51 protein-coding genes and 1 pseudogene are annotated in these 56,267 nt (G+C 71.6%); 28 read left to right on the forward strand and 24 right to left on the reverse strand.

What is annotated here, in order from left to right; translation table 11 throughout:
- The first annotated feature begins 197 nt into the window (after positions 1-197).
- Positions 198-992 (forward strand): J domain-containing protein, encoded by a 795-nt coding sequence (locus AB0D31_RS15630; protein ID WP_362722654.1) that lies wholly within the window; start codon positions 198-200, stop codon positions 990-992.
- 44 nt (positions 993-1,036) lie between these two features.
- Positions 1,037-1,381, forward strand: coding sequence for a rhodanese-like domain-containing protein (locus tag AB0D31_RS15635; protein WP_362722425.1), 345 nt, complete (start codon positions 1,037-1,039; stop codon positions 1,379-1,381).
- A 158-nt stretch (positions 1,382-1,539) separates the two neighbouring features.
- Here AB0D31_RS15635 and AB0D31_RS15640 read toward each other — a convergent pair whose 3' ends face one another.
- The 6 genes from AB0D31_RS15640 to paaA form a co-directional block, all read right to left on the reverse strand.
- Positions 1,540-2,703 carry an acyl-CoA dehydrogenase family protein gene (locus AB0D31_RS15640; protein WP_362722656.1) on the reverse strand — a complete coding sequence of 388 codons (1,164 nt, stop codon included), beginning with the start codon at positions 2,701-2,703 and terminating at the stop codon, positions 1,540-1,542.
- A 461-nt stretch (positions 2,704-3,164) separates the two neighbouring features.
- Positions 3,165-4,217, reverse strand: coding sequence for a 2Fe-2S iron-sulfur cluster-binding protein (locus AB0D31_RS15645; RefSeq protein ID WP_362722428.1), 1,053 nt, complete (start codon positions 4,215-4,217; stop codon positions 3,165-3,167).
- Positions 4,218-4,721, reverse strand: a complete 504-nt coding sequence (gene paaD, locus AB0D31_RS15650) for a 1,2-phenylacetyl-CoA epoxidase subunit PaaD (RefSeq protein ID WP_362722430.1) — start codon at positions 4,719-4,721, stop codon at positions 4,218-4,220. It abuts the gene before it with no gap.
- Positions 4,715-5,434: a 1,2-phenylacetyl-CoA epoxidase subunit PaaC gene (gene paaC / locus AB0D31_RS15655; protein WP_362722433.1), complete on the reverse strand. Its 720-nt coding sequence runs from the start codon at positions 5,432-5,434 to the stop codon at positions 4,715-4,717. Before paaC ends, paaD begins: the two co-directional genes overlap by 7 nt.
- Positions 5,431-5,718 carry a 1,2-phenylacetyl-CoA epoxidase subunit PaaB gene (gene paaB, locus AB0D31_RS15660; RefSeq protein WP_362722436.1) on the reverse strand — a complete coding sequence of 96 codons (288 nt, stop codon included), beginning with the start codon at positions 5,716-5,718 and terminating at the stop codon, positions 5,431-5,433. The genes paaC and paaB overlap by 4 nt, the downstream gene beginning before the upstream one ends.
- Complete coding sequence (paaA, locus tag AB0D31_RS15665) at positions 5,715-6,707, reverse strand: 1,2-phenylacetyl-CoA epoxidase subunit PaaA (RefSeq protein ID WP_362722439.1); 993 nt, start codon at positions 6,705-6,707, stop codon at positions 5,715-5,717. Before paaA ends, paaB begins: the two co-directional genes overlap by 4 nt.
- 402 nt (positions 6,708-7,109) lie before the next feature.
- Here paaA and AB0D31_RS15670 point away from each other — a divergent pair.
- The 3 genes and pseudogenes from AB0D31_RS15670 to AB0D31_RS15680 form a co-directional block, all read left to right on the forward strand.
- A pseudogene (locus AB0D31_RS15670) lies at positions 7,110-7,766 on the forward strand (DUF5819 family protein); the annotation flags it as partial.
- Positions 7,767-8,101: 335 nt separating this feature from the next.
- Complete coding sequence (locus tag AB0D31_RS15675; protein ID WP_362722658.1) at positions 8,102-9,283, forward strand: HTTM domain-containing protein; 1,182 nt, start codon at positions 8,102-8,104, stop codon at positions 9,281-9,283.
- Between the two features lie 119 nt (positions 9,284-9,402).
- The gene (locus tag AB0D31_RS15680) at positions 9,403-10,080 is read left to right on the forward strand and encodes a TrmH family RNA methyltransferase (RefSeq protein ID WP_362722661.1); all 678 of its coding nucleotides are present in this window, start codon (positions 9,403-9,405) and stop codon (positions 10,078-10,080) included.
- 191 nt (positions 10,081-10,271) lie between these two features.
- Here the strand turns inward: AB0D31_RS15680 and paaN are convergent, their stop codons facing one another.
- Positions 10,272-11,936 carry a phenylacetic acid degradation protein PaaN gene (paaN, locus tag AB0D31_RS15685; protein ID WP_362722440.1) on the reverse strand — a complete coding sequence of 555 codons (1,665 nt, stop codon included), beginning with the start codon at positions 11,934-11,936 and terminating at the stop codon, positions 10,272-10,274.
- A gap of 200 nt (positions 11,937-12,136) precedes the next feature.
- On the opposite strand from paaN, the gene AB0D31_RS15690 reads away from it, so the two are divergent.
- Genes AB0D31_RS15690 through AB0D31_RS15700 form a run of 3 tightly spaced genes read left to right on the forward strand, consistent with a single transcriptional unit; the run spans position 12,137 to position 15,244 of the window.
- Positions 12,137-13,792, forward strand: a complete 1,656-nt coding sequence (locus tag AB0D31_RS15690) for a 3-hydroxyacyl-CoA dehydrogenase (RefSeq protein WP_362722443.1) — start codon at positions 12,137-12,139, stop codon at positions 13,790-13,792.
- Positions 13,789-14,382 (forward strand): TetR/AcrR family transcriptional regulator, encoded by a 594-nt coding sequence (locus AB0D31_RS15695; RefSeq protein ID WP_362722446.1) that lies wholly within the window; start codon positions 13,789-13,791, stop codon positions 14,380-14,382. Before AB0D31_RS15690 ends, AB0D31_RS15695 begins: the two co-directional genes overlap by 4 nt.
- Before the next feature lie 49 nt (positions 14,383-14,431).
- Complete coding sequence (locus AB0D31_RS15700) at positions 14,432-15,244, forward strand: alpha/beta hydrolase (RefSeq protein ID WP_362722449.1); 813 nt, start codon at positions 14,432-14,434, stop codon at positions 15,242-15,244.
- 69 nt (positions 15,245-15,313) lie between these two features.
- On the opposite strand, the gene AB0D31_RS15705 is transcribed toward AB0D31_RS15700, so the two are convergent.
- Positions 15,314-15,802, reverse strand: a complete 489-nt coding sequence (locus AB0D31_RS15705) for an Lrp/AsnC family transcriptional regulator (protein ID WP_362722452.1) — start codon at positions 15,800-15,802, stop codon at positions 15,314-15,316.
- 180 nt (positions 15,803-15,982) lie between these two features.
- Here AB0D31_RS15705 and pdhA (AB0D31_RS15710) point away from each other — a divergent pair, with 180 nt between their 5' ends.
- The 7 genes from pdhA (AB0D31_RS15710) (at position 15,983) to AB0D31_RS15740 (ending at position 24,166) form a co-directional block, all read left to right on the forward strand.
- Positions 15,983-17,107 carry a pyruvate dehydrogenase (acetyl-transferring) E1 component subunit alpha gene (gene pdhA / locus AB0D31_RS15710; protein WP_362722455.1) on the forward strand — a complete coding sequence of 375 codons (1,125 nt, stop codon included), beginning with the start codon at positions 15,983-15,985 and terminating at the stop codon, positions 17,105-17,107.
- Positions 17,107-18,138: an alpha-ketoacid dehydrogenase subunit beta gene (locus AB0D31_RS15715; protein ID WP_362722457.1), complete on the forward strand. Its 1,032-nt coding sequence runs from the start codon at positions 17,107-17,109 to the stop codon at positions 18,136-18,138. The genes pdhA (AB0D31_RS15710) and AB0D31_RS15715 overlap by 1 nt, the downstream gene beginning before the upstream one ends.
- Positions 18,138-19,583, forward strand: a complete 1,446-nt coding sequence (locus AB0D31_RS15720) for a dihydrolipoamide acetyltransferase family protein (protein ID WP_362722460.1) — start codon at positions 18,138-18,140, stop codon at positions 19,581-19,583. Before AB0D31_RS15715 ends, AB0D31_RS15720 begins: the two co-directional genes overlap by 1 nt.
- 318 nt (positions 19,584-19,901) lie before the next feature.
- Positions 19,902-20,747, forward strand: coding sequence for an NTP transferase domain-containing protein (locus tag AB0D31_RS15725; RefSeq protein WP_362722663.1), 846 nt, complete (start codon positions 19,902-19,904; stop codon positions 20,745-20,747).
- The gene (locus AB0D31_RS15730) at positions 20,744-22,102 is read left to right on the forward strand and encodes a molybdopterin molybdotransferase MoeA (RefSeq protein WP_362722463.1); all 1,359 of its coding nucleotides are present in this window, start codon (positions 20,744-20,746) and stop codon (positions 22,100-22,102) included. The genes AB0D31_RS15725 and AB0D31_RS15730 overlap by 4 nt, the downstream gene beginning before the upstream one ends.
- Positions 22,090-23,178, forward strand: coding sequence for a potassium channel family protein (locus tag AB0D31_RS15735; protein ID WP_362722466.1), 1,089 nt, complete (start codon positions 22,090-22,092; stop codon positions 23,176-23,178). The genes AB0D31_RS15730 and AB0D31_RS15735 overlap by 13 nt, the downstream gene beginning before the upstream one ends.
- A gap of 10 nt (positions 23,179-23,188) precedes the next feature.
- The gene (locus AB0D31_RS15740) at positions 23,189-24,166 is read left to right on the forward strand and encodes an NAD(P)H-quinone oxidoreductase (protein WP_362722468.1); all 978 of its coding nucleotides are present in this window, start codon (positions 23,189-23,191) and stop codon (positions 24,164-24,166) included.
- A gap of 204 nt (positions 24,167-24,370) precedes the next feature.
- Here the strand turns inward: AB0D31_RS15740 and AB0D31_RS15745 are convergent, their stop codons facing one another.
- The 3 genes from AB0D31_RS15745 to AB0D31_RS15755 all read right to left on the reverse strand — a co-directional run bounded on the left by AB0D31_RS15745 (position 24,371) and on the right by AB0D31_RS15755 (position 27,588).
- Positions 24,371-24,910: a bacterial proteasome activator family protein gene (locus AB0D31_RS15745; RefSeq protein WP_362722471.1), complete on the reverse strand. Its 540-nt coding sequence runs from the start codon at positions 24,908-24,910 to the stop codon at positions 24,371-24,373.
- 182 nt (positions 24,911-25,092) lie between these two features.
- Positions 25,093-25,632 (reverse strand): hypothetical protein, encoded by a 540-nt coding sequence (locus tag AB0D31_RS15750; RefSeq protein ID WP_362722473.1) that lies wholly within the window; start codon positions 25,630-25,632, stop codon positions 25,093-25,095.
- Between the two features lie 333 nt (positions 25,633-25,965).
- Entirely contained in the window at positions 25,966-27,588 is a 1,623-nt protein-coding gene (locus tag AB0D31_RS15755; protein ID WP_362722475.1) for a protein kinase, read from the reverse strand.
- 323 nt (positions 27,589-27,911) lie between these two features.
- On the opposite strand from AB0D31_RS15755, the gene AB0D31_RS15760 reads away from it, so the two are divergent.
- Positions 27,912-29,618: a protein kinase gene (locus AB0D31_RS15760; protein WP_362722478.1), complete on the forward strand. Its 1,707-nt coding sequence runs from the start codon at positions 27,912-27,914 to the stop codon at positions 29,616-29,618.
- 14 nt (positions 29,619-29,632) lie between these two features.
- On the opposite strand, the gene AB0D31_RS15765 is transcribed toward AB0D31_RS15760, so the two are convergent.
- The 3 genes from AB0D31_RS15765 to AB0D31_RS15775 all read right to left on the reverse strand — a co-directional run bounded on the left by AB0D31_RS15765 (position 29,633) and on the right by AB0D31_RS15775 (position 31,924).
- Positions 29,633-30,646: a phosphotransferase gene (locus AB0D31_RS15765; RefSeq protein WP_362722480.1), complete on the reverse strand. Its 1,014-nt coding sequence runs from the start codon at positions 30,644-30,646 to the stop codon at positions 29,633-29,635.
- A gap of 15 nt (positions 30,647-30,661) precedes the next feature.
- A complete protein-coding gene (locus AB0D31_RS15770) occupies positions 30,662-31,081 on the reverse strand; it encodes a pyridoxamine 5'-phosphate oxidase family protein (protein ID WP_362722483.1) in 420 nt (139 codons plus the stop codon).
- Positions 31,082-31,261: 180 nt separating this feature from the next.
- Positions 31,262-31,924, reverse strand: a complete 663-nt coding sequence (locus tag AB0D31_RS15775) for a response regulator transcription factor (protein ID WP_323177966.1) — start codon at positions 31,922-31,924, stop codon at positions 31,262-31,264.
- Between the two features lie 385 nt (positions 31,925-32,309).
- Here AB0D31_RS15775 and pdhA (AB0D31_RS15780) point away from each other — a divergent pair, with 385 nt between their 5' ends.
- The 6 genes from pdhA (AB0D31_RS15780) (at position 32,310) to AB0D31_RS15805 (ending at position 39,455) form a co-directional block, all read left to right on the forward strand.
- Positions 32,310-33,464: a pyruvate dehydrogenase (acetyl-transferring) E1 component subunit alpha gene (gene pdhA / locus AB0D31_RS15780; protein WP_362722486.1), complete on the forward strand. Its 1,155-nt coding sequence runs from the start codon at positions 32,310-32,312 to the stop codon at positions 33,462-33,464.
- A 2-nt stretch (positions 33,465-33,466) separates the two neighbouring features.
- The gene (locus AB0D31_RS15785) at positions 33,467-34,447 is read left to right on the forward strand and encodes an alpha-ketoacid dehydrogenase subunit beta (protein WP_362722489.1); all 981 of its coding nucleotides are present in this window, start codon (positions 33,467-33,469) and stop codon (positions 34,445-34,447) included.
- A gap of 10 nt (positions 34,448-34,457) precedes the next feature.
- Positions 34,458-35,876 carry a dihydrolipoamide acetyltransferase family protein gene (locus AB0D31_RS15790; RefSeq protein ID WP_362722492.1) on the forward strand — a complete coding sequence of 473 codons (1,419 nt, stop codon included), beginning with the start codon at positions 34,458-34,460 and terminating at the stop codon, positions 35,874-35,876.
- Between the two features lie 408 nt (positions 35,877-36,284).
- Positions 36,285-37,334 carry a hypothetical protein gene (locus AB0D31_RS15795; protein ID WP_362722495.1) on the forward strand — a complete coding sequence of 350 codons (1,050 nt, stop codon included), beginning with the start codon at positions 36,285-36,287 and terminating at the stop codon, positions 37,332-37,334.
- A 127-nt stretch (positions 37,335-37,461) separates the two neighbouring features.
- A complete protein-coding gene (locus tag AB0D31_RS15800; protein ID WP_362722498.1) occupies positions 37,462-38,160 on the forward strand; it encodes a GntR family transcriptional regulator in 699 nt (232 codons plus the stop codon).
- Entirely contained in the window at positions 38,157-39,455 is a 1,299-nt protein-coding gene (locus AB0D31_RS15805; protein ID WP_362722501.1) for an MFS transporter, read from the forward strand. The genes AB0D31_RS15800 and AB0D31_RS15805 overlap by 4 nt, the downstream gene beginning before the upstream one ends.
- 21 nt (positions 39,456-39,476) lie before the next feature.
- Here the strand turns inward: AB0D31_RS15805 and AB0D31_RS15810 are convergent, their stop codons facing one another.
- Positions 39,477-40,301, reverse strand: coding sequence for a maleylpyruvate isomerase family mycothiol-dependent enzyme (locus AB0D31_RS15810; RefSeq protein ID WP_362722504.1), 825 nt, complete (start codon positions 40,299-40,301; stop codon positions 39,477-39,479).
- Between the two features lie 164 nt (positions 40,302-40,465).
- On the opposite strand from AB0D31_RS15810, the gene AB0D31_RS15815 reads away from it, so the two are divergent.
- Positions 40,466-41,317, forward strand: a complete 852-nt coding sequence (locus tag AB0D31_RS15815) for a carbon-nitrogen family hydrolase (protein ID WP_362722506.1) — start codon at positions 40,466-40,468, stop codon at positions 41,315-41,317.
- Positions 41,318-41,401: 84 nt separating this feature from the next.
- Here AB0D31_RS15815 and AB0D31_RS15820 read toward each other — a convergent pair whose 3' ends face one another.
- Positions 41,402-41,899, reverse strand: a complete 498-nt coding sequence (locus AB0D31_RS15820) for an LURP-one-related family protein (RefSeq protein WP_362722509.1) — start codon at positions 41,897-41,899, stop codon at positions 41,402-41,404.
- A 157-nt stretch (positions 41,900-42,056) separates the two neighbouring features.
- Between AB0D31_RS15820 and AB0D31_RS15825 the strand changes: the two genes are divergently transcribed.
- Entirely contained in the window at positions 42,057-43,874 is a 1,818-nt protein-coding gene (locus tag AB0D31_RS15825) for an NHL domain-containing thioredoxin family protein (protein ID WP_362722512.1), read from the forward strand.
- A gap of 32 nt (positions 43,875-43,906) precedes the next feature.
- On the opposite strand, the gene AB0D31_RS15830 is transcribed toward AB0D31_RS15825, so the two are convergent.
- From AB0D31_RS15830 to AB0D31_RS15860, 7 genes are all read right to left on the reverse strand, one after another.
- Entirely contained in the window at positions 43,907-44,845 is a 939-nt protein-coding gene (locus AB0D31_RS15830) for a DUF4232 domain-containing protein (protein ID WP_362722515.1), read from the reverse strand.
- A 393-nt stretch (positions 44,846-45,238) separates the two neighbouring features.
- A complete protein-coding gene (locus AB0D31_RS15835; protein WP_362722518.1) occupies positions 45,239-48,133 on the reverse strand; it encodes a BTAD domain-containing putative transcriptional regulator in 2,895 nt (964 codons plus the stop codon).
- Between the two features lie 191 nt (positions 48,134-48,324).
- Positions 48,325-48,546 (reverse strand): DUF6458 family protein, encoded by a 222-nt coding sequence (locus AB0D31_RS15840; protein WP_362722521.1) that lies wholly within the window; start codon positions 48,544-48,546, stop codon positions 48,325-48,327.
- A gap of 101 nt (positions 48,547-48,647) precedes the next feature.
- Positions 48,648-49,943: a M18 family aminopeptidase gene (locus AB0D31_RS15845; protein WP_362722524.1), complete on the reverse strand. Its 1,296-nt coding sequence runs from the start codon at positions 49,941-49,943 to the stop codon at positions 48,648-48,650.
- A gap of 151 nt (positions 49,944-50,094) precedes the next feature.
- Positions 50,095-50,520 (reverse strand): SRPBCC family protein, encoded by a 426-nt coding sequence (locus AB0D31_RS15850; RefSeq protein ID WP_362722527.1) that lies wholly within the window; start codon positions 50,518-50,520, stop codon positions 50,095-50,097.
- Positions 50,521-50,707: 187 nt separating this feature from the next.
- On the reverse strand, positions 50,708-52,537 hold the full coding sequence (locus tag AB0D31_RS15855) for an acyl-CoA dehydrogenase (protein WP_362722530.1): 1,830 nt from the start codon (positions 52,535-52,537) through the stop codon (positions 50,708-50,710).
- Positions 52,538-52,651: 114 nt separating this feature from the next.
- The gene (locus tag AB0D31_RS15860; protein WP_362722665.1) at positions 52,652-52,873 is read right to left on the reverse strand and encodes a hypothetical protein; all 222 of its coding nucleotides are present in this window, start codon (positions 52,871-52,873) and stop codon (positions 52,652-52,654) included.
- A 120-nt stretch (positions 52,874-52,993) separates the two neighbouring features.
- Between AB0D31_RS15860 and AB0D31_RS15865 the strand changes: the two genes are divergently transcribed.
- The 4 genes from AB0D31_RS15865 to AB0D31_RS15880 all read left to right on the forward strand — a co-directional run bounded on the left by AB0D31_RS15865 (position 52,994) and on the right by AB0D31_RS15880 (position 55,779).
- Complete coding sequence (locus tag AB0D31_RS15865) at positions 52,994-53,839, forward strand: helix-turn-helix transcriptional regulator (RefSeq protein ID WP_362722532.1); 846 nt, start codon at positions 52,994-52,996, stop codon at positions 53,837-53,839.
- Positions 53,839-54,111, forward strand: coding sequence for a DUF397 domain-containing protein (locus tag AB0D31_RS15870; RefSeq protein WP_362722535.1), 273 nt, complete (start codon positions 53,839-53,841; stop codon positions 54,109-54,111). The genes AB0D31_RS15865 and AB0D31_RS15870 overlap by 1 nt, the downstream gene beginning before the upstream one ends.
- A gap of 44 nt (positions 54,112-54,155) precedes the next feature.
- On the forward strand, positions 54,156-54,617 hold the full coding sequence (locus AB0D31_RS15875) for an SseB family protein (RefSeq protein WP_362722538.1): 462 nt from the start codon (positions 54,156-54,158) through the stop codon (positions 54,615-54,617).
- A gap of 184 nt (positions 54,618-54,801) precedes the next feature.
- Positions 54,802-55,779 (forward strand): pirin family protein, encoded by a 978-nt coding sequence (locus AB0D31_RS15880; RefSeq protein WP_362722541.1) that lies wholly within the window; start codon positions 54,802-54,804, stop codon positions 55,777-55,779.
- Positions 55,780-55,928: 149 nt separating this feature from the next.
- Here the strand turns inward: AB0D31_RS15880 and AB0D31_RS15885 are convergent, their stop codons facing one another.
- Positions 55,929-56,054 (reverse strand): hypothetical protein, encoded by a 126-nt coding sequence (locus AB0D31_RS15885; RefSeq protein WP_362722544.1) that lies wholly within the window; start codon positions 56,052-56,054, stop codon positions 55,929-55,931.
- Positions 56,055-56,267 lie beyond the last annotated feature (213 nt).

A 56,267-nucleotide genomic window follows, 5' to 3' on the forward strand; every position in this document is an offset into this window, starting at 1 on the left:
GGGGGGGGGCGGGGGGGGGGGCCCCCGGCGGGGCGGGGGGGGGGCCGGGCGCGCGCGGCGGCGCCCCCGGGCCCCCACCCCGCCCTCGCCGCCCGTACGCTGGACCGGTGACGGACGAAGCTGCCGGCGGTACGACTGCCCGGAACGAGGACCCGCTGACCACTCCGGTAGCCCCGGGAGGTGTCCCGGGCGCGTCGTTGGACGGGCAGGCCGGGGCCGAGCGGCCCGAGGCCCGGCTGGAGCGCGCGGTGCGGGCGGCCGAACAGGCGTTGATCGAGTTCGAGATCGCGGTGGAGACCTTCCGGGTCGAGGTGGAGAACTTCTCCCGTCTGCACCACCAGAAGCTCGGCCCGATGTACGCCCGGCTCGATGAACTGGACGCGCAGCTCGCCGAGGCCAGGGCGGCGCAGAGCGGCGACCCCGAGGACCTGCGCAAGGCGCGGGAGGCGCGGGCGGCGGTCATGCCGATGCCGGGGGTCGAGGAGCTCTTCCACGACTGGATGGACTCCGACGGCCTCTCCCCCGAGGCCGCCTCGATGCTCACCGATCAGCCGGTGCGGCCGCCCAAGCGGGTCCGGCCGAGCGAAGAAGTACGCAGGCTCTATCGCGAGCTGGCGCGCAAGGCGCACCCGGATCTGGCGCAGGACGACACCGAGCGGGCGCGGCGGGACGAGTTCATCGCCCGGGTCAACGCCGCGTACGGGCGGGGTGACGAGGTGCTGCTGCGGGAGCTGGCCGAGGAGTGGGCGGCGGGTCCGGTGCCGCCGGAGGCGCTGCCCAGCGAGAGCGAGGAGCTGTACGCGCGGCTGGAGTGGCTGAGCCGGCGCAAGGAGCTCCTCGCGCTGGTCGCCCGGGAGCTGGAGGACAGCGCGATCGGTTCGATGCTGCGGATGGCGCCGGACGATCCGGACCGGCTCCTCGAGGAGATCGCCGAGCAGCTGCTGGCCGAGGTGGCCGGTCGTGAGGCGGAGCTGGCGAAGCTGGTGCAGTAGCGTTCGCAGGACCTGCCGGGTTCGTATGAGAGAAGGCATGACCCATGAATTTCGCCCAGCTGCCCTCGGTGGACGTCGCCGAGGTGCCGGCCGACGCTCTGGTCCTCGATGTCCGCGAGGACGACGAGTGGGCGGCGGGGCACGCCGAGGGTGCGCTGCATGTGCCGATGAGCGAGTTCGTGGCGCGCTTCGGTGAGGTGACGGAGGCGGTCGCGGACGGGCGCAGGGCGTATGTGATGTGCCGGGTCGGCGGACGGTCGGCTCAGGTCACGCAGTACCTGGTGCAGCAGGGGATCGACGCGGTGAACGTCGACGGCGGTATGCAGGTGTGGGAGGCCGCGGGCCGCACGGTCGTCGACGCGCAGGGTGCGCCGGGCACGGTCGTCTGACGCATCGCGTCTGGTCTGCTGTCTGTCGCCCGGCTGTCTGTGGCCGCCTGTCCGTGGGGCCGCTTCCGAGCGGCTGTGGCTCGGCTTCCCATGGCGCCCCGCTGGTCCGTGGTCCGACAGGGGTCTGTGGCCGGCTCCTTTGCGTCCTGCCCGCTGCCTTACGAGCGGTCCGGCCCGGCCTGAGCGGTCTGGCTGAGGGGGTGGGTGGCGAGCAGGTCGCCCAGGGCTTCCTCGTGGGCGGCGGCGGAGCCGAGGGAAAGCTCCAGTTGCTTGGCCCAGGCGTGGTAGCGGTGGAGTGCGTAGTCGGTGTCGGCGCCGAAGCCGCCGTGCAGATGCTGGGCGGTCTGGACGACACGCCGTACGCCCTCGGAGGCCCAGATCTTGGCGACCGAGACGTCACCGGCGACGGGCAGGGATCCTTGGGCGCCGGTGCTGATGCGCCAGGCGGCCTGCCAGAGCGTGGCTTCCATGGCGCGCAGGTCGATGTAGCGGTCCGCGGCCTGGACGGCGACCGCTTGGAAGGTGGCCACGGGGTGGCCGAACTGCTCACGTTTGCCGGTGTATTGGCTCGTCATGGTGAGCACGGCTTGACCGAGGCCGAGGGCCAGGGCGCAGGTTCCGGTGGCGAGGAGTTGGCGCAGCCATTCCCAGGCGCCGTCGGCTTCGATGACTGCGGACGCGGTGAGTCGTACGGCTTCGAGGTGGAGTTCGGCGAAGCGTTCGCCGCTGGTGGAGACCTGGCCGGCGAGGGTGATGCCCTGCTGGCCGCGGGGGACCAGGGCCAGGACGGTCTGACCGCCGGCGGTGTGGGCGGGCACGGCGACGTGGTCGCAGGTCTGGGCCCATGGCACTCCGGTTTGGGTGCCGTCCAGGATCCAACCGTCGCCGTCCCGGCGGGCGGTGACGGCGAGCTCGGCGCCGTCGTGGCCGGTGCGACCGTTGGCGGCGACGGTGACGACGAGGTCGCCCCGTCCGATGGCGGGCAGCAGATCGTGGCTCAACTCGGCCTGGGCGTACCGCTGTACGGTCATGGCGACTGCGCTGGTCTCGAGCAACGGCACACGGGCGAGCACCTTGGCGGATTCGCGCAACAGCAGGCACAGGGCGATGGGGTCGAGGCCCGCTCCGCCGTACTCGGTGTCGAGCACCAGGCTCAGTAGGTCGGACGCGGCGAGCTTGGCCCACAGGGCACGGTCGAAGTCGTCGGCGACGGCGCCCGCGGTGAGGGCGGGGCTTGGTACCGCGTCGGGCGCGACGCCGGAGAAGACGGCTTGGGCAGCCTCGACGGCTGCCAGCTGCTCCTCGGTGAAGGTGAAGTCCACGGCCTTGTCCTCCCGCGTGCACCGGTTTTGTCCGGGGTGGGGCATCGCGGCGCGAAGGCGCGCCGTGATGCCCTTCCGGTTCTGACGGATCTGAAGGATCTGACGGATCGTCAAGATAGAACAGGTTCTACGGGATGGGAATGGCCACGCTCCCCCGACCGACTACGGCCCGGCCGGACCCGGCCCGACCGAGCCGACGCGGCCGACCCACCCCGAGCCGACGCCCGACCCGGTGCGACAGGTTCCGGCCCGATGCGGGAGCCGGCGGACTCGAATTGCCCCGGGAGACCAGCCCCGGCCCGACCCGCCTGGCCCAAGCAGCCCCGCCCTCACCCCCGCCGTCGGCTGCCGCTCGGGCAGGGCCGCCACCTGGGCCGGAGCACGGCTACGGGGAGCCGAGGGAGGGACATGGGGAGGCGGGGGACGGACCTAGCGAGGAACGCGGGGGCAGCCCCCAGGCCTCACCGGTCGAAGTCGAGCTCCACCTCTCCCGTGGCGGGGTGTGACTGGCAGGCCAGGACATAGCCCGCCTCCGTCTCCTCCGGCTCCAGCGCGAAGTTGCGCTCCATCCGCACCTCGCCCTTGACCAGGAAGGCGCGGCACGTCCCGCACACCCCGCCCTTGCAGGCGTACGGGGCGTCCGCGCGGGCGCGCAGCACCGTCTCCAGGAGGGACTCGCCGTCGCGCACCGGCCAGTTGCCCGAGCGGCCGTCCAGCGTGGCGGTGAGAGTGGAGTGCGAGGGGGCGGCCGTGGCGGCCACCGGCACCGGCGCCGCGTCGACGTGGAAGATCTCCTGGTGGACGCGGTTGCGGTCGACGCCGAGCGCGCGCAGCGCCCGCTCGGCTCCCTGGACGAGGCCGAAAGGCCCGCACAGGAACCAGCCGTCGATGTCGGTGACGGGGAGCAGCGCCGGCAGCAGGGCGCTCAGCCGCTCGCGGTCGAGCCGGCCCGAGGGCAGCCCGGACTGCTGCTCCTCCCGGGACAATACGGTGACCAGCTGAAACCGTTCGGGGTAACGGTCCTTCAGGTCGGCCGTCTCGTCGAGGAACATCGTCGACGCGGCGCTGCGGTCGCTGCGTACGAGGCAGAACCGTGCCTCGGGCTCGCGCGCGAGCAGCGTCGCCGCGATCGACAGGACCGGGGTGATGCCGCTGCCGCCCACGACCGCCGCGAAGTGGCCGGGGCGCGGGGGGAGGACGAAGCGGCCCATCGGTTCCATGACGTCGACGGTGTCGCCGACGGCCAGTTCCTTGAAGGCGTACGTGGAGAACGCGCCGCCTTCCACGACCCGGATTCCGATGCGCAGGACCGGCTCGTCCGGCGCTTCGACAGCGGGCGCGCAGATCGAGTACGTCCGGCGGATCTCCTCGCCGCCCACGCTGCGGCGCAGGGCGAGATGCTGGCCGGGGAGGTGGCGGTAGACCTCGCGGAGCTCGGGCGGCACGGCGAAGGTGACGGCGATCGCGTCGTCCGTGAGCCGCTCGACCTCGCTGACCCGGAGCGGATGGAACATCTACAACTCCTTGAAGTGGTCGAACGGTTCACGGCAGGACACACAGCGGCGCAGCGCCTTGCACGCGGTGGAGGAGAACCGGCTGAGCAGTTCGGTGTCGGTGGATCCGCAGTGCGGGCAGCGCACCGACAGGGTGAGCGCGACCGGGCCCTCGGCAGTGTGCGGGCGCGGGGGAGCTATGCCGAACTCGGCGAGCTTGCGGCGTCCTTCGGCGCTGATGTCGTCGGTCGACCACGCGGGCGACAGGACCCGTACGACCAACACCTCCGGGATGCCGTGGTCGTGCAGGACGCGCTCGATGTCCGACGTCATGGTTTCGACGGCGGGGCAGCCGGTGTAGGTGGGGGTGAGCTCGACCCGCACCCTGCCGGGGGCTTCGACCCGCAGGCCGCGCAGCACGCCCAGTTCGTCGAGGGTGAGGACGGGCAGTTCGGGGTCGGGAACGGAGCCCGCGAGGCGCCGCAGTTCGCTTTCCAGCGGGGTGGGGCGGGTATCGGTCACCATGACGCCCCCGGGTGGCTGCGGTGCAGATGCTGCATCTCGGCGAGCATCCGCCCGAACGGCTCGGTGTGCAGGCCCTGTCGGCCGGCCCCCGCCGCCCAGGCGCCGGTGCGCGGGCCTTCGGGGACGGTCAGGGTGGCCCGGCCCAGGATCGAGGTCACCGATGCCGTCCACTGTGTGTCCAGGCCGGCCCAGTCGACGTCGAGGCCGGGGACCGGCTGGAACATCTCGCCGGTGAAACGCCACAGCGCGTCGCACGCCTGCTGCATGCGCCGGTGGCTCTCTTCGGTGCCGTCGCCCAGGCGCAGCGTCCACAGCTCGGCGTGGTCCCGGTGGTAGTCGACCTCCTTGACCGCCTTCGCTGCCAGAGCGGTGAACTCGCCTTCGCCTTGCGCCAGTTCGCCGTAGAGGAGGTGCTGGTACGTCGAGAAGTACAGCTGGCGGGCGATGGTGTGGGCGAAGTCGCCGTTCGGCTGCTCGACGAGCTGGAGGTTGCGGAAGTCCCGCTCTTCGCGGAGGTAGGCCAGCTCGTCCTCGTCGCCGGCCTGGGAGAGCAGAACTCGCGCCTGGCCGAGCAGGTCGAGGGCGATGTTGGCCAGGGCGACTTCTTCTTCGAGGACGGGGGCGTGGCCCGCCCACTCCCCCAGCCGGTGCGACAGCACGAGTGCGTCGTCGCCGAGGGCCAGGGCGGCGTCCGTCGAGACGGCGGCGGTCACAGGTGCTTCACCCCTTCGGGGATCTCGTAGAACGTCGGGTGGCGGTAAGGCTTGTCGGCGGCCGGGTCGAAGAACGTGTCCTTCTCGTCCGGCGAGGAGGCGCTGATCGCCGCGGACGGCACGACCCAGATCGAGATGCCCTCGGACCTGCGGGTGTACAGATCGCGGGCATTGCGCAGGGCCATTTCGGCGTCGGGCGCGTGCAGGCTTCCCGCGTGGGTGTGGGAGAGCCCGCGGCGCGAGCGCACGAACACCTCCCACAGCGGCCAGTCGTGCGTGCTCATGCCGTTGCCTCTCCGTTCGCGTGCTGCGCTTGCTGCTGCTTGGTGGCGTAGGCGACGGCCGCGTCGCGGACCCAGGCGCCTTCCTCGTGGGCCCGGCGGCGCTGGGTGATCCGCTGCTCGTTGCAGGGGCCGTTGCCCTTGAGGACCGCCCAGAACTCCGTCCAGTCGATCTCGCCGAAGTCGTGGTGGCCGCGCTCCTCGTTCCAGCGCAGCTCGGGGTCGGGCAGGCTGAGCCCCAGGGCTTCGGCCTGGCCCACCGCTATGTCCACGAAGCGCTGGCGCAGCTCGTCGTTGGAGTGCCGCTTGATCTTCCAGGCCATCGACTGCGCGGAGTGCGCCGACGCGTCGTCGGGCGGGCCGAACATCATCAGCGAGGGCCACCACCAGCGGTTCACCGCGTCCTGCGCCATGGCGTGCTGCTCGGGGGTGCCCTGGGACAGAGCGAGCAGAAGCTCGAACCCCTGCCGCTGGTGGAAGGACTCCTCCTTGCAGATGCGCACCATCGCGCGGGCATACGGACCGTACGAGCAGCGGCACAGCGGGACCTGGTTGGTGATCGCGGCGCCGTCCACGAGCCAGCCGATCGCGCCGACGTCGGCCCAGGTCAGGGTGGGGTAGTTGAAGATCGAGGAGTACTTCTGGCGGCCCGAGTGCAGCTTGTCCAAGAGCTCGTCGCGGCCGGTGCCGAGTGTTTCGGCCGCGCTGTAGAGGTACAGGCCGTGGCCGGCCTCGTCCTGGACCTTGGCCATCAGGATCGCCTTGCGGCGCAGGGACGGGGCGCGGGTGATCCAGTTCGCCTCGGGCTGCATGCCGATGATCTCGGAGTGGGCGTGCTGTGCCATCTGGCGGACCAGCGAGGAGCGGTACTCCTCGGGCATCCAGTCGCGCGGCTCGATCCGCTCGTCCGCGGCGACGGCCGCGTCGAACACCGCCTGGTGCGACGCGGCGGTCTCTGCGGCTGCCGTGGCTGTCGCGGTCACTCCGGTCATTCGGGCCCCCTGCCGAGCTGCTGTGCGGTGGTCTACCAACCGACCGATCGTTCGGTCCAGTGACTTCAATGGTGAGTCGACGGCCCGTAGGGTGTCAACCCTGTGGATAACTCAGCGGGTGCCGATCGGGGCGGGATGGATTCGTACGAGAACGGGGCCAGTGCCGGAGGCAGGGCCGACGAAAGTGCGTCGGGGCAGGTCGGAGTGGGTGCGGGCGGCCCCGGCGAGCCGGTGACAAGCCGTCCGGATGCCTCTGCGGGCCCGGAGTCCGCCCTGGAAAACGGTGCCGCGGCGGGCGTGGCAAACGGCGTACTTTTCGATTCCGCGGCCCCCCAGGACGGACATACCGCCCCCCGCCCGGCCCGCGGGACAGGCCCCGCCGCTCACTCCGGCCCCTCTCGGGGAATCGCCGGGCTGCCCCCTCGGTACCAGGTCGTGGCCGCGGTCGGGCTCGCGCTCGTCGGTGTGATCGCCTGCGTCCAGATCGGCATGGTGTTCCTGCACGTCGCACCGTCCAACACCGTCAGCAAGCAGTACGGCACCGCGGTGGACGACTGGATCTACCCCGAGTTCGAGCAGAACTGGAAGCTCTTCGCGCCCAATCCGCTTCAGCAGAACATCGATGTCCAGGCGCGCGCCGAGATCAAGGCGCCGGACGGCAGCACCAAAACCACCGACTGGATCGACTTCTCGGCCCAGGACGGCGCGGCGATCCGCCACAATCCGCTGCCCAGCCACACCGAGCAGAACGAACTGCGCCGAGGCTGGGACTTCTTCGTGGGCTCGCACACCGACGACAACAAGCCGAACGGGCTGCGCGGCGAGCTCTCCGAGCAGTACCTGCGGCGCATCGTGATGCTCCGGCTCGGCGTGCACCGCGACGGCGGCACCGTCGACCGGATCCAGCTCAGGTCCATGACGACCTCCGTCAAGAGCCCCTCGTGGAGCGACGAGAAGACCGACACCCGGCCGTCCTACCGGGTGATCCCCTGGTGGACGGTGGGCCCGGCCGACCTGCCCAAAGGCGCCGGCGACGCACACACGGAGGCGAACCGGTGACCCCGCACGACCACGACGACCCGGCCGACGGCCAAGCCCCGGTCCGCCCTGACAACTCGGCCCGCAGCCAAGCCCTGGTCGGCAGCGACAACTCGGCCCGCAGCCAGGCCCCGGCCGGCCACGACAAATTGGCTCGCAGCCAGGCCCCGGCTGGCCACGACAAATTGGCCCGCAGCCACGCCCCGACCGGCCACGACGAGCCGGCCGACCGCCAACCCCCGGCCGGCCTTGACCACTTGACCCGCGGCCAAGTCCCGGCCGGCCGCGACGCCCCGGCACGCCCCCACGGCAACGAGCCGCGGGACGCCGGCGACGAGACGTGGGCGGCGCGCGCCGTGCGCGTCGCTTCGGCCGCCGCCCTCGGCCCGTACCAGAGCGCCGTCGTGAGGATCGGCTTCTCCGCGACCTGGCTGTTCTTCCTGCTGCGTGAGCTGCCCAACCGGCGTGAGCTGTACGGTCCCGACGGGCCCTGGAGCTGGGACCTCGGCAACCGTCTGGTGGACGGCAACCACGCGTTCACCGCGCTCCTGTGGACCGACAGCACCGTCTGGTTCGAGTTCGTGTACGCGCTCGCCATCGTGTCCAGCGCGCTCTTGATGCTGGGCTGGCGCACCCGCACCATGTCCATCGTCTTCATGATCGGCGTGCTCTCTCTGCAGAATCGCTCCGTCTTCGTGGGGGACGGCGGTGACAACGTCATCCACCTGATGGCGATCTATCTCGTCTTCACGCGGTGCGCCCAGGTCTGGTCGCTGGACGCACGCCGCGCCGCACTCGGGGCGGGCCGTGCCTGCCGTGACCGGGTCGGCCGTGACCGGGTCGGCCCGGTGTTGTGGGTGGCGAGCGGACTCGCGCTGCTGGCCGGCACCTGGCGTACGTCCGGGTCCGGTGTCCTCGGCGGCGGCGAGTGGTGGCTGTGGGTCGTGTTCTGGGGCATGTGGGCCGTGCAGGGACTGTGGTGGGCGGCGCGCCGGTACGCCGACGCCGACGCGCGGGCACTGCTCGACGTCCTCGCCAACCTCGTCCACAACGCGGCCATGGTCGTGATCATGGCGGAGGTCTGCCTGGTCTACGCGACCGCCGGCTGGTACAAGATCCAGGGCAGCCGCTGGCAGGACGGCACCGCGCTGTTCTACCCGCTCAAGCTCGACTACTTCTCGCCGTGGCCCGAACTCTCCTCCCTGCTGGGCACGAGCGGGGTGATCGTGATGCTGCTCACCTATGGAACGGTCATGGTGCAGGTGGCGTTCCCGTTCACGCTGTTCAATCGCCGCGTCAAGAACGTGCTGCTCGTGGCCATGATGCTGGAGCACGCCGGCATCGCGGTCCTCCTGGGCCTGCCGTTCTTCTCGCTCGCGATGATCGCCGCCGACGCCGTGTTCCTGCCGACGTCCTTCCTGCGCAGGGTGGGCGCGTACGCGGGCCGGCTGCGGTGGGAGGCACGGCTGCCGGGCCGGCGCGGCAGGCGCGGGCAGGGGGCGGACGAGGTCGAACGGCCCCGTACGCTCGTGGGGTGAGCAGCACCGAACAGCCGGCCCGGGCCGAGAAGAACACCCCGGCGCGCGCCGACGACACCGCCCCGGCCCCGGTGGACGACACCGCCCCGGCCCCTGCGGAGGGCCCCGCTTCCGCCGAGGTGGTCACCGGTCCCGCCGAGGACACCGCCCTGGCCGGTGAGCCCGTCCAGTACGACGAGGGCTTCGGGCCGGCCGAGGTCGGCGTGGGCCCGCACCCGCGGCCCTGGCCCGACGGCGAGCGGTACGACCCGGAGCTGCTCGCCCACGGCGACCGGCGCAATGTCGTCGATGCCTACCGGTACTGGACGCGTGAGGCGATCGTCGCCGACCTCGACACCCGGCGCCACGACTTCCATGTGGCCGTGGAGAACTGGGGCCACGACTTCAACATCGGCTCCGTGGTGCGCACCGCCAACGCGTTCCTCGCCAAGGAGATCCACATCGTGGGTCGACGGCGCTGGAACCGGCGCGGCGCGATGGTCACCGACCGCTACCAGCATGTGCGCCACCACCCGGACACCGAGTCGCTGACCGCGTGGGCCCTGGCGGAGGGTGTGCCGATCATCGGCATCGACAATCTGCCCGGCGCGGTGCCGCTGGAGCGGATCGAGCTGCCGCGCCGGTGTGTGCTGCTCTTCGGGCAGGAGGGCCCCGGCCTCACCGAGGAGGCACGTGAGCACGCGCATATGGTGTGCTCCATCGCCCAGTTCGGCTCCACGCGCTCCATCAACGCGGGCGCCGCGGCGGCGATCGCGATGCACGCCTGGGTGCAGAGGCACGCCGCCATTCCCGACTGACGGGCCTCCGCCCGGGGCCGAGGCCCGGTTCAGGCTTGCCCGCGGACCTTCACCTGAGCCTCCGCCCCCGACCGAGGCCCGGCTCAGGCTTGGATACCGACCTTCACCTGAGCCCCCGCCCGGGGCCGAGGCCCGGTTCAGGCTTGCCCGCGGACCTTCACCTGAGCCTCCGCCCCCGACCGAGGCCCGGCTCAAGCCTGCCTGCGGACCTCCACCACGCGGAACCGGTTGGCCACGAACGCCCCGTCGCACAGGGCGGCGTTGGCCGCGGGGTTGCCGCCCGAGCCGTGGAAGTCGGAGAACGCGGCCGTCTGGTTGACGTACACCCCGCCCGTCAGATTCAGCGACAGCTGGGCCGACTCGTCCAGGCAGACGTCCTCGACCGCGCGCTCCACCTCGGGTGAGGTGGTGTACGCGCCGACCGTCATGGCGCCCTTGTCGCGGACCGTACGGCGCAGCAGCTCGACCGCGTCGGCCGTGGAGTCGACGGCGACGGCGAAGGAGACCGGGCCGAAGCACTCCGACAGGTAGGCGGCCTCCGTGTCGGACTTGGCGCCGTCCAGCTTGACGATCACCGGAGTGCGCACCACCGCGTCCGGGAACTCGGGGTTGGCCACCTCCCGTGAGGGCAGGGCGACTTCGCCGAGGCCGGACGCCGCCTCCAGGCGGGACTTCACGTCCGGGTTGACGAGGGCGCCGAGCAGCGCGTTGGCCCGGGCATCGTCGCCGAGGAGGCCGCCCACCGCGCCCGCGAGGTCGGTCACCACCTCGTCGTAGCTCTTCTTGCCCGCGTCGGTGGTGATGCCGTCACGGGGGATCAGCAGGTTCTGCGGGGTGGTGCACATCTGGCCGCTGTAGAGGGACAGCGAGAAGGACAGGTTGGCGAGCATGCCCTTGTAGTTGTCGGTGGAGTCGATGACCACCGTGTTGACGCCGGCCTTCTCCGTGTAGACCTGCGCCTGGCGTGCGTTGGCCTCCAGCCAGTCGCCGAAGACGGACGAGCCGGTGTAGTCGATGATCTTGATTTCGGGGCGGACCGCGAGCGTTTTGGCGATGCCCTCGCCGGGCCGCTCGGCGGCGAGCGCCACCAGGTTGGGGTCGAAGCCCGCCTCGGCGAGGACCTCGCGCGCCACCTTCACCGTCATCGCGAGCGGCAGCACCGCGCGCGGGTGCGGCTTGACCAGGACCGGGTTGCCGGTGGCGAGGGAGGCGAACAGGCCCGGGTAGCCGTTCCACGTCGGGAAGGTGTTGCAGCCGATGAGCAGCGCGATGCCGCGCCCGGCCGGCGTGAAGGTCTTGGTGAGCTCCAGGGGGTCGCGCTTGCCCTGCGGCTTGGACCAGGCGGCGCTGCCCGACGGGGTGCGCGTCTGCTCCTGGTAGGCGTACGCGACTGCTTCGAGGCCGCGGTCCTGGGCGTGCGGGCCGCCGGCCTGGAACGCCATCATGAAGGCCTGGCCACTGGTGTGCATGACCGCGTGCGCGAACTCGTGGGTGCGGGCGCCGATGCGGGCGAGGGTCTCGACGCAGACCAGGGCCCGCGTCTCGGGCCCCGCCGCCCGCCAGTCGGCCATGCCGGCGCGCATCGCGGGCAGCAGTACGTCGAGGTCGGGGTGCGGGTACTGGACGCCCAACTCGATGCCATAGGGCGAGACTTCGGCGCCCGTCCAGTCGTCGGTGCCCGGCTGGTCGAGGTCGAAGCGGCGGTTCAGGAACGCGTCGAAGGCCGCCTTGCCGTCCTCGGCGCCCGTCTCCCCGTAGGCCTTGGGGTGCTCCGGGTGCGGCGACCAGTACGCACGCGTGCGGATCGCTTCCAGGGCCCCGTCCAGGGTGGGCCTGTGCTTCTCGGTCAGCTGCATGGGGAGCAACTCCTCGTCGAGTCGTCGAGCTGGGCAGGGAGAGCCGGACACCGTTAGAGTAACCGAACGATCGGTCGGGACAAGAGGACCCGGGGAAACCTGTGGACAACTACCGGCCACGCCCACCGCGGCCCCTGTCGTGCGGCCCCGGAAGGGGGCCCGCCGGGCCCGTGGGCACGCCGTAGGGGAGGATCGCGTTCATGACCGAAACCGCCAGCGCCTCAGCGATCGCGCCGAGCCGTACCGTCGCCGGAGCCGGCGCCTCAGCGATCGCGCCGAGCCGTACCGTCGCCGTCGTCGGTACCGGCACCATGGGGCAGGGCATCGCCCAGGTCGCCCTCGTCGCCGGACATCCCGTACGGCTCTATGACGCCGTGCCGGGCCGGGCGCGCGAGGCCGCCGACGCCCTCGCCGGACGCCTGGAGAGGCTGGTCGACAAGGGCCGCATGGACGGTGCCGCGCGCGATGCGGCGCTGGGCCGCCTGCACCCGGCCGCCGACCTCGCCGACCTCGCCGAGCTCGCCGACGCGGCGCTCGTCGTCGAGGCCGTCCTCGAACAACTCCCGGTCAAGCAGGAGCTGTTCACCGCCTTGGAGGCGGTGGTGGCCGACGACTGCCTGCTCGCCACCAACACCTCCTCCTTGTCGGTGACCGCGATCGCGGGGGCGCTCACGCACCCCGGCCGCTTCGTCGGCCTGCACTTCTTCAACCCGGCCCCGCTGCTCCCGCTGGTCGAGGTCGTCAGCGGCCACGCCACCGACGAGGCCGCCGCGACCCGGGCGTACGAGACGGCGAAGGCCTGGGGCAAGACGCCGGTGCGCTGCACCGACACCCCCGGGTTCATCGTCAACCGCATCGCCCGCCCCTTCTACGCCGAGGCCTTCGCCGTCTACGAGGAGCGCGGCGCGGACCCGGCCACCATCGACGCGGTGCTGCGCGAGTGCGGCGGGTTCCGGATGGGCCCCTTCGAGCTGACCGACCTCATCGGGCAGGACGTCAACGAGGCGGTGACGCGGTCGGTCTGGGAATCCTTCTTCCAGAGCCCCAAGTTCGCCCCGTCCCTGGCCCAGCGCCGCTTGGTCGAGTCCGGCCTGCACGGGCGCAAGAGCGGGCGCGGCTGGTACGCCTATGAGACGCCCGGCGCGCCCGCCGCACCCGCACCCGCCGCACCCGCCGCACCCGGAGCCGCCCGCACCGGCGGCGCGCCCTCAAAAGAGGTGGGGCGTCCCGAGCCGCACACCGCCCCGCCCGCGAAGGCGCCCGCGGCGGTCACCGTCGTCGGTGACCTGGGCCCGGCCCGCGAACTGGTCGCGATGATGACCGAGGCCGGCATCGACGTGACGAGCGTCAACGACGGCGGGCCCTACATCGAGCTTCCGGGGGATGGACAACTCGTCCCGGCCGACGGCAAGACGTCCGTCGAGTTCGCCGACGTCGTGTACTTCGACCTCGCTCTCGACTACCGGGGCGCCACCCGTATCGCGCTCTCCGCGAGCGAGGACACCTCCGAGCGCGCCGTCGCCGAGGCCGTCGGCCTGTTCCAGAAGCTCGGCAAGGAGGTCAGCGTCATCGGTGACGTGCCGGGCATGATCGTCGCCCGTACGGTCGCGATGCTCGTCGACCTCGCCGCGGACGCCGTCGCCAAGGGCGTCGCCACGCCCGAGGACATCGACACCGCGATGCGGCTCGGCGTCAACTACCCGCTGGGTCCCGTCGAATGGAACCGGCGCCTGGGCCAGGACTGGGCGTACGACTTGCTCTCGGCGCTCCACGAGCGCTGCCCCACCGGCCGCTACGCGCCCTCGCTCGCCCTGTACCGACAGGCGTACGCCGGCGACCAGGAGACGGGCTCATGACAACCGCCAAGCGCGACACCTACACGCCGGAGACCCTCCTGACGGTCGCGGTCCGGATCTTCAACGAGCGCGGCTACGACGGCACGTCGATGGAGCACCTGTCCAAGGCGGCCGGGATCTCCAAGTCGTCCATCTACCACCACGTTTCCGGCAAGGAAGAGCTGCTGCGCCGGGCCGTGACGCGCGCCATCGACGGTCTCTTCGGCGTCCTGGACGAGCCGGGAGCCCAGCGCGGGCGGTCCATCGAGCGGGTCGAGTACGTCACTCGGCGTACCGTCGAAGTCCTGACGGCGGAACTCCCCTACGTCACCCTGCTGTTGCGTGTCCGCGGCAACACCAAGACGGAACGCTGGGCGATGGAGCGCCGCAGGGAGTTCGACCAGCGCGTCGCCGACCTGCTCAAGGCCGCAGTCGCCGACGGTGATCTCCGCGCCGACCTGGACATTCGGCTGGCGACCCGGCTGCTCTTCGGCATGGTCAACTCGCTGGTCGAGTGGTACCGGCCGCAGCGCGAGGGCGAGGCCGACGGGGACCAGGTGGCCGACACAGTGGTCCGGATGGCGTTCGAGGGGTTGCGGACCGGCCATTGAGTCCCGGGCCCGTTGACTGAGCCACCGAAGCGGATCACCATCCACGGACATGGCTGCCTTGCGAACTCCTGCGCCCGCTGTGTCCCTCTGCGCCGTGGTGCTGCTCGCGGGGCTGACGCTGGCCGGATGCAGCGTCAAGAGCCGCTCCGACGACGCGACGAGCCCCGCGCCGCAGGCGACGGCGGCCGTCAAGAAGGCGGCAGCCCAGCCCGGCGGGCGGACCGCGCCCGTCAAGGGCGACACCTTCGGCTGTCTGACACCCGAGCAGGCCGCGACGGATTCCGTCGTCTTCGCCAGCGCGACGGGATCGCCCACTGGCGGCTTTCTGACCGGAAGTGGCAATACCGGGATCGTTCTCGCCCATCAGCCGGGCGGGAACGTCTGTCAGTGGAAGGACAGGGCCGTCGAGCTCGGCAAGGCCGGCTTCCGGGTGCTCGCCGTCAACAGCACGACCGGTGACGAGGCCGCCGAGATCGAGGGCGCGGCCGCCACACTGCGCCGCGAGGGCGCCTGGAAGCTGCTCCTCATGGGCGCCTCCCAGGGCGGTACCGCCACCCTCCAGGCGGCCGCCCACATGGCGCTGAAGCCGGACGCGCTGGTCGCGCTGTCCGCGCCCGGGACATACGGCTCCATGGACGCGCGGACCGCCGCCAAGACGCTCCCTGTGCCGGTGCTCTACCTGGCCGGTGCCCGGGACGGCGGGTCCGTCACGGCCGCGCGCGAGCTGAGCGCGGCGAGCACGCGGGCGCCGGAGAACCGCCTGGTGACCGTCGAGGGCTCCGCTCAGCGCGGGGTGGGCCTGCTGACCGGCCCCGGCACCTGGGAGACCGTGGTCGCTTTTCTGAAGAAGTACTGCACCTGAGCGGTACGCGACGTGATCGCGCGGCGCACCAGGCTGTGTGACACCCGGCTGCGGCAGCGCGGCAGCGGGCTACACCGGGTCCAGGTCCGTCTCCTCGAACACCAGCAGGGTGCGCGTGGAGAGCACCTCCGGGATGGACTGGATCCGGGTGAGGACGAGTTCGCGCAAGGCCCTGTTGTCGGGCGTGTGCACCAGGAGCAGCACATCGAAGTCTCCGCTCACCAGGGCGATATGAGCGGCACCTGGCAGCTGTTTGAGCTGTTCGCGCACGGTGCGCCATGAGTTCTGAACGATTTTGAGCGTGATGTACGCAGCGGCGCCCTGCCCCGCCCTCTCGTGGTCCACGCGCGCGGTGAAGCCGCGGATCACGCTGTCCTCGACGAGCCGGTTGATCCTGGCGTAGGCGTTGGCACGCGAGACATGCACCCGCTCGGCCACGGACCGTATCGAGGCCCGGCCGTCCGCCTGGAGAATCCGCAGGATGTCGTGGTCGATCTCGTCCAGCGGGCGCGCCGGCACCGGCCGTGCGTCGCCGGTGGCCATTTGTTCAGCTGCCATGTCCCCCCGCCTTCCTGTTGTGGACGACCTGTTCCCATCTCAGGCTGTGGAGAACCGTTTGTCCACAGGCTGAAGGCGCCTGTAGCCAAAATGCGTCCACGACCGAACAATCGGTAGGTGAGGGGCGTCACAGTCGCGCCCCGTCCTGGATGTCCGCTCCGCACAAGGAGGTGCATTGGCATGACGGTCCAAGAGCTCCCCGGTGCCGCCGCATACCGGCCGGCCCCTCCACCCGCCTGGAGGCACCGCATCGACCCCGCCCCGCTGCTGCCGGACCCCGAGCCCTTCCGGGTCCTGGGCACGGGCGCCGAGCTCGACCGCGCGCTGATGCTGAAGCTGTACGCGGAGCTGGTGCGTGGCCGCCGCTACAACGCGCAGGCCACCGCCCTCACCAAGCAGGGCCGCCTCGCCGTGTACCCCTCCTCGACCGGGCAGGAGGCCTGCGAGGTCGCCGCGGCCCTCGCCCTGGAGGAGCGTGACTGGCTGTTCCCGAGCTACCGCGACACCCTCGCCGCCGTCGCCCGCGGCCTGGACCCCATGCAGGCCCTGACGCTGCTGCGCGGCGACTGGCACACCGGCTACGACCCGCGCGAGCACCGCATCGCACCGCTGTGCACCCCGCTCGCCACCCAGCTCCCGCACGCGGTGGGCCTCGCCCACGCGGCACGCCTCAAGGGCGACGACGTGGTGGCGCTCGCCCTGGTCGGCGACGGCGGCACCAGCGAGGGCGACTTCCACGAGGCGCTGAACTTCGCGGCCGTATGGCAGGCGCCGGTCGTCTTCCTGGTGCAGAACAACGGCTTCGCGATCTCCGTGCCGCTCGCCAAGCAGACCGCGGCCCCCTCTCTCGCCCACAAGGCCGTCGGCTACGGCATGCCGGGCCGCCTGGTCGACGGCAACGACGCGCCCGCCGTGCACCAGGTGCTCTCCGAGGCCGTCGCCCGGGCCCGGCGCGGCGGCGGCCCCACCCTGATCGAGGCGGTCACGTACCGGATGGAGGCGCACACCAACGCCGACGACGCGACGCGCTACCGGGGCTCGGCCGAGGTCGACGCCTGGCGTGAGCACGACCCGATCCGCATCCTGGAGGGCGAGCTCACGGCCCGCGGCATCCTCGACGAGGACGGCATCCGCGCCGCGGCCGAGGCCGCCGAGGCCATGGCCGCCGCCCTGCGCGAGCAGATGAACGCCGAGCCGGTCCTCGACCCCATGGATCTCTTCACCGAGGTGTACGCCGAGCAGAACGGCCAACTGCGCGAGCAGGCAGCCCAGTTGCGCGCCGAGCTGGAAGCAGAGGCCCGCTGATGGCCACCGTCACCGACCGCGCCAACGGCCGGCAGGCCGCGAAGAAACCGGCCACCATGGCGCAGGCGCTCCAGCGCGCGATGCGCGACGCCATGGCCGAGGACCCCACCGTGCATGTCCTCGGTGAGGACGTCGGCACTCTGGGCGGTGTCTTCCGGGTCACCGACGGGCTCGCCAAGGAGTTCGGCGAGGACCGCTGCACCGACACCCCGCTCGCCGAGGCCGGGATCCTCGGCACGGCCGTCGGCATGGCGATGTACGGGCTGCGTCCGGTCGTCGAGATGCAGTTCGACGCCTTCGCCTACCCCGCGTTCGAGCAGCTCATCAGCCACGTCTCCAAGATGCGCAACCGCACGCGCGGTGCGATGACGATGCCGCTGGTGGTGCGGGTGCCCTACGGCGGCGGCATCGGCGGCGTGGAGCACCACAGCGATTCCAGCGAGGCCTACTACATGGCCACGCCGGGCCTCCAGGTCGTCACGCCCTCCACCGTGGAGGACGCGTACGGGATGCTGCGGGCGGCCATCGCGTCGGACGACCCGGTGGTGTTCCTGGAGCCCAAGCGTCTGTACTGGTCGAAGTCCGACTGGTCCCCCGACGACCCGGCGCCGGTCGAGCCCATCGGCAAGGCCGTCGTGCGCCGTGCCGGAACGAGCGCCACGCTCATCACGTACGGGCCGTCGGTGCCGGTGTGTCTTGAGGCGGCCGAGGCGGCCCGCGAGGAGGGCTGGGACCTCGAAGTCGTCGACCTGCGCTCGCTGGTCCCGTTCGACGACGCGACGGTGTGCGCATCGGTGCGCCGCACCGGGCGCGCCGTCGTGGTCCACGAGTCGGCCGGTTTCGGCGGCCCCGGCGGCGAGATAGCGGCCCGGGTCACCGAACGCTGCTTCCACCATCTGGAGGCGCCGGTGCTGCGGGTCGCCGGGTTCGACATCCCGTATCCGCCGCCGATGCTGGAGAAGCACCATTTGCCCGGGGTGGACCGGGTGCTCGACGCGGTCGCGCGGCTGCAGTGGGAGGCGGGGCACTGATGCCGAAGGTGCTGGAGTTCAAGCTGCCCGACCTCGGTGAGGGGCTCACCGAGGCGGAGATCGTGCGCTGGCTCGTCGCGGTCGGCGACGTGGTGGCCGTGGACCAGCCCGTGGTCGAGGTGGAGACCGCCAAGGCGATGGTCGAGGTGCCCTGCCCCTACGGGGGAGTGGTCACCGCCCGCTTCGGCGAGGAGGGCGCCGAACTTCCGGTCGGCGCACCCCTGTTGACGGTGGCGGTCGGTCCCGCGCCGGCCGGGGGCGACGGAACGCGGGAGGCACAGGCGGGGGAGGCACACGTGGGGGAGGCCGCCGCGGACGCCGAATCCTCCGAGTACTCGGGCAATGTGCTCGTCGGCTACGGGACGGGGGCGGCCACCGCCCGCCGCCGCGGCCGGATCAGGCCCGCCACGCCGTTCGCGGCCCCGGCGCCCGTCGCGGCGGCCCCGGCTCGCGTCGAGGCCCCGGCCCCGGGTGGCGGCGGGGGAACGACCTTGAACTCGCCGAAGGTCGCGGCGTCCGCGCCTGCCGGGGCGACAGGCCCCGTGCCGGTCATCTCACCGCTCGTACGCCGTCTGGCCCGCGAACACGGCCTCGATCTGCGGGCGTTGCGTGGCACGGGGCCCGAGGGGCTGATTCTGCGCGCCGACGTGGAGTCGGCGATGAAGGCCCCGGCGTCCCCCTCGCCCGAGGCCTCCATCGCCCTCGCGGACGGCACCCCCGGGGCCGCCGCCTCCCAGCGCGGCACCTCCTCTGCCGGCGGCGAGCGAATCGCGTTGCGTGGCATCCGGGGAGCGGTCGCCGACAAGCTCAGCCGCAGCCGCACCGAAATCCCGGACGCCACCTGCTGGGTGGACGCCGACGCGACCGAGCTGATGGCGGCGCGCGCCGCCATGAACGCGGCGGGCGGTCCCAAGGTGTCCGTACTCGCGCTGCTCGCCCGGATCTGCACGGCGGCGCTCGCGCGGTACCCCGAGCTCAACTCGACGGTCGACCTCGCGGCCCGCGAGATCGTGCGGCTGCCCGAGGTGCACCTGGGCTTCGCCGCGCAGACCGAGCGCGGCCTGGTCGTGCCGGTCGTCCGCGACGCCCACACCCGCAGCGTCGACTCGCTCGGCGCCGAACTCGCCCGGCTCACCGAGGCGTCCCGCACGGGCACCCTGACCCCGGGCGAGCTGACCGGCGGCACCTTCACCCTCAACAACTACGGGGTGTTCGGGGTCGACGGATCCACGCCGATCATCAACCATCCCGAGGCCGCGATGCTGGGCGTCGGCCGCATCATCCCCAAGCCGTGGGTGTACGAGGGTGAGCTGGCCGTCCGCCAGGTCGTTCAGCTCTCCCTCACCTTCGACCACCGGGTGTGCGACGGCGGCACTGCGGGCGGCTTCCTGCGCTACGTCGCGGACTGCGTGGAACACCCGGCGGTGCTCCTGCGCTCCTTGTGACCAACGTCCGCGTCGACTCGGGACGTTCACGGGGGTAGCGGTGATCGACCGGCGGCCCATACTCGGGAGATGACCGCGTATGACGCCGCAGGGCCCGCGCAGAACTCCAGCGGACCCGCGCAGGACGCCCCAAGACCCGCGCCGGACTCCGCAGAACCCGAGAAGGACTTCACGGGACCCGAGCAGGTCTCCGCAGGACCCGCGCAGGACTTCACGGGACCCGAGCAGGACTTCACGGGACCCGAGCAGGGTCAGGCAGAACCCGAGCGGGGCCCGGCAGAACCCGGGCAGGGCACCGCAGACACGGCCTACGACGCCGTGGTGCTCGCCGGGGGCGCCGCCAAACGGCTCCGCGGCGCCGACAAACCGGGGCTCAGTGTGGGCGGCCGGGCTCTGCTCGACCGGGTGCTCTCCGCCTGCCCCGACGCCGCCACCACCGTCGTGGTCGGCGGCCGGCGCGCCACCGCGCGGCCGGTGACCTGGGCCCGTGAAGAGCCGGCCGGGGGCGGCCCGCTGGCCGCACTCGACGCCGGCGTACGGCACACAGCGGCCGGGAGCGTGCTCGTGCTCTCGGCCGATCTGCCGTTCCTCGGCGCGCCGACCGTCGCGGCGCTCCTCGCCGAGGTGCGCCGCACCGGCCGCGACGGCGCGCTCTGCACCGACGCCGACGGCCGCGACCAGCCGCTGGTCGCCGTCTACCGCGCCGAACCGCTCCGCCGCGGACTGGCGGCGATCGCCGCCGAGCACGGCTCGCTCACCGGCCTCCCGCTACGGCGGCTCACCCGCCGACTCGACCTCACCCGTATCAGCGCGGACCCCCTAGCCTCGTTCGACTGCGACACCTGGGAGGACCTCGCCGCCGCGCGCGCCAGGATCAGGGACCATGGGGGCGTGCTGGACGAATGGATCACCGCAGTCAAGGACGAACTCGGCATCGAACTGGACGTCGACACCGGCGTCCTGCTCGACCTGGCCAGGGACGCCGCCCACGGCGTGGCCCGGCCCGCCGCCCCCCTCACCACCTTCCTGGTGGGTTACGCGGCCGCGAAGGCCGGAGGCGAAGGCAAGGACGTGGTGGACGCGGCACGCAAGGCGGCCGCGCTCGCCAACCGCTGGGCTGCCGAGGCCGGAGCCGCCGACAACCCGAAGAACGACGCCGGATGACCGCCCGGAGCCCGGCGGCGGACGACGGATCCGACGAGGCCCTCGCCCTGCTGCGCGACACCGGGCCCACCGCCCCGCGGCGCGGAACCGGGCCCGCCGGCCAGGACCGGGCCGAGCCCCCGGCGCCCGGCGCGACCGCCGCGCCCCACCGCCGCGCCTCCTCCTGGGGCGACGCACGGGCCGTCGCGGCTCGGACCGGCCGTTCCGCGCCGCCGCGCGCTCATCGCGTTCCGCTGGACCAGGCACTGGGTGAGACCCTCACCGAGCCGCTCGCCGCCCTCACGGACCTGCCGTCCTTCGACACCTCCGCCATGGACGGCTGGGCCGTCGCGGGGCCGGGCCCCTGGGCCGTGCAGGACGGCGGCGTCCTCGCCGGGCACGCCGCGCCCGGCCCGCTCGCCGACGGCGAAGGCGTACGCATCGCCACCGGCGCCCGCACCCCGGCGGGCGCCACCGCGGTGATCCGCAGCGAACACGCCCGCTTCGACGAGGCACGCAGCCTGCTCCAGGCCGACCGTGTGGTGCTGCACGGCCAGGACATCCGCCCACGCGGCCAGGAGTGCCGCTCGGGAGACGTGCTGCTGCCCGCCACCGCGCTGGTCACCCCGGCCGTGCTCGGCCTGGCCGCGGCGGCAGGCTACGACGAACTGGCCACCGTGCCGAGGCCACGCGTCGAGGTGCTCGTGCTGGGCGACGAGCTGCTCACCCAGGGCCTCCCCCACGACGGCCTCATCCGCGACGCACTGGGCCCGATGCTCGGGTTCTGGCTCCGTGCGCTGGGTGCGGACGTCATCGCGACCCGCCGGCTGAAGGACGACGCTGGCGCGCTGCTCGCCGCGGTCACCGGCTCATCGGCCGACCTCGTCATCACGACGGGCGGCACCGCGTCCGGACCGGTCGACCATGTCCACCCCGTGCTGCACAAGGCGGGTGCCGAGCTTCTCGTCGACGGGGTGGCCGTGCGGCCCGGACACCCCATGCTGCTCGCGCAGATCGGCGTGGGCAAACACCTGGTCGGGCTGCCCGGCAATCCACTCGCCGCGGTCTCCGGGCTCCTCACCCTGGCCGAGCCGTTGCTGCGTGAACTCGCGCACCGGCCACGGCCGGTGGCGTACACCGCGCCCCTCCGCAACGAGGTGCAGGGACATCCGCACGACACCCGGCTCGTTCCGGTGGTGCACCGCGCGGAATGGGTGCTGCCACTGCACTACAACGGGCCGGCCATGCTGCGCGGAGTCGCGGCGGCCGACGGTCTGGCAGTGGTGCCGCCCGGCGGCGCGCGGGCCGGCCAAGAGGTCGAGATCCTGGATCTGCCGTGGGCCCACACCGGTTCCGGCGATGGATGTTTCACGTGAAACTGCCCGGCCACGACGCGATGGCACGGCAGGCGGGCGAACACCTCATCACCCGGCGGGTGCAGCTGCCCCGCCGGGTCGTCGACCGGCCCCTGCGCCAGGTCGCGAAACGGCTGCTCATGGCGCTCGCCGTGCTGGCCCTGACCACGCTCATCGTCTGGATCGACCGCGGCGGCTACCACGACAACGCCAACGGCAAGGTCGACTTCCTCGACGCCGTCTACTACGCCACCGTCACCCTCTCCACGACGGGCTACGGCGACATCGTTCCGTACAGCGACAGTGCGCGGCTGACCAACATCTTGCTGGTCACGCCCCTGCGCGTGCTGTTCCTGATCATCCTCGTCGGAACCACTCTCGAAGTTCTCACCGAACGGACCCGCGAGGAGTGGCGGCTCAACCGCTGGAAGGCCCAATTGCGAGAGCACACCGTCGTCATCGGCTTCGGGACGAAGGGCCGTTCGGCGATCCAGACCCTGTGCGCGAGGGGCCTGAAGAAGGATCAGGTCGTCGTCGTCGACCCGAGCGCGAAAGTGATCGAGGCCGCCAACACCGAAGGGTTCGCCGGAGTCCTCGGCGACGCAACCCGAAGCGACGTGCTGTTGCGCGCCGAGTTGCAGAGGGCGCGCCAGATCGTCATCGCCACCCAGCGCGACGACACCGCGGTCCTTGTCACGCTGACGGCCCGCCAGCTCAACCGTGGCGCCAAGATCGTCGCAGCGGTACGCGAGGAGGAGAACGCGCCGCTCCTGCGCCAGTCCGGCGCGGACGCCGTCATCACCAGCGCCAGCGCCGCCGGCCGTCTCCTCGGCCTGTCCGTGCTCAGCCCGAGCGCCGGCACCGTGATGGAGGACCTGATCCAGCAGGGCAGCGGGCTCGACATGGTGGAGCGGCCCGTGCGCAAGAGCGAGGTCGGGCGTGGGGTGCGGGAGACCGAAGACCTGGTGGTGAGCGTGGTGCGCGGGCACCGGCTGCTGGCGTACGACGACGCCAGGGCGAGCCCGCTCCAGCTGACGGACCGGCTCATCACGATCGTACGAGCCGGTGGCGCGCCGGTGGAGGGCCGGCCGGAGTAGCGTCGCAGGCATGTATGCGATCACGATTCCTGAGCCGGGCGGTCCCGAGGCGCTGGTCTGGGCCGAGGTCCCCGATCCCGTACCGGGCGAGGGCGAGGTCCTCGTCGAGGTGGCCGCGGCCGCCGTCAACCGTGCCGATGTGCTTCAGCGGCAGGGCTTCTACAATCCGCCCGCCGGCGCGTCCCCCTACCCGGGCCTGGAGTGTTCCGGGCGGATCGCCGCGCTGGGGCCCGGCGTGTCCGGGTGGAGCGTCGGCGACGAGGTGTGTGCGCTGCTGAGCGGCGGCGGCTATGCCCAGCGGGTGGCCGTACCGACCGGACAGCTGCTGCCCGTTCCCGAGGGTGTGGGGCTGGTCGAGGCGGCGGCGCTGCCGGAGGTCGTCTGCACCGTATGGTCCAACGTCTTCATGGTGTCCCACCTGCGTCCCGGCGAGACGCTCCTCGTGCACGGCGGTTCGAGCGGAATCGGCACGATGGCGATCCAGCTCGGCAAGGCGATCGGGGCCAAGGTCGCGGTTACGGCGGGCGGCCGGGCCAAGCTGGAGCGCTGTGCGGAGCTGGGCGCCGACATCCTGATCGACTACCGCGAGCAGGACTTCGTGGACGAGGTGTTGAAGGCCACCGACGGGATCGGTGCCGATGTCATCCTCGACATCATGGGCGCGAAGTACCTGGAGCGGAACGTACGGGCGCTGGCCGTCAACGGACGGCTCGCGGTGATCGGGCTTCAGGGCGGCGCCAAGGGCGAGCTGAACCTGGGCGCGCTGCTCACCAAGCGGGCAGCGGTCACCGCCACCTCGCTGCGAGGCCGGCCCGCGTCGGAGAAGGCGGCGATCGTGGCGGCCGTGCGGGAACACGTGTGGCCGCTCATCGCCGGAGGCGGCGTACGGCCCGTGGTGGACCGGACGGTGCCGCTGGCGGACGCGTCCGAGGGCCACCGGGTGCTCGAATCCTCGCAGCACATCGGAAAGATCCTGCTGACGGCCTGACGCACAAGAAGGCACGCACGAAGGCGCACCGCCGTAGGCGCAGGACAGAAGACGCGCAAGGTGGCGCAACAGCGGGCGCGCGAGAAGACCCAGAACGGAAGATCCGCAACAGAAGACGCGTACCAGAACGGAAGATCCGCAATAGAAAATGCGTAAAAGGGGGGCGCTGAAAGGCGCCCCCCTTACTTCTGACGGATGCCCGGACTACAGGTACGGGCCCGAGCGGGCGCCCGCGTGCGGGCCGCCCTCGTCGTCCTCGTCGTGCGACACACCGGGCGGCAGCGCGCGGCGCATCTGCTCCAACTGGGCGCGCGCCGCCATCTGCTGGGCGAACAGCGCCGTCTGGATGCCGTGGAAGAGCCCTTCGAGCCAGCCCACCAACTGGGCCTGCGCGATGCGCAGTTCGGCCTCGGAGGGAATCGCCTCCTCGGTGAAGGGAAGGGAGAGCCGCTCCAGTTCTTCGACCAGCTCCGGCGCCAGGCCGTCTTCCAGTTCCTTCACGGACGAGGCGTGAATGTTCTTCAGGCGTACGCGGCTCGCCTCGTCGAGAGGAGCCGCGCGGACTTCCTCGAGGAGCTGCTTGATCATGCTGCCGATCCGCATGACCTTCGCGGGCTGTTCGACCATCTCCGTCACCGGGACCTCGCGGGACTCGTCGTCTCCACCGCCGATGGCCATGCCGTCCTGGCCTACGACCAGGATGTGGGGGCTCTCCGGCGACTTATCGTTCCTCGGCATCTCCATGCCGCCCATTCTCTCGCACACGTGCCTCACATCCCGTTGTGCCCCCGGGAAGCGGTGATCCACCGCCTGGGGGCCTCGATTCCGGCCGAACGGGCCGTGTTTCACGTGAAACGCGGCCCGTTCCACCTGCCGTGAGAGACAGGCGGGGCCGTGGCTTTCGTGTCGGGCCGCGCAGTTCGGTGTCAGGGCCGCCGGAGCCGCAGTGCCAGGAAACCGAGTCCCAGCCCGGTCAGCGCCAGGCCCGCTCCCAGGGAGAGGACGTGGTAGCGCAGATCGGATTCGGTGGCGCCGGCCTGCGGCGACTGATGGTGGCGGGGCTGTGTGCGTGGCGGCGCGCCCGTGGCGGCGGGCGTTGGCGGTGGCGCCGGCTGCGAGGGTTGCGGGGCCGGGCTCCCCGCGGGTGCCTGCGGGTCCGTCTGCGGGAGAACCGGGGCCAGGTCCTCGGAGGCGTCGGAGACGGCGGGGTACTGGGTGTCGACGCGGCCCGGCCGTATCCGGCCGACGCCGGCCCGGCTGCCCGCGAGATGTTGGTCGCCGTCGGCCGTCCGGGACGGGGACGCCTCCGAGGGCGAGGGCGACGGCGAAGGGCGAGTGGTGCCGGACGGGGTCGCGGACGCGCTGGGCGTCGGGTCGCCGACGGCGACCGCGAGGGGCAGGGGCGTCAGAAGCAGCACTCCTGTCAGTGAAACGGCCGCGGTGAGCGACCGGACCCCTGGAGCCATGGCGGGCCCCTTCCCGTACGGATGCGCAGGATCGCCTGAGGTGGCCGAATCAGCGTCACACGGGGCGAGTTGCGCGGCATCCCGGGAACCACCCGGCCTGCGCCGAATGGGCCGGGCAACGCGGCCCGCTGCCGTTCCCGCTCCCGCCGTCCCGCTCCCGCCGTCCCGCTCCCGCCGTCCCGCTCCCGCCGTCCCGCTCCCGCCGTCCCGCTCCCGCCGTCCCGCTCCCCCCCTTCCCGCCCGGAAAGACTGTCGCCCGGTGCGTGCAGGGGCGTCGACGGACGAAGGCCCCGCACCAGGGGTGCAGGGCCTTCGTCCGTATCACGGGTGCGCCTACTGCCCGGGCGGGTTGCCCGACGAGATCTGCAGCGTGAACTGTGCGTTCTTCTTGTCCACATCGACGCCGGCCGCGGGGAACTGGGTGACCACCACGTCCTCGCCCCACTGGCCGTTGTCGACGGTCTCGGTGTTGACCTTCCAGCCGGCGGCCTGGATGCAGGACTTCACCGACAGGATGTCCTTGTACGAGAAGTCGGGCGCCTGGACCTTGCCCGGGTCGAGGGTGGAGGTCTGCGGCGACGTGCACTTCTCGGTGTCCATCTTGCGGTCGCGCTCCGGGCCCTTGTGGCCGGCCGCCGCCGAGGTGCTGGCCTTGGCGTCGCCGCCTTGGTTCGCGTCACCCTTGTTGAGGGTCAGCGCCGTGATCAGACCGCCGACCGCCAGGAGGGCCACCGCCACGGCGCCCACGATCACCCCGGTGTTCCGCTTGGCCCCGCCGGATGCCGGCGGCGGGGTCTGGGCCGGGGACATCGAGTACGGCGGCGGGGTGTGGGGCGCCATCGGGGCGTGCTGCTGCGGGTAGCCGTAGGAAGGCTGGGGCATCGGGGTCGGCGCCGGGGTCGGCGGACCGTAGGGGCCCGGCTGGTACGGCGTCTGCACGACGCCCTGGGGGCCGGGTGCGGCCGCCGAGTCGAGGGGCGGGAAGACCGTGGCGCCGACGCCCGTGCCGCTGACCGGCGGGGCGCCGCCGGTGATGACCGGGGCCGCGCCCATCTGGCCCGCGGAGGCGATCCGGTGGATCTCGTCGTGCATGGCCTGGGCGCTGGGGAAGCGCTCGTTCGGGTTCTTCTGCAGGGCGCGGGCCACCAGCGCGTCCACGGCCGGGGTGATCGACCGGTTGACGGAGGACGGGGCGACCGGCTCCTCCTGGACGTGTGCGTACGCGATCGCCAGCGGCGAGTCCGCGTCGAAGGGGATGCGTCCCGTCAGGAGCTGGAAGAGCATGATGCCGACCGAGTACAGGTCGGAGCGGGCGTCCACACCGCGGCCGAGGGCCTGCTCGGGCGAAAGGTACTGGGGGGTGCCGACGACCATGCCGGTCTGGGTCATGGAGGTGACGCCGGACTGCATGGCGCGGGCGATGCCGAAGTCCATCACCTTGACGATGCCGCGCTTGGTCATCATCACGTTGCCCGGCTTGATGTCCCGGTGGACCAGGCCCATCTCGTGGCTGACCTCCAGGGCGGCCAGCACGTCGGCGGTCACCTTGAGGGCCTTGTCGGCGGGCATCGCGCCGTGCTGATGGATGTCGCGCTGCAGCGTCGAGCCGAGCGGCTCGCCCTCCACGTACTCCATGACGATGTACGGCATCACGCCGTCGCCGCCCGGGGCGCCGTTGAACAGCACCGTGTCCTCGCCCGTGTCGAAGACGGAGACGATGTTGGTGTGCTGCAGCTTGGCGACCGCCTGCGCCTCACGGCGGAACCGCTCGCGGAAGGACTGCTCCCGGCCGAGTTCGGTGTGCAGGGTCTTGATGGCGACCTGGCGGTCGAGGGCGGAGTCGTACGCGAGGTACACCGACGCCATTCCGCCCTCGCCGAGGAGGTCGCGCAGCTGGTAGCGCCCGCCCGCGATGGAACCGCCCGCATAGCGGCCGTGTGCGCCGTCCTGGCTCATGACTGTGCATCCCCCTTGGCCCGGCGGCCAGTGATGATCCTCGATTTTTCAGGCCAAGTCTGCCCGAGGGGTGGGTCACGTCAAGCCGGGTGCCCGTTCCGTGACCGTACGCACGGGAAGAGACTCGCAAGCGTTACAGGAATGGCATGGAAACCGTACGAGATATGCATGGGTGCACGCGGAACCGATGGGATGGCCGGTCCATCCCGGACCGGCGGCCCCCGCCAACGCTGTAGCGTGCACTACTGCACAACCAGCGGATGAGCACGACGGAAGACCGTAAGGAAGACCGCGGACGCGGCCAGATACGACGGCGAGGACTGATGGCACCCGAACCCGACGGAAACGGCGCCGGGATGGCCGATGGGCAGGACCACGAGTCGTGGGTCGGCGGTCTCGTCGGCGACGGCCGGTACCGCCTCACCCACCGGCTGGGCCGCGGCGGCATGGCCGAGGTGTTCGCCGCCGAGGACGTGCGCCTCGGCCGCACCGTCGCCGTGAAGCTGCTCCGTGCCGATCTTGCCGAGGACCCGGTGTCCAAGGCGCGCTTCACGCGTGAGGCGCAGTCGGTGGCCGGCCTCAACCACCACGCGGTGGTGGCGGTGTACGACTCCGGCGAGGACTTCGTGGGCGGCCAGACCGTCCCGTACATCGTGATGGAGCTCGTCGAGGGGCGCACCATCCGCGACCTCCTGGTCGACGCGGACGCGCCGCCGCCGCAGCAGGCGCTGATCATCGTCTCGGGCGTGCTCGAAGCGCTCGCCTACTCGCACCAGCACGGCATCGTGCACCGTGACATCAAGCCGGCCAACGTGATCATCACCGACACCGGTGCGGTCAAGGTGATGGACTTCGGCATCGCGCGCGCCCTGCACGGCGCCCAGTCGACGATGACGCAGACCGGCATGGTCATGGGAACCCCCCAGTACCTCTCGCCCGAGCAGGCGCTCGGCAAGGCCGTCGACCACCGCTCCGACCTGTACGCGACCGGCTGCCTGCTGTACGAACTCCTCGCGCAGCGGCCGCCGTTCATCGGTGAGACACCGTTGTCGGTGGTCTACCAGCACGTCCAGGACATGCCGGTGCCGCCGTCGCAGGTGGCGCATGTCGCGCCGCCGGAACTCGACGGCCTCGTCATGCGTTCTCTCGCCAAGGACCCGGACGACCGTTTCCAGTCCGCCGAGGAGATGCGCGGCCTGGTCCAGTACGGGTTGCAGATGCTCCAGGCGCAGGGCGGCCACACCGGCACCTGGAACACCGGGCCGGTCGAGATGATGCACGAGAACGCCCGGACGCCGGCGATGGGCATGGCCGGGGCCACCGCGGCCATGGGCCACCCCGTGCACGGGGACACGTCGCAGTTCGGCGGCCCGATCCTGCCGCCGTCCAACCCGGACGACGGCGGCTACGACGGGTACGGTCACGGCGGTGGGAAGAAGTCCGGCCCGGGCAAGATGGTGCTCTTCGTGGTGCTCGCCATCGTCGCGATCGCCGCGGGCGTCGCCTTCGCACTGAACGCGACGCAAAACTCGGGCGGAAGCTCGGGCGGCAGCGGGGGAACGACCTCGAAGTCGCCGGAGACCTCCCCGTCGGCCTCCGTGTCGGACACCCCGTCGACGCCGGACACTCCCGGCACCAGCCAGGGCCAGACGTACGGCAGCAGCTCGAACGGCAACGGCGAGTCGCCCTCGCGGCACCGCTCGCGCTCCGCGTCGCCGTCACCGAGCAAGTCCCAGTCGTCGCACTCGCCGGGCACGGACCAGGGCACGACGTCGGGGACGAGCGAGGGTACGGGCACCGAGGGCACGACCTCGGGGAACGAGGGCACATCGAGCGGCAACACGGGGACGTCGTCCGGCAATACGGGAACGTCGTCGGGCAACACGGGGACCTCCACGGGTACCAGTGCCGGTAACACGGGCACGTCCAGTGGCAACACGGGGACGTCGGCCGGAAACGCCGGGACCATCCAGGGCGCCGCCAACACGGGTACTTCCAGCGGCCCGGGCGGCACCAAGCCGAGCCCCTGACCGCAGGGCGAACCTCACCCCGCGAAGGCCTCGCACACCGCCTCGTACTCGCGGGTCCACCACACCGCAAGGGCCGATGCCGCAGGAAACTGCGGATCGGCCCTTCGGTCGTGCAGTTGGTAGCGCCAGCGCAGGATCCAGAAGTCGTTGAGCCGCTCCCACCACACCCGGTGCACGGCGGCCGCGAGCTCCTCCGCGTCGGCCCCGGCGGCCCGCCGGTAGGCGCGCGCGTACGCCCGCACCTTGGCCAGCTCCAGCTGACCCGAGGGGCGGACGAAGAAGATCACGGCGGCGCGTACCGCCTCCTCGGCGCGTGGCTGGACGCCGAGCCGGTCCCAGTCGACGATCGCCGCGGGCTCGGCCGAGCGGCCCTCGCCGCGGTACAGCAGGTTCAGCGGATGGAAGTCGCCGTGCACCCAGGCGCCGGTCGCGGGGGCCGCCGGGCGGCGGTGGGCGTGCTCGCCGAGCAGCACCCGCCGCTCCAGAAGCCGGTGTTCGGCCAGTTCGTCGAAGCTGTCGCGGGGCCGGTGGCTGCGGGCGCGCGCCACGAGGTCGTCGATGAGCGCGAGGCTGTCCGCGGGGTCGGCGCTGTGGTGCTCGCCCTGCGGTACGTCGGGCTCCATGACCTGGGCCAGGCAGGTGTGCACGAGCCCGAGGAGCGCGCCCAGGCGGCGGGATTCCACGGCGCACAGCTGGGCGCCGTCGCGGTGGCGGCCGTGCACCCAGGGGTGCAGCGCGTAGCAGTGGCCGCCGATGACGGCGACGGTGTCGCCGTGGGCGTCCGGCACGGGCGGGGCGACGGGGACGCCGAGGGCCTGGAGACGTTCGGTGGCGCGGTGCTGGCGGGCGATGGCCTCGTGGTCGCCGTCCAGGTGGTGCTTGAGGAAGTAGTCGCCGCGGGTGGTGGCGAGGCGGTAGCCGCGGTTCAGCAGGCCCTGGGCGACCCGTTCGCAGGAGAGCGGCTCACCGGGGGACTCGTAGCGGCGCAGCAGATCGCCCACGGGTGGAGTTGCAGATGAGCGCGGCACTCGTCAGATGTTAGATCACGCAACGTGTTTGAGTCGGCGCTCTTCGGAGTAGTCCAGCGAATGGACCGTCACGAACTGGGGTTCGATACGCATGTAGACCGGGTCGAAGGGCTCGCCGTCCACCTCGCGGGGGGCGGCGCCGAACAGCTCCAGCTCGTCGGCGGTCGGCTCGAAGGGCTCCGCGGTCCCGGTGAACTGCACAGACCACACATGATCGGCGCCCGAGCCGCAGTTGTCCGCGCCGTAGGCGACCACACTGCCCAGGCAGGCGTGGTGGTAGCCGAGGCCGGCGTGCAGCCGCAGCAGCACGCGGCCGTCGACCACGACATGGCGGGCGGGCGCGACGAACGGCAGGGCACGCATGCTCGTAGCCACACGGCCGTACGGAACACGGCCGAGCAGCTCGATGGCGCGGGCTTCCTCGTCGAAGGACATGCCCCCTACTTTTGCGTTTCGCGGGAGCCGGTGGAAGAGCTGGGGGCCCCGAGGAGCCGGGCCGTAGGTCCTTAAACGGCCGGGGGCCGGTGTCCGGGCCCCCGCGGGCCCGGCGCGTCCGTGCATCGTCGGTGTTGCGTCGGTGCTGCAGCGCTTCGGCAGTGTTGTGGCAGTGCCGCGTCAGTGCTGCTTCTCCGCCTGGATCCGGGCCACGTACGCGGCGGCCTGGGAGCGGCGCTCCATGCCCAGCTTGGACAGGAGCGAGGAGACGTAATTCTTGATCGTTTTCTCCGCGAGGTGCAGGCGCTCGCCGATGACGCGGTTGGTGAGGCCCTCGCCGATCAGGTCGAGGATCTTGCGTTCCTGGTCGGTGAGGTTGGCCAGACGGTCGTCACCCTTGCTCTTGCCGCCGTCACGCAGCCGCTCCAGGACGCGGGCGGTGGCCACCGGGTCGAGCAGCGACTTGCCGGCCGCGACATCGCGCACGGCGGTCAGCAGCTCGCTTCCGCGGATCGCCTTGAGGACATATCCCGAGGCACCGGCCATGATCGCGTCGAAAAGTGCTTCGTCGTCCGCGAACGAGGTGAGCATCAGGCATTTGATGTCCTCGTTGCGCGAGCGGATCTCGCGGCAGACCTCGACTCCGCTGCCGTCCGGGAGGCGCACGTCGAGGACGGCGACGTCGGGGCGGGTGGCCGGGATCCTGACCAGGGCGTCCGCCGCCGTGCCGGCTTCGCCGACCACTTCGATGTCGTCCTCGACGGAGAGCATTTCGTGGACGCCGCGACGAACCACCTCGTGGTCGTCGAGCAGGAATACGGTGATTTTGCCTGTTTCGCGCACGGAATCAGTCTCACACATTCATCCGAAGCACGCCGAAGAGTGCCATAAGAGACCCCTTCCCCAACCTGCGCGGCCGGGATAACGTGCCGTTGTTCCGGCGGCCTGCAAGGCTGTGACCAGCGGCTGTTCCCCACTTTCTCGATTTACTTGGAAATCCAAGCAAAATCGCAGGTCAAGCGGGGTTTCGCAGTAATGCGCAGCACTGGGTAACGTGCCTTTGGCAGGGCGCTCGCCGGGGCACCTGTCACGCCTGATCCCCGGCCGAGCGCACACACCCCGTGCACTTGAGACGGACAGGCGAGCCTCCCCCAAGCTCCGGACGAGCCGGGGGGACCCCCAGGCTCACCGGCGAACCCGGGAGCCGGACAGACGGAGGAGCACGCACGTGACCGTGGAGAGCACTGCCGCGCGCAAACCGCGACGCAGCAGCAAGCGCACCGCCGCCGCCGGCGCGAAGAAGGCGGCTGCCGAGCCCGAGCTCGTACAGCTGCTGACGCCCGAGGGCGAGCGCGTCGAGCACCCTGACTACGACGTCGACCTGAGCGCCGATGAGCTGCGCGGTCTCTACCGCGACATGGTGCTGACCCGGCGCTTCGACGCCGAGGCCACCGCACTGCAGCGCCAGGGCGAGCTGGGCCTGTGGGCCTCGCTGCTCGGCCAGGAGGCCGCTCAGATCGGCTCCGGGCGTGCGCTGCGGGACGACGACTACGTCTTCCCGACCTACCGCGAGCACGGCGTCGCCTGGTGCCGTGGGGTCGACCCGACCAACCTGCTCGGCATGTTCCGTGGCGTCAACCACGGCGGCTGGGACCCGAATACCAACAATTTCCATCTGTACACGATCGTCATCGGCTCGCAGACGCTGCACGCCACCGGGTACGCGATGGGCGTGGCCAAGGACGGCGCGGACAGCGCGGTGGTCGCCTACTTCGGTGACGGCGCCTCCAGCCAGGGCGACGTCGCGGAGGCCTTCACCTTCTCCGCCGTCTACAACGCCCCCGTCGTGTTCTTCTGCCAGAACAACCAGTGGGCGATCTCCGAGCCCACCGAGAAGCAGATGCGCGTACCGCTCTACCAGCGCGCCCAGGGCTTCGGCTTCCCCGGTGTCCGCGTCGACGGCAACGACGTGCTGGCCTGCCTGGCCGTCACCAAGTCCGCCCTGGAGCGGGCCCGGCGCGGTGAAGGCCCCACCCTGGTCGAGGCGTTCACCTACCGCATGGGCGCGCACACCACCTCCGACGACCCGACGAAGTACCGGGCCGACGAGGAGCGCGAGGCGTGGGAGGCCAAGGACCCGATCCTGCGGCTGCGCGCCTACCTGGAGAACGCCGGCCACGCGGACGCCGCGTTCTTCGAGGAGCTGGAGACCGAGTCGGAGACGCTCGGCAAGCGGGTGCGTGAGGCGGTGCGCGCCATGCCCGACCCCGAGCCGATGGCGATCTTCGACCACATCTACGCCGACGGCCACGCGCTGGTCGACGAGGAGCGCGCCCAGTTCGCCGCCTACCAGGCGTCGTTCTCGGACGGGGAGGGCAACTAGTCATGGCCGTACAGAAGTTGCCGATCGCCAAAGCGATCAACGAGTCGCTGCGCAAGGCGATGGAGACCGACCCCAAGGTCCTCATCATGGGCGAGGACGTCGGCAAGCTCGGCGGTGTCTTCCGCGTCACCGACGGGCTGTTCAAGGACTTCGGCGAGGACCGGGTCATCGACACCCCGCTCGCCGAGTCCGGCATCGTCGGCACCGCGATCGGCCTGGCGCTGCGCGGCTACCGGCCCGTCGTGGAGATCCAGTTCGACGGCTTCGTCTTCCCCGCGTACGACCAGATCGTCACGCAGCTCGCCAAGATGCACGCCCGCGCGCTCGGCAAGATCAAGCTGCCGGTCGTCGTACGCATCCCCTACGGCGGTGGCATCGGCGCGGTCGAACACCACAGCGAGTCCCCCGAGACGCTGTTCGCGCACGTCGCGGGCCTCAAGGTGGTCAGCCCCTCCAACGCGTCCGACGCGTACTGGATGATGCAGCAGGCCATCCAGTGCGACGACCCGGTGATCTTCTTCGAGCCCAAGCGCCGCTACTGGGACAAGGGCGAAGTCGACACGGACGCCATCCCGGGTCCGCTGCACGCGGCCCGCACCGTGCGCGACGGTTCGGACCTCACGCTGGTGGCGTACGGACCGATGGTGAAGGTCTGCCTGGAAGCGGCGGCCGCCGCGCAGGAGGAGGGCAAGTCGATCGAGGTCGTGGACCTGCGCTCGATGTCGCCCATCGACTTCGACGCGGTCCAGGCCTCCGTCGAGCGCACCCGCCGCCTGGTCGTGGTCCATGAGGCGCCGGTCTTCTACGGCGCCGGAGCGGAGATCGCCGCCCGGATCACCGAGCGCTGCTTCTATCACCTGGAGGCCCCGGTGCTCCGGGTCGGCGGCTACCACGCCCCGTACCCGCCGGCGCGCCTGGAGGAGGAGTACCTGCCGGGCCTCGACCGGGTGCTCGACGCCGTCGACCGCTCGCTGGCGTACTGAGGGAATGGTCGTGACGACAATGACTGAGAACGCAGCCCGCTTCCGCGAGTTCAAGATGCCGGACGTCGGCGAGGGACTCACCGAGGCGGAGATCCTCAAGTGGTACGTGCAGCCCGGTGACACCGTCACCGACGGCCAGGTGGTGTGTGAGGTCGAGACCGCAAAGGCGGCCGTCGAACTCCCCATCCCCTACGACGGTGTGGTGCGCTCGCTCCACTTCGACGAGGGCGTGACCGTGGACGTGGGCACGGCCATCATCACCGTGGACGTGGCTCCCGGCACCGAGGAGCCCCCGGCCGCCGAGCCCGTGGCCCCCACCGTGACGGCCGCGGCGCCCGCAGCTTCCGCGGCTTCCGGGGCTTCCGAGGAGGAGGCGCCCAAGGGCCGCCAGCCCGTCCTCGTGGGCTACGGCGTCTCCGAGGCCTCGACCAAGCGCCGCCCGCGCAAGGGAGCCTCCGTTCCCGAGCAGGTACCGGCCGAGGCCCTGCGCGCCGTGCAGACCGAGCTGAACGGCCAGGCCCCCGCGCCGGCCCGCCCGCTCGCCAAGCCTCCGGTGCGCAAGCTCGCCAAGGACCTCGGCATCGACCTCGCCACCGTGGTGCCGACCGGCCCGGATGGCGTCGTCACCCGCGAGGACGTGCACGCGGCGGCGGCGCCCGCGGCCGAGGCGGCCCCTGTTTCACGTGAAACAACTCCCGCTCCGGCTCCGGCCGTTCAGACCGGCGACGCCCGCGAGACGCGGATCCCCGTCAAGGGTGTCCGCAAGGCGACCGCCCAGGCCATGATCGGTTCGGCGTTCACGGCGCCGCACGTCACGGAGTTCGTGACCGTCGACGTGACGCGGACGATGAAGCTGGTCGAGGAGCTCAAGGCCGACAAGGATATGGTGGGCCTGCGGGTCAACCCGCTGCTCCTGATCGCCAAGGCGCTCCTGGTCGCGATCAAGCGCAATCCGGACGTCAACGCCTCGTGGGACGAGGCGAACCAGGAGATCGTGCTCAAGCACTATGTGAACCTGGGCATCGCCGCGGCCACCCCGCGCGGTCTCATCGTCCCGAACATCAAGGACGCCCACGCTCAGACCCTGCCGCAACTGGCTCAGTCGCTGGGCGAGTTGGTGTCGACGGCTCGCGAGGGCAAGACGTCGCCGGCGGCGATGTCGGGCGGCACGGTGACCATCACCAACGTCGGCGTGTTCGGCGTGGACACCGGCACCCCGATCCTCAACCCAGGCGAGGCCGCGATCCTCGCGGTCGGTGCGATCAAGCTCCAGCCGTGGGTCCACAAGGGCAAGGTCAAGCCGCGCCAGGTCACCACGCTGGCGCTCTCCTTCGACCACCGGCTCGTCGACGGCGAGCTCGGCTCGAAGGTGCTCGCCGATGTGGCGGCCGTCCTGGAACGGCCCAAGCGCCTCATCACCTGGGCCTGACCGCCCCGACCCCGACAGGGCCGCCCGCCCGGCACACCGTTGCCGCGCCGCGGTCGGCCCGCGGCCCCCGATGTGTCTTCGGACGCGCCGGGGGCCGCGGTGCGTTCCGTCCGGGATGGGCGGGATTCGGGTGGACGGGAGCGTGGGATGGGCGGACAGTGGTGTCGGGCGGGACGGCGGACAAGCAGTGGCCTCGGTCGGGTGCGGTCCGGTACGCGTGGACGGCAAGGCTGTGCCCTCTGTCACACGCCCGTGACAGAGGATGGACGTTTCCCACACAGGTGTTCCCTAGGTTTGTTCCAGCAGCCCCGCCCAGCCTCAACGGCCCCACCCGGCAGAGGAGGCGGCATGCGACCTCCACTTCTTCCTTCTCCGGCCACTCGGCCGCCCTGTGCCATGGAGTCGTTCATGTCGACCTACGCCCGCACCTCCCTCCGCACGCCGCTCCGCGCCGCGATCGCCGTCGCCGCACTCGCGGGAGCCCTCCTCACCCCGGCCGCCGCCTACGCGGCCACGCCGGCGGCGTCCGGGGCCCCGTCCGGGGCCTCGGGCTCGGTCGCCCAGGCGCCGGTGGACCGCTACGACGGCGAGAAGGTCCTCGTCTACAAGGACGCCGAGCACGGTGTGCTGGCGGTGCTGCGCAACGGCGCCGAGGGCCCGGAGGCCTACTTCCGCGCCGTGGGCCCGAACTGGAAGCCGGGCGACGTCTGGGCCGTGAAGGTCCTCGCCATCGTCGACCGTGCCCACCCGGTCGCCACCACCCACGAGTACGTCACCGGCCTCAAGGCGCAGCTGGTCAATGCCGCGAGCGCCACCCCCAGCGTCAAGGTCACGGCCCCCGACGGCACCGTCAAGACGTACGCCCTGCCCAAGGGCGAGCCCGCCACCAAGCCCACGGGCAAGCCGACCGCCAAGCCGACCGCGCCGACCGCGGGCGCTGTCACCACCAAGGGCTGCACGGTCACGCAGAGCCGCTCGATCGGCGCCGGCACCGACGCGGTGCTGACCATGAGCCCGAGCGGCCCGAAGGCCACCTTCGCCGACGCCTCCGGCGCCCCGGCGCCCTCGCTCGGCACGCTCGACCGCAAGCACCCCAAGCTGCCCGCTTCGGCCGGCATCTACGTCGAGATCCTCAACCCGTACGGGGTCGCCCCGCAGCTCAAGTCCAAGGTCGAGGGCGGCGTGGGATCCAAGTACGCGATCCAGGACTTCCCCAAGCTGCCGAAGGGCTGCAAGCTGAACACCGGTGCGGCCGTCACCACGCCGTCGTCCGCGCCCTTGGCCGGCACCGCGGGGCAGACCTCGGTCGTGCCCAAGGGCGCCGTAGCGGCGGGCGCCGAGTTCACCGGACGGTCCTCCGACGACACGGTCGCGCTGGCCGCGGGCGGCGCGGGCCCGGCCGTCGTGGGTGCCGGCGGCTACATCGTCCTGCGCCGCCGCTCGGCCCACCGCGCCTGACGTACGCGGCCCGCAGCGTCTGACCCGCACGACGTCCTGACGCCCTGACATCACGATGTAAGGAACCACCGTCCCGCGATCCGGACGGTGGTTTCTGTTGCACCCCTGTTGTATCTATCCTGTGCGCATGCCTCCCGCGCCCGCCCCCGCAACCAAGCCTGCAACCAAACCTGCAACCAGTACGGCGACCAAGCGTCCGCCCGCCGCCGACCGCGTCTACATGCACGTCAAGCAGGCGGTGCTCGACCGCCGTTACGAGGGCGGCACGCTGCTCACCGAGGGCGAGCTGGCCGAGGCGGTCGGGGTGTCGCGGACACCGGTGCGCGAGGCGCTGCTCAAGCTCGAAGTGGAAGGGCTGATCAAGCTCTATCCGAAGAAGGGCGCCCTCGTCCTCGCCGTTTCCGCGCAGGAGACGGCGGACGTGGTCGAAACGCGGCTGCTCGTCGAGGAGTTCGCGGTGCGCAGGGCCGTGCCCGCACCCGAGCGCCTCGTCGTGCGGCTCCAGGAGCTGCTCGCGGAGCAGAAGGAACAGGCGGCCGCCGGGGACCTGGCGGCGCTCGCCGTCTCCGACCGGTGCTTCCACGCCGAGATCGTGCGTAACGCCGGGAACGAGATCCTGGCCCGGCTCTACGACCAGATGCGCGACCGTCAGCTGCGGATGGGCGTCGCCGTCATGCACGCCCAGCCCGACCGCGTCGCCAAGAACATCGCCGAGCACGAGGAGATGCTGGCCGCGATCAGGGACGGCGACGGCGAGCGCGCCGCGCAGTGTGTGCGACAGCACCTGAGCTGGGTCAAGATCCTTGTCAGGGGGGACGACCGATGAGCTCCGCCGCACTGCCGGCGCCGCAGCCGCTCGGCGGGCGCCGGGCCGCGTTCGTGTGGGGCATAGGTGTCGGCGTCTATTTCGTCGCCGTCATCTTCCGTACCTCGCTCGGTGTCGCGGGCCTGGACGCCGCGGCGCGTTTCCACGTCAACGCCTCGGCCCTGTCCACCTTCTCCATACTCCAGCTCCTGGTGTACGCGGGGATGCAGATACCCGTCGGCCTCATGGTCGACCGGCTCGGCACCAAGAAGGTCCTGGTGCTCGGGACCGTCCTGTTCACCATCGGCCAGCTCGGCTTCGCCCTCTCCCCCTCGTACGCCACCGCCCTCGCCTCCCGCGCGCTGCTCGGCTGTGGCGACGCGATGACCTTCATCAGTGTGCTGCGGCTCGGCTCGCGCTGGTTCCCCGCCAAGCACGGCCCGATGATCGGGCAGGTCGCCGCGTTGTTCGGGATGGCCGGCAACCTGGTCTCCACCCTCGTCATCGCCCGCGCCCTGCACGGCGTCGGCTGGACCCAGACCTTCGCGGGCAGCTCGCTCGCCGGCGTCGCCGTCCTGGTCCTGCTGCTGCTTTTCCTGCGCGACCACCCCGAGGGCCACGAGCCGCCGCCCGCCCACCACGCCGGAGCCGCGTACGTACGCCGTCAGATCACCGAGTCGTGGCGCGAACCCGGCACCCGGCTCGGCATGTGGGTGCACTTCACCACGCAGTTCCCCGCGATGGTGTTCCTGCTCCTGTGGGGCATGCCGTTCCTCGTGGAGGCGCAGGGCCTCGACCGGGGAACGGCCGGCGGACTGCTGACGCTTGTGGTGCTCTCCAACATGGTCGTGGGCCTGGTGTACGGGCAGCTCATAGCCCGCCACCACGCGGCCCGACTGCCCCTGGCGCTCGGCACCGTGGGGGCGACCGCACTCATGTGGGCCGCCACCATCGCGTATCCCGGGGCCCACGCGCCGATGTGGCTGTTGGTCACCCTCTGCCTGGTGCTCGGCGCGTGCGGGCCGGCCTCGATGATCGGCTTCGACTTCTCGCGCCCCGCCAACCCGCCCGAACGCCAGGGCACCGCGTCCGGCATCACCAACATGGGCGGCTTCATCGCCTCCATGACGACGCTGCTCGCGGTGGGCGTGCTGCTCGACGCGACCGGGGACAACTACCGGATCGCGTTCTCCTCGGTGTTCTTCCTGGAGGCGCTGGGCCTCGCCCAGATCCTGCGGCTGCGGGCCCGCGCCCAACGCCGCGAGCGGGACCGGCGGGTGGCGAGCCGGGTGGAAGCGGTGCACGTGCCGGTGTAGCGGGGGTGCCCCGGGGGTGCCTTACGGCGTGACCGCGAACTCCCGCAGGATGGCGTCGGCCAGCGCCTGATCGCCCTCCGCCTTCACCCGGTCGGCGACGGCATGCGCGCGGACCCGGCCGCACGCGAGCCGCAGGAACGTCTCCCAGTCCATGGCGAGGGTGACCAGCGGGCCGAGCGAGGGCGCGCCGTCGACGGTGCCGCGCCCGTCCGCGTCGACCCGCACCGTACGCAGGAACTCCAGCGGGCCGTGAATGTCGAAGACGACCGCCGAGTTGGCGGGGGCGCCCGCGTTCTTCGCCACGACCTTGGGCAGCGCGCTCAGCAGGACGTCGCGGGCCACGTACGCGCCCGGCGAGTCCAGGTTGCCGGGCTTGTTGAGGGCCCAGCGCAGATCCTGCTCATGCACCCACACGTCGAACGCCCGCATCCGCAGCGCGAGTTCCAGGGTCTGCTCGGCGCCGAGCGGGGCGCGCACCTTGGTGTCGGGGTCCCGGTTCTCGTTGCGCAGCTGACGCGCCCGGCGAATGACCGTGTACTCCAGCTCGGAGGTCATCTCCGGCGCCGTGTGGTGCCGGCGCACATCGACCTGCATCTCCATGTAGCGAGCGAACTCGGTCTGTACGTGGAAGAGGTCGCGCGGCAGGGTGTGGATCGGCCTCGGGTCGCCCAGCTGCTCGCACTCCATGCCGATGATGTGCGACACGATGTCGCGCACCGACCAGTTGGGGCAGGGTGTCGCACGGTTCCACTCGCCCTCGACGAGCGGTTGCACCAGCTCCGATATCGCCTCGATGGAGTGGGTCCAGGCATCGGCGTAGGTCTGAAGGCTGGGATGGACGGTCACGGGACCCCTCGGCGGTTCTTTTGTACGCGGGCTGGACTGCGGGCTGCGTGGGAGGCTTGGACGCTAAGTTACGCTGCCGGGCAGCACCCCGGCAGTGCTTTGGTGTGACGATCGTAGGCTGTTTCCCATAGTGCTGACGGCTCGAAGGCCAGGACGGTGGTACTGTGCGCGCTTCGCTCATCCAGATCGATGTAAACCCCGATGAATCCATCAATTCCCGCCGCCGGCGGGTGGGTTCACTGGTGCGGGGGCAACGGGGCAGCGACCTGGTCGTGCTTCCCGAACTGTGGACGGTGGGCGCGTTCGCCTACGAGCTCTTCGCGGACGAGGCGGAGACGCTGCGCGGGCCTTCGCCGAGCGCCCCGTCGGCTACCTCGTCGAGCTCCGTGGTGAGCGCCCCGTCGAGTGCCACGGTGAGTGCCACGGCGCAGGCGATGTCGGAGGCGGCCCGGGACGCCGGGGTGTGGCTGCACGCGGGGTCCATTCCGGAGCGGGGTGCGGATGGCGCGCTCTACAACACCTCCCTCGTCTTCTCGCCCGATGGCGCGCTCGCGCACACCTACCGCAAGATCCACCGCTTCGGCTTCGACAAGGGTGAGGCGGTGCTGATGGGCGCGGGTGATCGCCTGGTCACCGTGCCGTTGCCCGAGCTCACGCTGGGGCTCTCCACCTGCTACGACCTGCGCTTCCCCGAGCTGTTCCGCGGCCTGGTCGACGCCGGCGCCCAGGCGCTGGTCGTCTCCGCTGGCTGGCCCGAGCGCCGCCGCGCCCACTGGTCGCTGCTCGCGCGGGCCCGTGCGGTCGAGAACCAGGCGTACGTCTTGGCCTGTGGGACGGCGGGGACGCATGCGGGGGTCGAGCAGGCGGGGCACAGTGTGGTCGTCGACCCCTGGGGCGAGGTCGTTGCCGAGGCGGGGCGGAGTGAGGAGATCCTCACGGTGGATCTCGACCCGTCGAAGGTCACCGAAACCCGGGAGGTCTTCCCGGCCCTCAAGGACAGGGTCCTCGGCCGCTAGCAACACCGCTTTCGGGTGCGGACCGTGCTGGGACACCCGCGCGGTTCCCCGCGCCCCCGGGAGGGCGCCCGGCCCGGCGCGGGGTCAGTCGTCGTGGCCGCGCTCCCTCTCGTCCATGCGGATCACACAGATCACCACCGCGATCATCAGCGCCGCATCCGCGTCCTCCCGCACGACGTTCACCGCGTACGTCTCATGGACGCGGAACCACTTGCGCGACACATGGGCGAGCAGCTCACCCTCGTACTCGACAGTGAACTCGCGGTCCAGGATCTTGCCGGTCACGTCGAGCTCCGTGCCCTCGACGAGGTTCACGCGGTAGTGGTTGCGCAGCAGCGAGAGCCGTTTGCGGCGGACCGTCGCCAACGCCTGGTCGTCCCGCTCGATGGTCATCGTGTCCCGCAGGGCGAACATCTTCTTCCGGAGCGTGATCAACACCCGCCCCGAGGGATCCTTCAGCTCCAGCGTGTCGCGCAGCCGCAGCGCTTTCCCGTCGGCGAGGAAAGCCTGGCGGCCGTCCTCGGTCTCGATCCAGTAGTCGTCGCCAATGGCGAAGATCTTGTCCCGCACGAGGTATTTCATGGCTACACCCCTGCCCATCCGGGAGCCCCGCCGAACGGCGAACGCCGAGCGGCAAACGGTACGCGCCTGACGGCGAGCAGCGAGCGGCGAGCAGCGAGTGACGGCGGCGAGCGAACGGTGACACAGGCCGTTCACGACGGGATGGCAAGCTTGAACCATGAACGATGCTGCCCCGGCGCCCACCCCTGCCCCCGCGCCCCGCCGTGCCCGAGTCCGTGCCCCCGAGCTGATCGGCAAGGGCGGCTGGCTGAACACCGGCGGTAAAGAGCTCACCCTTGCTGACCTGCGAGGCAAGTGCGTTGTCGTAGATTTCTGGACCTTCTGCTGCATCAACTGCCTCCACGTCCTGGACGAGCTGCGCGAGCTGGAGGAGAAGCACCGGGACACCGTGGTGATCGTCGGGGTGCACTCGCCGAAGTTCGTGCACGAGGCCGAGCACCAGGCCGTGGTCGACGCCGTCGAGCGGTACGGCGTGGAGCATCCCGTACTCGACGACCCGGACCTCGCGACGTGGAAGCAGTACGCCGTCCGCGCCTGGCCCACACTCGTGGTGATCGACCCCGAGGGATACATCGTCGCCCAGCACGCCGGTGAGGGGCATGCCCACGCCATCGAGCGTCTCGTGGCGGAGCTGGAGGCCGAGCACGGCGCGAAGGGCACGCTGCGGCGCGGCGACGGGCCGTACGTACCGCCGGAGCCCGTCGCCACCGACCTCCGCTTCCCCGGCAAGGCGCTCGCGCTGCCGAGCGGGAACCTGCTGGTCTCCGACACCACCCGCCACCAGCTGGTCGAGCTCGCCCCCGACGGGGAGAGCGTCGTGCGGCGGATCGGCGGGGACGGGCAGTTCAGGGAGCCGCAGGGGCTCGCACTGCTTCCCGACGGCAGGGTCGTCGTCGCCGACACCGTGCACCACGCGCTGCGCACCTTCGACCCGGTGAGCGGCGAGATCGAGTTGCTCGCGGGCACCGGCAAGCAGTGGTGGCAGGGCCGGCCCACCTCCGGGCCCGCCCTCGACGTGGACCTCTCCTCGCCATGGGACGTCGCGTGGTGGCGCGGCAAGGTGTGGATCGCCATGGCCGGCGTGCACCAGCTGTGGACGTACGACCCGGAGACGAAGACCGTCGAGGTCGCGGCCGGCACCACCAACGAGGGCCTCGTCGACGGGCCGGGCGCCGAGGCCTGGTTCGCACAGCCCTCCGGGCTCGCCGCCACCGAGGACCGGCTCTGGGTCGCCGACTCCGAGACCTCCGCGCTGCGCTACGTCGACACCGGCGGCGCCGTGCACACCGCCGTCGGCACGGGCCTCTTCGACTTCGGACACCGCGACGGCGACGCAGCGCAGGCGCTGCTCCAGCACCCGCTCGGCGTCACCGCGCTGCCGGACGGCTCGGTCGCCGTGTCCGACACGTACAACCACGCGCTGCGCCGCTACGACCCGGCGAGCGGTCACGTCACCACACTGGCAACGGAGTTGAGGGAGCCAAGCGGCGCCGTACTCGTCGCGGACGACATCGTCGTCGTCGAGTCGGCGCGGCACCGGCTGACCCGGCTTCGGCTGCCCGATGAGGCCGTACGGGTCGAAGCGGTGGCGCACCGCACGCAGCGCGCGGCGACCGAAGTCGCCCCGGGGCGGCTCCAGTTGGATGTGGTGTTCCAGGCGCCGGCCGGGCAGAAGCTGGACACCCGTTACGGCCCGTCCACGCGGCTGCTCGTCTCCTCGACCCCGCCCGAGCTGATCCTCACCGGCGAGGGCACCGGCACCGACCTCGCGCGCGAACTCGCCCTGAACCCGGCGGTCACCGAGGGCGTCCTGCACGTCTCGGCGATGGCCGCCTCGTGCGACGACGACCCGGCCAACGAGTACCCGGCCTGCCACATGCATCAGCAGGACTGGGGCGTGCCGGTACGGATCGTCGAGGGCGGCGCGGCCCGGCTGCCGCTGGTGCTCGCGGGCATGGACGCCGCGGGGAGCTAGCGGGTGGGAGGAGCTGGTGGACTGGGCGGAACTCAGCCGAAGCCCGGGGTGAACTCCCCGATGTGGAGCGCCGGTCCGCACACGGACAGCAGGGCCGGGCGGCCCCGCGCGTCCAGGACCGGCACGCTGTTCGCGGTGCCGGAGCCGGGTACGGACACCCGCACCGCCGTGCCCGGGCAGCCCCGGTGGGCGGTGTAGTGCACCCGAGCCACACCGCCCGCCCCCGGGTGCAGGGCGAACGGCTTGGTGAACGGCTTGGTCCGCGTCGCGGTGATCAGAGGGCGCCCGGTGTCGTCGGTGACGGTCAGCGTGGGAAAGCCGCGTAGGACGCAGGTGTGCCCCGAGGTGTTGCGGGCCACCAGGACCGCGTCGCCCGGGGCGCGGACATCGGCGCCGGGGGGCCGTGAACCGCGGCCCCCGCGTGGCTCGTCGGCGATGCGGAAGACGAAGGAGAGTGCGGTGGGCGAGCAGAAGACGCGGGCGTCCTCACCGCCGTCGTCCTCACCGCCGTCGTCCGCCGGGCCCGTACGGGGGGTGGCGGACCCCGGGGGCCGGGCGGACCCGCTCGCCGACGGCGCGGGGGCGGAAGGCGAGGCGCCCGGGGTGATCACGGCGGTTGTCAGGCTCGGCGTCGGGCTCCGACCCGCGGAGCCGGGGTCGGTGGTGGAGGCGGGGTGCCCGTGCGGGGAGCCGGAGTGCGCCGGGGCAGACGCACCGTGCGACACCGTTGCCGTGCCGATGCCGGCATTACCGACGGGGGAAGCAGCTGTGGTGGGGCCGGTGCAGGCCGTCAGGGAAGCGCACAGCAGGGCCCCCAGGACGGCGACTGCGGCCACGCCCGTGCCGCTGTTGCTCGCGCCGCCGTTGACCGTGCCGCTGTTGCTCGCGACCCTGTTGCCCGCGTCGTCGTTGCCCGCGCCGTTGGCTGTACGTATGCCTCCGCCCGCGCCCTTGCCTCCGTGCCCCCGCATGGTCTCTCCCGGTCCTGATGCGCATCCCCGCGCGTGGTGCGTCGCCGCTCGTGTCCATGCGCCGCACCAGCCTCACCGGCGGGCCTATCGTTCGGCTAACGCCCCGGTTCTGCGTATGGTCAGACAATAGAGCGCGTCCGGGGGGGGCCTGACGCCTCGCCGGGCCCGGGCCCGCTCACCTGCGCCGCTCCCACGCCCCTGAACTACTCGGTGCTGGTCCGCATGGGCAACCTCAGCCGGTCGTGGGGGTCCCTGGCCCTTAAGGGCTTGGGGGAGTTTGAGGACGAGCACCGTTCAGGTGCGAACGGCGTCTGGGGCGCGGAGCCCCAGGGAGCCGCCACCCTCAAGGAGCCGCCACCCTCAGGAGCCGCCACCCTCAAGCAGCCGCCGCCCTCAAGTAGCCGCACGGGTGGGAGGTTGAGCAGGCATCGCCGGGTCGGGGGCGGAGCCCCGGGGGAGTTGGGCCAAGCTGGCCCGAGCAGCCGCCGCACCCTCCTCGTACCCGTGCTCGTCCGCCTCCCGCGCCGCATCGACGAGCTGCCGCCGTGCCTCCTCGGGCCGCCCGAGCCCCGCCAACGCCTCGCCGTAGCTCGTGCGCAGCAGCACCCGGCGGGGGATCGCCTCGGGTGAGGGGCCGAGTTCGAGGCCGAGCCGGGAGTGGGAGAGGGCGAGCCCATGGTCGCCGGCGCTCAGGAAGTGCCGGGCCAGATGCTGGTGGGCGAGCATCTCGGTGGACCGGTCGCGGGCGCGGCCTGCCAGGGTGAGGGCCTGGTCGAGCAGATCCCCGGCCCGGCCGACCTCGCCGTACTGGGTGAGGATGAGCGCGAGGTTGATACGGGCGACGGCCTCGCTGGTGACGGAGCCGGCCCGGCGGGCCAGGTCCGGGGCCTTCTCCAACTGGGCGAGGGCCTCGTCGAAGCGGCCCTCCTCGTGCAGCACCCAGCCGAGCAGCGCGCGGGTGCGGGATTGCGCATCCAACTCCTGCTCCAACTCGGCTGATTCCAGGGCCTGTTCGAGCAGCGGGACCCAGCCGTCGCGGACTCGCCACAGGATGAGCGGCCACTGAAGCAGCACGAGCCGCCAGGCGCGGTCGTGCATCCCGGCGCCGACGGCGGCGGCGACCGCGCCGCGCAGGGTGGCCCGTTCGGCCTCGTACCAGGCGAGCGCGGCCTGCCGGTCCTCGAACTCGCGCACCGCCGCGGGCCGCCGGGCGCCGGGCGGCGGCGCGAAGCAGGGCTGGCTGCCGGGTTCGGCGGTGGCGGTCGCCACGAGCCCGGTGTGGAGGTAGTGGTCGAGGAGTCGGGTGAGCCCGTCGGGGTCGGCCTCGGGGGCGAGCGCGCGGGCGTAGAGGCGTACGAGGTCGTGAAGGGTGTACGCGTCGGCGCGCCCGGGGTGTACAGAGCCGAGCGGGAGGTTCGGGTGGGCGTCGGCGCGTCCGGGATGAGGGGATCCGAGGTGGGCGTACGCCCCGGGGTCTGCGGGGCCGGGCAGGCTGCCGGGATGTACAGAGGCCGGTGCGCTGCCCGGCCGGCCCGGGCCGTGGGGGCCCGATTCGACCACCAGGTGGGCCGCGGCGAGCCGTTCGAGGGCCGCGGCGGCCTGGTCGGGGGTGCAGCCGGCGAGCGCGGCGGCGCTGTACCGGTCGAGTTCTGAGCCGGTGTGCAGGCCGAGCGCGCGGAACATCCGCCGGGCCTGCTCGGGCAGTTGCTGGACGGTCAGACGCAGGGCAGCCGCCACCCCCGTGTCTTCGACGCGGAGGAGACTCAACCGGCGTTGTTCGTCGGCGAGTTCGTCGGCGAGCGCGGCCAGCGTCCACTGGGGGCGGGCGGCGAGACGCGCCGCGGTGACGCGCAGCGCGAGCGGAAGCCCGTCGCAGAGCTCGGCGAGGCGGGCGGCCGCCCCGGGCTCGGCGGCCACCCGGTCCTCGCCGAGCACGGCGGCAAGCAGCGCGGTGCAGTCGGCGGCGGGCAGTTCGTCGAGGCGGACGGGGCGCGCCGCGTCGGAGGCGACGAGACCGCCGAGCCGGTCGCGGCTGGTGACGAGGGTGACGCTGTGGTCGCCGCCGGGGAGCAGCGGGCGCACCTGCTCGGAGTCGCGGGCGTTGTCGAGCACGACCAGGATGCGCCGGTCGGCGGTGAGCGAGCGGTAGAGCGCCCCCATGCCGGCCTCGGTCTCGGGCACGCGCTGCACGGGAACGCCGAGCGCGAGCAGGAACTCCCTGAGCACGACGGTGACTTGGCGGGCCGGGGTGTCGCTGTAGCCGCACAGGTCGGCGAAGAGGCGGCCGTCGGGGAAGTCGCTCTGCCGCTCGTGCGCCCACTGCACGGCGAGCGCGGTCTTGCCGACGCCCGCGCCTCCCGTGACCAGCGCGATCGCCCCGTACTGTCCGGCTGTGGCACGGCCGAGTGCGGCAAGCTCCGCCTGACGCCCGCTGAACCCGCGCGGCCTGCGCGGCAGCAACTCCGGTACGGCAAAGGCTGGTTCGGGTTCGGGTCCGGGGTCGGATTCGGCGGCGGCGGCGCTCGGGTCGGCCGTGGTGGCGGGCACACCGGCCCGCAGGACGACGGCGTACGCTTCACTGAGCGCGGGGCCGGGATCGACGCCGAGTTCGTCGGCGAGCAGACGGCGGGTGCGGTGGAACCATTCGAGCGCGTCGGACTGCCGGCCGGAGCGGCTGAGGGCCAGCATCAGTGCGGCCGACAGGGGCTCGCGCAGGGGGTGGGCGACAGCTTCGGTCCGCAGCACGGCGGCGGCCCGGCCGTACTCGCCGAGCTGCCCGTACGCCTCGGCGAGAGCCTCGACCGCGGCGAGCCTGAGCTCTTCGAGGGTGTGGACGGCGCCCTGGAGGGGCGGGCTCGGGACGGTGCCGGTGAGGGCGGGGCCCTGCCACAGGGCGAGCGCCTCGCGCAGCATGAGTACCGCGTCACCGGGGGCGCGGCCGCCGCGGGCGAGTGCGACGAGTTCTTCGAAGCGGTGCGCGTCGATGAGGGTTTCGGGCAGCCGCAGTACGTAGGCGGAGCCCTGGGTGACCAGTTCGATGCCGTAGGCGTCGGCGTCGTGCTCGGCCAACAGCGCCCGCAGCCGCGAGACATGGCCTTGGAGTACGGTCCGCGAGTGCTGGGGCGGCTCTTCGTCCCACAGGGCTTCGGTGAGCCGCTCGACGGATATCGCGGTGTTGGGCCGGAGCAGCAGCATGGCGAGCAGGCTGCGCCGCTTTGCCGGGCCCAGCGCGAGGAACGCGCCGTCCTCCGTCGCCACGGTCACCGTCCCCAGGACGCGGAACTCCACGGTGGCGGTACCCCCTAGCTCCCCGTTCCCGGACTTCCCGGACCTGGTCAGGGCCCGGACAGTCGAGGATACGCGGGGTGCGGGGCCGGAACTCGCGCCTCGGGCCTCAGGTGGCGGGGGTCACGTGAGGCGGTCGACACAGGTGTCGGCACAGGTTCCGTGCGGCCGGCTGCCCGTACGGCGCCCCGGGGTCACAGGAGACCGTCGTGGTGGCGGTCCTCCTCCACGATGGTGGCGCCGGGCACCACGCGTCGCCTGCGCAGCACGCTGGTGAAGACGGCGACGCCGATGATGCCGACCAGCATCAGGATCAGGCCCACGACGTGGACGTTGACACCGCTCGCGTGCCAGTCCGTCGCGAAGGTGAGGATCGCCCCCACCGCTATGAGGATGATGCAGCCGCCCAAGCCCATGGATCTCGCCTCCGTGAAAGGTGGTGGACCGTCCGGGTACCCGGGCCCCGGACGGTCAATCCCTTTGGGCGGCACGGTGGTTCACGTGCGCGGCCGGCGGGTCATTCGGCGAGGAACGCGGTGAGGGCGTTGGCGAGCAGGTACGGGTCGTCGGCGCCGCACAGTTCGCGCGCGCTGTGCATCGAGAGGATCGCCACGCCGATGTCGACGGTCTGGATGCCGTGCCGGGCTGCGGTGATGGGGCCGATGGTGGTGCCGCAGGGCATCGCGTTGTTGGAGACGAACGTCTGCCACGGCACTCCGGCGCGCTCGCAGGCCGCCGCGAACACGGCGCGGCCGGCGCCGTCGGTGGCGTACCGGGCGTTGACGTTGACCTTGAGGATGGGGCCGCCGTTGGCGCGCGGGTGGTGCGTGGGGTCGTGGCGCTCGGCGTAGTTGGGGTGTACGGCGTGCCCGGTGTCGGAGGAGAGGCAGATGGTGCCGGCGAAGGCGCGGGCGCGGTCCTCGTACGTGCCGCCGCGCGCGAACACCGAACGCTCCATGACGTTGCCGAGGAGCGGGCCGTCGGCGCCGGTGTCGGCCTGGGAGCCGTCCTCCTCGTGGTCGAAGGCGGCGAGAACGGGGATGAAGGCAAGGTCGTCGGCGCCGGACACGGCGGCCAGCGCGGCGGTGCCGGCGTGCACGGAGAGCAGGTTGTCCATGCGGGGGCCGGCCACGAGCTCGCGGTCGCGGCCCAGGTAGGCGGGGGCCTCGACGGAGTGCAGCATGAGGTCCCAGCCGGCCACGTCGCCCTCGGCGAGCCCGGCTTCCTGCTCCACGAAGCGGATCAGGTCGCCTTCGGCCACGTCGTCGCCCAGGCCCCAGATCGGCTGGAGGTGGCGCTGCCGGTCGAGCTTGAGCCCGTCGGTGTTGACCGAGCGGTCCAGGTGCACGGCGAGCTGCGGTACGCGCAGGAGCGGGCGGTCCACGTTGATGAGGCGGTGGCTGCCGTCCTTGAGCGTGAGGCGGCCCGCGATGCCGAGGTCGCGGTCGAGCCAGGTGTTGAGCAGCGTCCCGCCGTAGATCTCGACGGCGACCTGCCGCCAACCGAACGCCCCCGTGTCCGGCTGCGGCTTCACCCGCAGGTTCGGGGAGTCGGTGTGGGCGCCGACGATCCGGTACGGGGTGTGGGGCGCGGCGCCCTCGGGCACGTACCAGGCCACGATGGCGCCGCCGCGCAGCACGTACTTTCCGCCGTACGTGCCGTCCCACGCGTCCGTCTCCTGGACCTGCCGGAACCCGGCCTTCTCCAGGCGAGCGGCCGCGTTGGCCACGGCGTGGTACTGCGACGGGCTCGCCGCGAGGAAGGTCAACAGGTCGTCGGTGTGGCCGCGGTCGAAGCGGGGGGGTGTGCTCATGCCCGCCACCCTAACGGCGCCCCGCCCCCGCCTTCGGGCGCCGAGCGTCTTGCCCCGTTTGGCCCGGGGGCTCTGCCCTTCCGCCTCTGCGAAAGGGGCCGGGCGTGCCCGATTCCGGGCCGGGGTGGAGGCGCGTCGCCGCCCCCGTCGGTCAGGACGCCGCCGTGGTCTCGGCCAGCTTCTGGAACTCGCCGAGATCGTAGTTGGCGAGCACCGAGTCGAGGTTGGTGAGCGCCCCGAGGTGCTCGATGAACCCCTTCGGGTCGTACTCGATCTGGAGGGTCACCCGGCTCGTCGTGTCGCTCAGCCGGTGGAAGGTGACCACTCCGGCGTGCTCGGCCCCCTCCACGGTGCGCCAGGCGATCCGGTCCTCGGGGATCACCTCGGTGAGCTCCGCCACGAAGTTCTTGTCCGCGCCGGGGAGCTCCAGCTGCCAGGCGAAGCGCTGCCCGCCCAGTGGGTCGACCCGGCGCACATGGCTCAGGAACGCGGGCCATCGGGTCACATCGCTCCAGAGCGCCCAGGAGACCGACAGGGGAGCGTTGACGTCGACGGTTTCCACCAGGGATGACGACACGTGCTTCACCTTTCACTCGCGGAGCTTCGGGTGTGCCGTGTACCCCCTGGGGCCGCGGCCATGGCCTGCGCGGGGCGTGGGCACCGGGGCCACACCCGGCCACGGCCGCGGGGCCCCGCGCGCCGTACGGGCACAGCCGAAGGGGCCCGGGGTCCGACCACCCCGAGCCCCTTGCGCAGCGGGAGGACTAGAACGCCGCCTCGTCCAGCTCCATCAGCGAGTTGTCGACCGTCTCGGCCAGCGACCGGGCCATCCCGACCCCCGGCAGCACGTTCGCCGCGAAGAACTTCGCCGCGGCGATCTTGCCGGTGTAGAACGCGACATCCTTCGCCGAGGCGGACGCCAGCTTCTCCGCGGCGACCGCCGCACCCTTGAGCAGCAGGTAACCGACGACCACGTCACCCGAGGCCATCAGGAGACGGGTCGTGTTGAGGCCCACCTTGTAGATGTTCTTGACGTCCTCACCCGTCGCCGTGAGGTCCGTGATCATCGTGCCGACGATCGCCTCCAGGTCGACGGCCGCCTTGGCGAGCGAGTCCAGCGAGCCGCCCAGCGCCTCGTTGCCGTTCTGCTCCGCGAGGAACTTCTTGATCTCCTCGGAGAGGGCGTTCAGGGAGGCGCCCTGGTCACGGACGATCTTCCGGAAGAAGAAGTCCTGGCCCTGGATCGCCGTCGTGCCCTCGTACAGCGTGTCGATCTTGGCGTCACGGATGTACTGCTCGATCGGGTACTCCTGGAGGTACCCGGAGCCGCCGAAGGTCTGGAGCGACTCGTGCGAGAGCTTCTCGTACGACTTCTCCGAGCCGTAGCCCTTCACGATGGGCAGCAGCAGGTCGTTGAGGCCGACGAGCGCCTTCGCGTCCTCGCCCGCCGCCTCCTTCACCTGGATCGCGTCCTGGATGGAGGCGGTGTAGAGGACGAGCGAGCGCATGCCCTCGGCGTACGCCTTCTGCGTCATCAACGAGCGCCGCACGTCCGGGTGGTGAGTGATCGTCACCTTCGGTGCGGTCTTGTCCATGAACTGCGAGAGGTCGCTGCCCTGGACGCGCTCCTTGGCGTACTCAAGGGCGTTGAGGTAACCCGTCGACAGCGTGGCGATCGCCTTCGTGCCGACCATCATGCGGGCGAACTCGATGATCATGAACATCTGGCGGATGCCGTCGTGCTTGTCACCGATCAGCCAGCCCTTGGCGGGGTGCTGGTCGCCGAAGGTCATCTCGCACGTGTTGGACGCCTTCAGGCCCATCTTGTGCTCGACGTTCGTGGCGTACACGCCGTTGCGCTCGCCCAGCTCGCCGGTCTCCCAGTCGAAGTGGAACTTCGGCACGAGGAAGAGGGAGAGGCCCTTCGTGCCCGGGCCGTGACCCTCGGGGCGGGCGAGGACGTAGTGGAGGATGTTCTCCTCCATGTCGTGCTCACCGGAGGTGATGAAGCGCTTCACGCCCTCGATGTGCCAGGAGCCGTCGTCCTGCTGGACGGCCTTGGTGCGGCCCGCGCCCACGTCCGAACCCGCGTCGGGCTCGGTCAGGACCATCGTGGAGCCCCAGCGCTTCTCGACCGCGATCTCGGCGATCTTCTTCTGCTGCTCGTTGCCCTCCTCGAAGAGGATGCCGGCGAAGGCGGGGCCGGAGGAGTACATCCAGACCGCCGGGTTCGCGCCGAGCAGCAGCTCCGCGTACGCCCAGATCAGGGAGCGGGGCGAAACGGTGCCGCCGATCTCCTCGGGCAGGCCGAGCCGCCAGTACTCGGAGTCCATGAACGCCTTGTAGGAGCTCTTGAAGGACTCCGGGACCGGAGCGGTGTTGGTGGCCGGGTCGAAGACCGGCGGATTGCGGTCGGCGTCCGCGAAGGAGTCGGCCAGCTCGTTCTCGGCGAGACGGGCGATCTCCTCCAGGATCGACTTGGCGGTGTCGACGTCCATCTCCCCGAACGGGCCGGTGCCGTACAGCTTGTCGCGTCCGAGCACCTCGAAGAGGTTGAACTCGATGTCGCGGAGATTCGACTTGTAGTGCCCCATGGCGACGGCTCCGTAAGCAGGGTGTCGGTTACATCTACCAGCAAGTAGGTCAGTACTACGATGATGCTACCCACCGGTAATAACGCGCAACCTCTGGCCGAGAACTGTGACGCGTCAGGCAGGCGAACTTTCCGGGTCGCGCCGAAGCGCGGCGGTCAGGGCCCGCGCGGTGGCGGCGTTGCAGTTCCCGAGGATGACGAGTGCTGGCGTCCCGAAGTCCCGCCCGAGCGAGGGCAGCGTGATGCCGTGCCCGGCGAGGGCGGAGCGGAGCTCCATGACGACGCGGTAGGTGTCGTCACCGGGTGCCTGCGGCGCGCGGGGGGTGGGCTTGCTCATGGGCATGGGGTGCCTCCTGCGAGTGCGGTGTGTGACGAACTCCTCACAGGGTGGGGTGGCCTCGCGTACCTTCGGAAGGGGTTCGGGGTCCACGGGCCGGGTGGTGGAAGGACGGCAACCATGGCTGCGCGCAGAGAGATTGACGGATCGGCCGGTGTGCCGGAGTTCTACGGCAAGGAGTTGCGCTGGCAGCGCGAGCGGGCCGGGCTCACCCTGGAGGGCCTGGTGGAGGGCAGCTTCTACGGGGTGAGCTACCTCAGCGAGATCGAGCGGGGTCAGCGCCGGATGCCGTCGGATCTGGCCAAACATGTGGATGTGCGCCTCGACACGGACGGCTTTTTCGAACGCTGCTGTGAAGACGTCCGGCGGGCCAGGCAGTCCGGGCATGCCGAGTACTTCGCCGACATGGTGGTGATGGAGCGAGGGGCGCAGACCATCGAGGAGTGGGCGCCCATGCTCGTGCCGGGCCTGTTGCAGACCGCGGATTACGCGCGGGTGATCGTGCGGTCGGCCAGGCCCCGGGCCACGCACGAGGAGGTGGAGGAGAAGGTGTCGGCCCGCACGGCACGGGCCTCGCTCTTTGAGCAGGGCGATTCGCCGGAGTTCTGGGCGATCTTCGACGAGTCCGTGATCCGGCGTCGCGTCCTGCCGCGCGCGCAGATGGCCGACCTGCTGGAGCACATCATCGACGTGATGCACGCGGCACGCGGCGTTTTGCAGATCGTTCCGGAAGACGCGCCGGTTCACCCGTTCATGAGCGGAACGGCCAGGGTGGTGACCTTTCCGGACGCGCCCCCTGTGACCTACATGGAGTCCATGTACAGCGGTCAACTCATCGACTGCCCAGGGCTCGTGACGCAGTACCGCAAGTCCTACGACCTGCTCAGGGCTGTCGCGCTGCCCCCGCGAGACTCCCTTGCCCTCCTCGAAAGGGCGGCAGAAGGCTATCGGAAGGGTGGGCGGTGATGTTGAACAGGGCCTCCGTGGAACGGCGTTGGCCATCGCGTCCGTGGGATGGGCCGCGCCCGGGGCGGCGAGTCCTTCTCGGGGCGGCCCGCTGGCGCAAGAGCACCTATAGCAACGCCAGCTCCGGCGACTGCGTAGAGGTGGCCCACAACCTCCCCGGGGTCGTCCCGGTCCGGGACTCCAAGGTGCTGGGCGGGCCGGCCATCGTCATCGCGGCCCGGGCCTGGGCATCCTTTGTCACCGGGGTGAAGGACGGCACCTTCAAGGGCTGAGATCGCGGTGTTGGGCGCGGGCCCGCGTCGGTAGGCTGACCCCCATGTACGGCTACGACCAGAACTCGGGCGCACAGCAGCAGTACGCCCCGCCCCAGCAGCAGATGCAGGGCGGGTACGGCGAGCAGCCGCTGTACCCGGAGCCGTCGCCGCCCTCGCTCGCCGACGCGGTGCGGGCCTTCACCACCGGGTCGCTCTCGGCCGAGGACTTCCAGCAGATCTTCGCGGGGGCCCGGGTGTACTGCCCGCGCGGCGACAACCCGGGGTTCCTGGCGCTGCACAACACCCAGCAGCCGGTGATCCCGATGTTCACCTCGCTCAAGGAGCTGCGCCGGTACGCCGGCAAGGAGTCCAAGTACTTCGTGATCACCGGCGCCGAGGTGATCGACCTCCTGCCGACCGGGTACGGCTTCGTGCTCGATATGGAGGGCGACCACCGGATGGTCTTCGACGCGAAGGCCGTGGAGCAGATGGTCGACTTCGCGATGCGGCGGATGTACGGATAGCCGTACGGAACCCGTCCCACCTGGCCGTTCTTCGGGCCCGTAACCCCTCGGGGTGCGGGCCCGAAGCGCGTCCGGGACCGGGCTGCAGCCCTCCCGGGACCGCCCCGGAATGAAGCACGCCTTGCAGGATGTTCAGCATTCAACTACTTTGAATGTAGAGCATCCCCGCAAGGAGGGCCGTCCCATGCCTGCTGTGACCGTCGAAAACCCGTTGACCCTGCCGCGCGTCGGCGCACCGGAGGGCGTCGCGGACCGTCCCGTCCTTGCCGTGACCACCGCTCCGCAGGGGTTCGAGGGGGAGGGGTTCCCGGTGCGCCGCGCGTTCGCCGGGATCAACTACAAGTACCTCGACCCGTTCATCATGATGGACCAGATGGGCGAGGTGGAGTACGCGCCGGGCGAGCCCAAGGGCACCCCGTGGCACCCGCACCGCGGCTTCGAGACCGTCACGTACATCATCGACGGGATCTTCGACCACCAGGACTCCAACGGTGGTGGCGGAACGATCACCAACGGTGACACCCAGTGGATGACGGCGGGCTCCGGTCTGCTGCACATCGAGGCGCCGCCGGAGTCGCTCGTGATGTCGGGCGGCCTCTTCCACGGGTTGCAGCTGTGGGTGAACCTGCCGGCCCGGGACAAGATGATGGCCCCGCGCTACCAGGACATCCGCAGCGGTTCCGTCCAGTTGCTCACCTCTCCCGACGGTGGCGCGCTGCTGCGGGTCATCGCGGGGTCGCTCGATGGCCACGACGGACCCGGGATCACCCACACCCCGATCACCATGGTCCATGCGACCCTGGCGCCGGGCGCCTCCGTCACGCTGCCGTGGCGCGAGGACTTCAACGGCCTCGCATACGTACTGGCCGGGCGCGGCTCGGTCGGCGCGGAGCGGCGGCCCGTGCACACGGGGCAGACCGCGGTCTTCGGCGAGGGCGGCTCGCTGACCGTCCGCGCGGACGAGCAGCAGGACGCCAACGCCCCCGACCTGGAGGTCGTACTCCTCGGCGGGCAGCCCATCCGCGAGCCGATGGCGCACTACGGCCCGTTCGTGATGAACACCCGCGCCGAACTGGAGCAGGCCTTCGAGGACTTCCAGAAGGGCCGACTCGGCACGGTGCCGGCGGTGCACGGGATGACGGAGCGCGGGCTCGAGTCCTGACCCCTCGGCCCTGTGCCGCCAACTCCCGGACGTCCGGGGGCCGTCGTTGAATCGACGGCCCCCGGGCGTCGTCATGCCCGGTTCATACGACGCGCTCATGGAGGTCCGCCGTGATGTAAGGCATCCGGAGAACCAAGGCATCACGTTTGTCAGCGCGAACGTGGCAGTCGGGCCCGCACCCCGGTGGAGAGAAGGGCCGTGGCGAGGATCTCCTCGCACGTCTCGCCCAGCGTGAGCTCGATCTCGTAGCCCTGACCGGACGCACCCGGAGCCACAGCGCGACGATGCCCGTGCGCGTGGTCTGCCAGGGGTCCGTAGCCATCAGGGCCACGACCGTCCCACCCGCGCTCTGGACCAGATCCTCCGCGTCCGTGCCCCGCACCCCTGTACTCGTCCTGTGCCCGGGAAACAGCACGCCCCCTATTCGATGGTAGGCGTCAACTTCCCTGCCGGGGGCGTCCATTGCGGAGGGCGCGCAGCCTGGGGCT

Source organism: Streptomyces sp. NPDC048361 (genome assembly GCF_040651795.1).
Lineage (GTDB): Bacteria > Actinomycetota > Actinomycetes > Streptomycetales > Streptomycetaceae > Streptomyces.

Bases quoted from the DNA above. Each gene is read 5' to 3' on its own strand.
- AB0D31_RS15635 (WP_362722425.1), top strand. From the start codon at position 1,037: ATGAATTTCGCCCAGCTGCCCTCGGTGGACGTCGCCGAGGTGCCGGCC.
- AB0D31_RS15645 (WP_362722428.1), bottom strand. From the start codon at position 4,217: ATGTTCCATCCGCTCCGGGTCAGCGAGGTCGAGCGGCTCACGGACGAC.
- paaD (WP_362722430.1), bottom strand. From the start codon at position 4,721: ATGGTGACCGATACCCGCCCCACCCCGCTGGAAAGCGAACTGCGGCGC.
- paaB (WP_362722436.1), bottom strand. From the start codon at position 5,718: ATGAGCACGCACGACTGGCCGCTGTGGGAGGTGTTCGTGCGCTCGCGC.
- paaA (WP_362722439.1), bottom strand. From the start codon at position 6,707: ATGACCGGAGTGACCGCGACAGCCACGGCAGCCGCAGAGACCGCCGCG.
- paaN (WP_362722440.1), bottom strand. From the start codon at position 11,936: ATGCAGCTGACCGAGAAGCACAGGCCCACCCTGGACGGGGCCCTGGAA.
- AB0D31_RS15690 (WP_362722443.1), top strand. From the start codon at position 12,137: ATGACCGAAACCGCCAGCGCCTCAGCGATCGCGCCGAGCCGTACCGTC.
- AB0D31_RS15695 (WP_362722446.1), top strand. From the start codon at position 13,789: ATGACAACCGCCAAGCGCGACACCTACACGCCGGAGACCCTCCTGACG.
- AB0D31_RS15700 (WP_362722449.1), top strand. From the start codon at position 14,432: ATGGCTGCCTTGCGAACTCCTGCGCCCGCTGTGTCCCTCTGCGCCGTG.
- AB0D31_RS15705 (WP_362722452.1), bottom strand. From the start codon at position 15,802: ATGGCAGCTGAACAAATGGCCACCGGCGACGCACGGCCGGTGCCGGCG.
- pdhA (WP_362722455.1), top strand. From the start codon at position 15,983: ATGACGGTCCAAGAGCTCCCCGGTGCCGCCGCATACCGGCCGGCCCCT.
- AB0D31_RS15715 (WP_362722457.1), top strand. From the start codon at position 17,107: ATGGCCACCGTCACCGACCGCGCCAACGGCCGGCAGGCCGCGAAGAAA.
- AB0D31_RS15720 (WP_362722460.1), top strand. From the start codon at position 18,138: ATGCCGAAGGTGCTGGAGTTCAAGCTGCCCGACCTCGGTGAGGGGCTC.
- AB0D31_RS15730 (WP_362722463.1), top strand. From the start codon at position 20,744: ATGACCGCCCGGAGCCCGGCGGCGGACGACGGATCCGACGAGGCCCTC.
- AB0D31_RS15735 (WP_362722466.1), top strand. From the start codon at position 22,090: ATGTTTCACGTGAAACTGCCCGGCCACGACGCGATGGCACGGCAGGCG.
- AB0D31_RS15740 (WP_362722468.1), top strand. From the start codon at position 23,189: ATGTATGCGATCACGATTCCTGAGCCGGGCGGTCCCGAGGCGCTGGTC.
- AB0D31_RS15745 (WP_362722471.1), bottom strand. From the start codon at position 24,910: ATGGAGATGCCGAGGAACGATAAGTCGCCGGAGAGCCCCCACATCCTG.
- AB0D31_RS15750 (WP_362722473.1), bottom strand. From the start codon at position 25,632: ATGGCTCCAGGGGTCCGGTCGCTCACCGCGGCCGTTTCACTGACAGGA.
- AB0D31_RS15755 (WP_362722475.1), bottom strand. From the start codon at position 27,588: ATGAGCCAGGACGGCGCACACGGCCGCTATGCGGGCGGTTCCATCGCG.
- AB0D31_RS15760 (WP_362722478.1), top strand. From the start codon at position 27,912: ATGGCACCCGAACCCGACGGAAACGGCGCCGGGATGGCCGATGGGCAG.
- AB0D31_RS15770 (WP_362722483.1), bottom strand. From the start codon at position 31,081: ATGTCCTTCGACGAGGAAGCCCGCGCCATCGAGCTGCTCGGCCGTGTT.
- AB0D31_RS15785 (WP_362722489.1), top strand. From the start codon at position 33,467: ATGGCCGTACAGAAGTTGCCGATCGCCAAAGCGATCAACGAGTCGCTG.
- AB0D31_RS15795 (WP_362722495.1), top strand. From the start codon at position 36,285: ATGTCGACCTACGCCCGCACCTCCCTCCGCACGCCGCTCCGCGCCGCG.
- AB0D31_RS15800 (WP_362722498.1), top strand. From the start codon at position 37,462: ATGCCTCCCGCGCCCGCCCCCGCAACCAAGCCTGCAACCAAACCTGCA.
- AB0D31_RS15805 (WP_362722501.1), top strand. From the start codon at position 38,157: ATGAGCTCCGCCGCACTGCCGGCGCCGCAGCCGCTCGGCGGGCGCCGG.
- AB0D31_RS15820 (WP_362722509.1), bottom strand. From the start codon at position 41,899: ATGAAATACCTCGTGCGGGACAAGATCTTCGCCATTGGCGACGACTAC.
- AB0D31_RS15825 (WP_362722512.1), top strand. From the start codon at position 42,057: ATGAACGATGCTGCCCCGGCGCCCACCCCTGCCCCCGCGCCCCGCCGT.
- AB0D31_RS15830 (WP_362722515.1), bottom strand. From the start codon at position 44,845: ATGCGGGGGCACGGAGGCAAGGGCGCGGGCGGAGGCATACGTACAGCC.
- AB0D31_RS15840 (WP_362722521.1), bottom strand. From the start codon at position 48,546: ATGGGCTTGGGCGGCTGCATCATCCTCATAGCGGTGGGGGCGATCCTC.
- AB0D31_RS15845 (WP_362722524.1), bottom strand. From the start codon at position 49,943: ATGAGCACACCCCCCCGCTTCGACCGCGGCCACACCGACGACCTGTTG.
- AB0D31_RS15855 (WP_362722530.1), bottom strand. From the start codon at position 52,537: ATGGGGCACTACAAGTCGAATCTCCGCGACATCGAGTTCAACCTCTTC.
- AB0D31_RS15860 (WP_362722665.1), bottom strand. From the start codon at position 52,873: ATGAGCAAGCCCACCCCCCGCGCGCCGCAGGCACCCGGTGACGACACC.
- AB0D31_RS15865 (WP_362722532.1), top strand. From the start codon at position 52,994: ATGGCTGCGCGCAGAGAGATTGACGGATCGGCCGGTGTGCCGGAGTTC.
- AB0D31_RS15870 (WP_362722535.1), top strand. From the start codon at position 53,839: ATGTTGAACAGGGCCTCCGTGGAACGGCGTTGGCCATCGCGTCCGTGG.
- AB0D31_RS15875 (WP_362722538.1), top strand. From the start codon at position 54,156: ATGTACGGCTACGACCAGAACTCGGGCGCACAGCAGCAGTACGCCCCG.
- AB0D31_RS15880 (WP_362722541.1), top strand. From the start codon at position 54,802: ATGCCTGCTGTGACCGTCGAAAACCCGTTGACCCTGCCGCGCGTCGGC.